Origin of the sequence: Neisseria sp. P0020.S003 (genome assembly GCF_051957095.1) — a bacterium.
Classification (GTDB): Bacteria; Pseudomonadota; Gammaproteobacteria; order Burkholderiales; family Neisseriaceae; genus Neisseria; species Neisseria subflava.
Window position 1 is genome coordinate 1 of sequence record NZ_JBQCWU010000013.1, and the last position, 56,891, is coordinate 56,891.

Sequence of the window (56,891 nt, forward strand, 5' to 3'; positions counted from 1 at the left end):
TGTCGAAAACCCGTTATGTGGTCGAACAGAGCTTCGGTACGCTGCACCGTAAATTCCGCTATGCCCGGGCAGCCTATTTCGGGCTGATTAAAGTGAGTGCGCAAAGCCATCTGAAGGCAATGTGTTTAAACCTGTTGAAGGCGGCTAACAGGCTAAGTGTGCCTGTTTGCGCCTAAAAGGCGGCCGGATGCCCAATTATGGGGCGTCCGGGGAGGATTAAGGGGGCATTTGGGTAGAATTAGGAGTGATTTGGGGAGGGAAATAGCCGAAAACCTTTGTTTAGGTTTCGGCTGTCGGGGGAAGGGCTTTTTTGCAAAGGTCTCGGCCTATGTGATAGCAGAAGAGTTATATGGAAAAACAATATATTATGCTATACTAAGGCAGCTTCCATTTTTGAATGGGGTCTTATCGTGATTTTAAAATCATAAATAAAAGGAAAATTTATATGTTGACTTATAAAAAAGAAATATTTAGGAAAACCTTGCTGCATACTCTGATAGCTTCTTGCTTTTCTATTCCTGCATTGGCCGTTGCTGCAGCGGACGACACTTCACCTACTATGGGAACAGAGGGTTCAGGAGAATTTTGGAAAGAACCAAATCAAAACATTGATGGAGATTACAAAGCTACACTAGCACCTAATAGCGGAGAACAATTTGCTCGTCCAAAAGGACTTATCGTTCGTGCGAATAATCAAGTTGAAATTAAAGGCAAAACTAACATTAATGTTACGTTAGCCAGCGAAGCTAATTCAGGATTAGCCGTAGACTCCAATGCCGCCTACGGTATTGCTGTAGGATATGATTATGCTGGTGGTAATGCTTCTGATACCGCAAGCTTAACTTTGCATAATGATGCTAATATCACTGTTAAAAACACAGAAAACACAGTGAAAAGTACAAAAAACTTTGGTGGCGCAACTGCACCATTTGGTCACCAATTATCCGGGGTGAAGGTTTATCGTAAGAATGGCGCCAAACCGGTTTTCAATTCTGAGAAAAAACTGACTATTACCGTGGAAGATAAAACCACCGCTAAAATCGGGGATTATTTAGTCGGGCTTTACGTTAGTGGAGACGGTGCGGAAGCGAACTTAAAAGATTCTGACATCACAGTGAAAGCAAACGGAAAATTTTCTGCCGCATTAAAAATTGGTAAACCGGAACTACCAAACACTGAAAAACCGGCTGACTATAAAGGTGCTGTCGTCAATTCCACTGGCAAAATGGTGCTGAATACCGAGGATACAAAAGATTCCGCAACCGTGCGCTTATTTGGCACTAAATCCCGCTTAATTGCCGATTCGGACACTAGCAGCGGTGAAATCAAATCCGGCAATTCAGCTGTTGTTTTCGATACTCAGGATTACGCAACTAAAGTAAGTGCCTTTTTTATTAGCGACAATGTATCCAGAAATGAGCCTAATAAAGATCAAGAAGTTCGTTTAAACAATACAAAAATCACCACAACATCTGATGATGCTTCATTGATTGTTGCTGATGCGAGAAAAGAAAGTAGTTTTGCAGTAACCTTCGCAGGAAATAAAGTCGCAAGTTGGTTTAATAATGGTGAATTCGTTGCTGAAAATGCAAAATTCGCGTTGAAAGGCAAAGACAGTGAAGCCAAAGCCGCAGAAAATGGCTGGCTTGCCGAAACTAAAGTGGCAGTAACCAAAGGGGCTGATTTGACATTTACCTTGTCTGATCAAGCAAAAGCCATTGGTTTGATGCAACAACAATCTAAAGGCAATGTGCATTCTAAATTAGATGTGCATGTGAACAACCAAGCTGTTTGGGAATTGAAACAAAAAGGTGATGAACAACGCTCTACCATCAATGCCTTAACCTTGGATAAGGGGGTATTAGATGCGTCTAAAAATATTCCGAACGGTTCAACTAAAACAGACTATAAAGTTAAACTGGTTAAACAAGATGGTACTGAAGGCACATTAACCAGTAACAACGGTGAAATCACCCTTGCCAATGGCTCTTACGAAGACAAACTCACTGTGGAAGGCAACTACACAGCGAATAACGGTGTTCTTAAAGTGAATACTCATTGGGATAGTAATGATGCCAATAACGGTAAATCTGACTTATTGGAAATCACCGGTAATGCCGAAGGGACAACAAAAGTTGTCAGTTTGAAAGCGGACGGCACAGAAAATATGATTGATGGCACTATCGGCTCTATTGCGGCTGATTTAGCCAAAAACAGTACGGCAGTAGTTCGAGTACAAGGGGAAAGTAATTTAAAGAACTTTACCGGTATTGCCAAAACTACAGGTGCGGGTGAACTGCAATTGGCTTCCAAAAAAGTAGGAAATACAACCGAATATTTTTGGACGGTAGTTTCCACGAATAAGGATGCCATTTACACAGCTTCTGTTCCTGCTTATACGCTTATTCCAAACTTGAACTTAGAAGTTGGCTACGAAACAGTTGGTACATTGCACCAACGCCGTGGTGAAAATCAGGCCCTTTCTTGGGAAAAATCTCAAGCGAACAACCAAATTTGGGGACGTATTATTGGCAAACACATTGCTTTGGATGGTAAAAAGCGTTTGAATCTTAGCGCTGACCTTGCAGGCTTCCAGTTTGGCCACGACTTTGATATTTCTTCTAGCGAAAATGGCGGCAAACGTTTAACTGGTGGTTATGTTGGTTACACACATGCTAATTCGAAATTTTATGATGAATATCGTGCCGAGAATGGTGTCGTCCTTGATGACAAATATACAGGTAAAGCTAAAACCGAAAACCTCCATGTCGGTGTGACTCACACACGGTATTCTGAAGATGGTAGCTATATAGACTTTGTAGGCCAACTTTCTTGGATGCAAAATAAATATAACTCCTTAGATTCGAAAGCAAAAAACCATGGTTTGGGTGTGGCTTTATCGGGTGAGGTAGGTCGTCCGTTTGTATTAAGTAAAGAGAAAACGAATAATGGCGACAGTTGGATTATTGAGCCGCAAGCACAATTAATCTATCAATACCTCGGCTTAAATAGCTTCACTGATGATATGCGCTCTGTGCATCAAGATAAGCAACATAATTTACGCAGCCGCATTGGTGTACGCTTTGCTTATAATAATTTAACCGATCATGAAAAAGTTCGAACCTTGTATTTCACCACTAATGTGTGGCATAACTTCAGAAATACTTCGGCCAGTAACATTAGCGAGGATAATGTTACTGAAAAATTAGCAAAAACTTGGGGCGAAGTTGGTTTGGGAGCACAATTTGCAACCAGTTCCAATACCCATATTTATGCAGATGCACGGTATGAACAATCTTTAAGTGGAACGAAACATCAAGGATACAAAGGCTCAATCGGCATAAAATATTCTTGGTAATCTTCAAGTAATATATCTTACCGTAGTCCTTTTATATGAGCCGGATAAATATTAACAATATTTATCCGGCTCATTTATATGCCTTCCTCAATTATCTAAGCGCTATACTGGATTATCAAATATAGTCAATTAAAAACAAAATAGTACAATACTCAACTGTGAAGGTCTAACCATGGCATACTCTGCGGACTTAAGAAACAAGGCTTTAAACTATTACGAACAATGCAAAAACATCAGCTAAACCGCAGCAACGTTTAACTTGTCAAGAACCACGCTTTACCTGTGGATTCGCCTTAAAAAACAAACAGGCAGCCTAAAACATCAAGTTACCGGTCTAAATGCCGTCAAATTGGATAGGCAAAAACCGGCTCAATATGTTGGGCAACACCCGGATGCCTGTCTGCATGAGATCGCCAAACATTTTGATTGTACGCCAGCCGCCGTTTGCTATGCACTCAAACAGATGGGGATGACGCGCAAAAAAAGACCACGACTTACAAAGAACAAGACCCGGCCAAAGTAACGCATTATTTGACACAGCTGGCCGGATTTTCCGACTACCAACGTGTTTATTTGGATAAAACAGGATTTGACCGCTACCTGTTCCGTCCCTATGCCCGCAGTCCGAAAGGGCAAATAGTGAAAGCGCAGATAAGTGGAAAAAGATACCGACGCTTATCTCCGGTGTCCGCACAAGTCGGCAACCGGCTGATTGCTCCGATGGTTTATCAAAATACGATGACCGGCGTCTTTTTTGAAGCGTGGTTTCAACAATGCCTGCTGCCCGCATTGACTCGAAAATCGGTGATTATTTTAGATAATGCACGATTTCACCGTATGGGTGTCTTACGGGAAATGGCGGAAAAATTGGGACATAAGGTATTGCCTCTTGCACCTTATTCACCTGAGCTCAACCCGATTGAGAAGGTGTGGGCGGATATTAAGCGGTATCTGCGAACCGTATTGTCTGATTACGCCCGATTTGACGATGCGATAATGTCCTATTTTGATTTTAATTAACTATACATCCATCAGGCCGTCTGAAAAGACTCTCTCTTACCATTTTAATGAACTATCCGATTACACGCAAAAACCCTATTTATTTTCATTTGACACCAAACAATAAAATCATATCGATACAGACGTTTGGGGCAGTTTGACGGTTTCAGGTAAAATAACGCCAAATTCATCAACCGTTCAGAAAGCCGCCGCCATGTATTCACTCGTCCGTCCCATCCTGTTTCGCTTCGATGCAGAAAAGGCCCATCATTTCACGCTCAACAGTTTGCGTTCTATCGAAAAACTCGGCCTGCTGCCCAAAGTGGACAGCCACACCCGACCAACCGAGCTGATGGGCTTGCAGCTGCCCAATCCGGTCGGTTTGGCGGCAGGTTTGGACAAAAACGGCGAGTGTATCGATGCGTTTGCCGCTTTGGGTTTCGGCTTTATCGAAATCGGCACGGTCACGCCCAAGCCGCAGCCGGGCAATCCGCAGCCGCGCCTTTTCCGCGTTCCCGAACACCAAGGCATCATCAACCGCATGGGTTTCAACAACCACGGTATCGACGCGATGATCCGCAACATTGAAAACAGCCGCTTTAAAGGCATTTTGGGCATCAATATCGGCAAAAATGCCGTTACGCCGATTGAAAACGCGGCCGACGATTATCTGATTTGCTTGGAAAAAGCCTACGCCCACGCAAGCTACATCACGGTCAATATTTCCTCCCCCAATACGAAAAACCTGCGCGCCTTGCAAGGCGGCGACGAGTTGAGCGCATTGTTGGAAGCCTTGAAAAACAAACAGGCGCAACTGGCGGCCGCGCATGGCAAATATGTGCCGTTAGCGGTCAAAATTGCGCCGGATTTGGACAAAGCGCAAATCGACGACATCGCCCATGTGGTCAAATCCGTGGAGATGGACGGCATCATTGCCACCAACACAACCATCGATAAATCAAGCTTGGGCAGCCATCCGCTCGCAGGCGAACAAGGCGGCTTGAGCGGCTTGCCCGTACGCGAGAAAAGCAATCAGGTGTTGAAACTTTTAGCGGAACGCATTGACGGCAAGCTGCCGATTATCGGCGTCGGCGGCATTATGAACGGCGCGGACGCGGCAGAAAAAATCCGCTTGGGCGCCAGTGCGGTTCAGGTGTACAGCGGTTTGATTTATCGCGGCCCTGAGTTGATTAAAGAGTGTTTGGCTGCGTTGAAATAATACTTTTCCAAAAATAAGGCCGTCTGAAAGATTTCAGACGGCCTTTTGATATGCTTTCATTCTTCAAACAGATTGCCTTGTGCCAATAAGGTTTTGACCGGTGCAAAATCGCGGCGGTGTTCCGGCAATACGCCGTATTGTTTCAACGCGGCCAAGTGTTGCGCCGTGCCGTAGCCTTTGTGGCGGTCAAACCCGTATTGCGGATAGCGTTTCGCCAATTCATACATTTCCGCATCACGCGCGGTTTTGGCTAAAACCGAAGCGGCAGAGATTTCGATGATTTTGCTGTCGCCTTTGACCACGGCTTCGGCAGGAACATTCAAATCTTTCGGCACGCGGTTGCCGTCTATCCATACTTTATCGGGTACGACCGACATCCCCTCGACTGCGCGCTTCATCGCGGCCATGGTTGCGTGCAGGATGTTCAGTTGCAGGATTTCGTCGGGGTCGGCAAAGGCAATGCTCCACGCAACCGCCTGTTCCTTAATCATCTGCGCCAACATATCGCGCTTTTTTTCGCTCAGTTTTTTTGAATCGGTCAAACCCGGCAAATCAAAATGTTCCGGCAAAATCACTGCCGCCGCAAATACGCTGCCGACCAAAGGGCCGCGCCCCGCCTCGTCCACGCCTGCGCTTAAAACCGTTGCCATTTCTTCACCGCCTGTCTGATTCAAAGCCGCCATTATATCCGCTTGCGATAGAGAAATTCTGCAATAGTTCAAACCATTGGGGAACAGTTCAAATTTCATCTGCTTTACCAATCAGTTATAATTTACATCCCACATACCCATACGTCTTACAACATGCCTGCCCAATCCGAACGCCTCCATTTTTCCGAACGCTGGCTCAACGCCTACGAACGCTACCGCTATCGCCGCCATATCCACGCCTTCCGCCTCGGCTTGGCAATCGTGTTTTCCACCCTGTTGGCCAAAGTCTTCCACCTGCAACACGGCGAGTGGATCGGCATGACCGTCTTTGTCGTCCTCGGCATGCTGCAATTCCAAGGCGCGATTTACTCCAAAGCAGTCGAACGCATGCTCGGCACGGCCATCGGTTTGGGCGTCGGTTTGGCCGTTTTATGGTTGAACCAGCATTATTTGCAAGACGGCGTTTTCTTCTATCTGCTTATCGGTAGTGCCAGCGCGGTGGCCGGTTGGTCTGCGGTCGGCAAAAACGGCTATGTCGCCATGCTTGCCGGTTTGACCATGTGCATGCTCATCGGCGACAGCAGCCACCACTGGCTCGACAGCGGCTTGATGCGCGCCATGAACGTTTTGATTGGTGCCGCCATCGCCATTGCCGCCGCCAAACTCCTGCCCCTGCGCTCCACCCTGATGTGGCGCTTCATGCTTGCCGACAACCTCACCGACTGCGCCAAAATGATTGCCGAAATCAGCAACGGCAAACGCATGACGCGCGAGCGTTTGGAACAAAACATGATTAAAATGCGCAAAATCAACGCCCGTATGGTCAAAAGCCGCAGCCATCTGGCCGCCACATCCGGTGAAAGCCACATCAGCAACAATATGATGGAAGCCATGCAGCATGCCCACCGCAAAATCGTCAACACCACCGAGCTGCTCCTGACCACCGCCGCCAAACTGCGCGCGCCCACGCTCAACGAAAGCGAAATCCGCCTGCTCGACCGCCATTTCAACCAACTCCAACGCGAGCTGCGCCTGACCGTCCGCCTCATCAAAGGCCACTACGCCCGCCGCATCCGCATCGATACTTCGCTCAATACCGAACTAAGCAAACCGGCCGCCCGCCTGCATTACGACTGGCAAGGCTTCCTTTGGCTCAGTACCAATATGCGCAACGAAATCGCCGCTTTGGTGATCCTGTTGCAACGTTCGCGCAATAAATGGTTGGACAAAAAAGAATTGCAACGCCTGAAAGAATACCTGCGCAACGATACCGATCCGGAGTAACAATAGGCCGTCTGAAAAACGCAAACCCAAAATAAAAGACAAAAACGAATTAGCCGCCGATGTCATCAGCCAATAAAAAAGGCCGTCTGAAACCCAATGGTTCAGACGGCCTTTTAATCAATCCAATCAACAATAAATGCCGTATAAAGCAAAATCCCCTGCGATTGCAGGGGATTTTTATATTTGGTTGCGGGAGCAGGATTCGAACCTACGACCTTCGGGTTATGAGCCCGACGAGCTACCATGCTGCTCCATCCCGCGTCAGAAGTTGTAACTATACGGAAAGACGGAATCGCTGTCAAGCGTTTTTGACAGAAAATGCGAAAAACGCCGCTTTACAAAAAACCGTCCGCATGGTTTAATTTTCATTAATAAAGAAACAGGGGTGCTGCTTTCAAACCGAGCGGCTGAGAAATACCCTTTTACACCCGAACAGGATAATACCTGCGTGGGGAGTTTCGGTAAATGTGATTTTAGACGGTTGATTGAAAATATCCACAAGGCCGTCTGAAAAAAGCAATGCTCCTGTTTCCTTTCATAACCGAGAAACAGGAGCAATTTTTTTATGACTACCACTAAAAAAACCGGCGATGAGGCGCGCCGTCTTTCCGACTTGAGCGAAGACATCGGCATCCGCTTCAAATATCCGAACTCCGAACGCGTGTATCTGCAAGGCAGCCGCGACGACATCCGCGTGCCTTTGCGCGAAATCCGTCAGGACGACACTTACACGGCGCAAGGTACGGAAGCCAATCCGCCGATTCCCGTTTATGACACCAGCGGCGTGTACGGCGACCCGGCGGCACACATCGACCTGAAACAAGGCTTGCCGCACATCCGCACGGCGTGGCTGGACGAACGCGGCGATACCGAAATCCTGCCCAAGCTCTCCAGCGAATACGGCATCGAACGCGCGCACGATCCGGAAACCGCCCATCTGCGTTTCAACCAAATCACCCGCCCGCGCCGAGCCAAAGCCGGCCGCAATGTAACCCAGCTTCACTACGCGCGCCAAGGCATTATCACGCCCGAAATGGAGTTTGTCGCCATACGCGAACGTATGAAGCTGGACGAGCTTTTCAGACGGCCTGAATACGCCAAGCTCTTGAAACAACACGCAGGGCAAAGTTTCGGAGCGAACATCCCGACCCATCCCGACCAAATCACGCCTGAATTCGTGCGCCAAGAAATCGCCGCCGGACGCGCAATTATCCCTGCCAACATCAACCACCCCGAACTCGAACCGATGATTATCGGCCGCAATTTCCGCGTCAAAATCAACGGCAACTTGGGCAATTCTGCCGTAACCTCCAGCCTGACCGAAGAAGTCGAAAAAATGGTGTGGTCGCTGCGTTGGGGCGCGGACACGATTATGGATTTGTCCACCGGCGCGCACATCCACGAAACGCGCGAATGGATTATCCGCAACGCGCCCGTTCCCATCGGCACAGTGCCCATCTATCAGGCTTTGGAAAAAACCGGCGGCATTGCCGAAGATTTGACTTGGGATTTGTTCCGTGACACCTTAATCGAGCAGGCGGAACAAGGCGTGGACTATTTCACCATACACGCAGGCGTGTTGCTGCGTTATGTGCCGATGACCGCCAACCGCCTCACCGGCATCGTATCGCGTGGCGGTTCCATCATGGCGAAATGGTGTCTCGCCCACCACAAAGAAAACTTCCTCTACACGCATTTCGACGAAATCTGCGAAATCATGAAAGCCTACGACGTTTCGTTCAGCCTCGGCGACGGCCTGCGCCCCGGCTGCATTGCCGATGCCAACGACGAATCCCAATTCGCCGAGCTACACACCTTGGGCGAATTGACCGATAAAGCGTGGAAACACGACGTACAAGTCATGATCGAAGGCCCCGGCCATGTGCCGCTGCAACGGGTGAAAGAAAACATGACCGAAGAGCTGCAACACTGCTTTGAAGCACCTTTCTACACACTCGGCCCGCTCGTTACCGACATCGCACCCGGTTACGACCACATTACCTCGGGCATAGGCGCGACCAATATCGGCTGGTACGGCACAGCCATGCTCTGCTACGTTACCCCGAAAGAGCATCTCGGTCTGCCCGACAAAGAAGACGTGCGCACCGGCATCATCACCTACAAACTCGCCGCCCACGCCGCCGACCTCGCCAAAGGCTGGCCGGGCGCACAGTTGCGCGACAACGCCCTGAGCAAGGCGCGTTTCGAGTTCCGCTGGCGCGACCAATTCCGCTTAAGCCTCGACCCCGAACGCGCCGAAAGCTTCCACGACGAAACCCTGCCCGCCGAAGGCGCGAAGATCGCCCACTTCTGCTCGATGTGTGGCCCCAAATTCTGCTCGATGAAAATCACGCAGGAAGTGCGCGACTACGCCGACAAGCAAAAGGCCCAACAGCAAGGCATGGAAGAAAAAGCGATTGAGTTCGTCAAAAAAGGAGCGAAGCTTTACAGTTGAAACGTAAAGCAAGAAAAGGCCGTCTGAAAATGTTTCAGACGGCCTTTTTAGTGAATAGCCTTTAAGCCAAAGCAATACGCACTACGGTTGCTTATTTTTCTACTCTGCGGAAATGGTGCGGACGGAAGCCGAGCGCAGCGAGGGAAACGAAGTAGAGGCCGCCGCCCAAGGCAATCAGGACACAGAGTTGGCCTGCTTTTTTAAAGCCGCCGACGTGCACCCATTCAAACGGCAGATAATATTGCGCCAGCCACAAACCGCCGCCCATGACGACCAAAGAGATGACCATTTTAACCAAAAACGCTGCCCATCCTTTACCGGGGAGGTAGATGCCGTGTTTGCGTAAAAGGAAAAACAGCAAACCTGCGTTCAGACACGCGCCCAAACCGATAGCGAGGGACAGGCCGACGTGTTTGAGCGGCGAAATGAAAGCGAGGTTCATCAACTGCGTGCAAATCAGCGTGAAAATAGCGACTTTAACGGGGGTTTTGATGTTTTGGCGGGCATAGAAACCGGGTGCCAACACTTTAATCATAATCAGACCGATCAAGCCGAAGGAATAGGCAATCAGTGCGTATTGGGTCATTTGCGCGTCGTGCAGCGTAAATTCACGGTACATGAACAAGGTCGTAACCAGAGGGAAAGACAACACGGCAAGGCCGACGGCGGCAGGCAGGGTCAGCAGCATACACAAGCGCAAACCCCAGTCGAGCAGGCCGGAAAACTGCTCGGTATCCTGACTGGCGGCGTGTTTGGACAAGGTAGGCAGCAAGATTGTACCGAGTGCCACGCCCAAAACACCAGTAGGCAATTCCATCAGTCGGTCGGCGTAATACATCCACGACACACTGCCGGACTGCAAAAATGAGGCAAAAATGGTGTTGATAACCAAGGAAATCTGCGCCACGCTCACGCCTAAAATAGCCGGTGCCATCTGTTTCATCACGCGGTTGACCGCTGCGTCTTTAAAGCTGAGTTTGGGCATTTTCAAGAAGCCCAATTTTGCCAACCAAGGCAGTTGGAACACCAGCTGCAACACGCCGCCGACAAATACCGCCCACGCCAAAGCCATAACGGGCGGATCGAAATACGGTACAAAAAACAGGGAAAAGACGATAAAGGAAATGTTCAAAAATGTCGGCGTAAAGGCGGGAATACCGAATTTATGATAGGAGTTGAGTATCGAGCCGACAAAAGATGACAATGAAATCAAAAAGATATAAGGAAACGTTACCCGCAGCAGGTCGATGGAAAGCTGAAACTTATCGGCTTCTTTGGCAAAACCGGGCGCGGAAACATAAATCACCCACGGCGCGGTAAGTATGCCCAGCGCGGTAACAATGACCAACACAAACGACAACATACCGGCCACATGACGCACAAACGCCTGCGTGGCTTCGGGTGAGCGGGTTTCTTTGTATTCTGCCAAAATCGGTACGAAGGCTTGGGCAAATGCGCCCTCTGCAAACACGCGCCGCAGTAGGTTGGGCAGTTTAAACGCGACAAAAAACGCATCTGTCGCCATGCCTGCACCAAACGCACGGGCGATAATCGTATCGCGCACAAAGCCCAAAATGCGTGACACCATCGTCAGGCTGCCAACCTTGGCCAAGGCTCCCAATAAATTCATGTATTTTCCTTACTTGTCTTTCAGGCCGTCTGAAAATCCGGCTTCTTCCAATACTGCCGCCGCCGCCAATGCAGCCGTATCTTTTTTCAACAGCAGATGCAAGGCGTGGAAATCCTGTTCCAACGCGGCCACTGCCTCAGGGCGGTCATACCAGTCTGCCACGGCCTGCGCCAGTTTTTCAGGGATGGCATCGTGTTGCAGCAGCTCGGGAACGGCGGCTTTACCCAACAGAATATTGGGCAAACCGACATGCGGCACTTTGATTTTGCGTTTCACATACGCATAAGTCAGCGGCGAAATTTTGTAGCTGATGACCATAGGCCGCTTGCACAAGGCCACTTCCAAAGTCGCCGTACCGCTGGTAACCAATACCACGTCGGCAGCGGTGCAAACCGTATCCGACTGCTTGTCGGTCAGCGTGATGGGAAGAGAGGCGAACTCAGGCTGCGCCAAAATTTCGCTAATGCGTTTGCGCGTTGCGGCCGTTGCCACAGGCAGCAAAAACTGTGCCTGCGGGTAACGTTTCAACAGCAATAAGGCCGTCTGAAAAAATACCGCCGCCATGTAATCGATTTCGCTCACGCGGCTGCCGGGCAATATGGCAAACACGGGCACGTCCGCAGGAACGCCCAGCTTCTGCCGCGCCGCCGCCCTATCCGCTTCCACGGGCATGGTTTGCGCCATCGGATGGCCGACAAACTCGGCCTTACCTCCGGCATCGATATAAAGCTGTGGCTCCATCGGAAACAGGCACAACACGCGGTTGACCTGATGCACGATTTTATTGACCCGTTCGCGTCGCCACGCCCAAACCGACGGGCTGACGTAATGAATGGTATGAATGCCTGCCTGCTTGAGTTTTTCTGCCACGCCGAGATTAAAGTCCGGCGCATCGATGCCGATAAACACATCCGGCTTGAGGCGGATTAAATCGTTCACCAGCCCTTTGCGGATTTTCAAAATTTGCGGCAGGCGTTTGATAACTTCAACAAAACCGCGCACCGCCAGCTTTTCCTGATCGTACAAACTCTCAAAACCCTCCGCCTTCATGCGCTCGCCGCCGATGCCGGTAAACCGCGCATTCGGGCAACGCGCCTTAATGGCACGGATTAAATGTGCGCCGAGCAAGTCGCCGGAAGCCTCGCCGACGCTGATGGCGATAAGGGGGGAAGGATTGGGGTTCATGTTGTTGAGGTTCGGAAGCTAAAAGATTTGGGGGCGGACATTTGCCCGCCCGTTTTCAGACAGCATCGGCAGCAAACGGACAGGAAACCTGCCTACTGCGCGGATTTTTGCAATCCAAAGGCCGTCTGAAAAAGTTTCAGACGGCCCTCAATCCATCAATCAACGGATAATGCCGCGTGTGGATTGTGCAAAAAAGTCTTTAAATACCGCCAATTCGCTTTGGGTTTCGGCACGTTTCAGAATGTCTGCCTTGGCCTCTTCAAACGGAATGCCGCGATGGTAAATGGTTTTATACACATCTTTGACAGAGGCAATCTGTTCGGCAGTGAAACCGTTGCGGCGCATACCTTCGCTGTTGAGGCCGGCCGGTTCGGCGCGGTAGCCAGCAGCCATGAAGTACGGCGGTACGTCTTTGTGTACGCCGGCGGCAAACGCGGTCATGGCGTAGTCGCCGATTTGGCAGAATTGGAACACCAGCGTGTAGCCGCCCAAGACGACGTAGTCGCCGATGGTAACATGGCCTGCGAGTGAGGCGTTGTTGGCGAAGATGGTATGGTTGCCGACCACGCAGTCATGGGCAAGGTGGCAGTAGGCCATAATCCAGTTGTCGTCGCCGATACGGGTTTCGCCGATACCGGTGACCGTACCAAGGTTGAACGTTGTAAATTCGCGGATGGTGTTGCCGTTGCCGATAATCAGCTTGGTCGGCTCGTCACGGTATTTTTTGTCCTGCGGAATTTCGCCGAGGCTGGCAAATTGGAAAATGCGGTTGTTTTCACCGATGGTCGTATGGCCGTTGATGACGACGTGCGGGCCGATTTCGGTATTCGCACCGATTTGCACATTGGGGCCGATGATGCTGTATGGGCCGACTTTGACGCTGGAGTCGAGTTCGGCTTTAGGGTCGATGACGGCGGTCGGATGGATAAGGGTCATGCTGTCTCCTTGCTGTCTGATACAGGTATTGCCTGCAAGATGCCGTCTGAACTTTCAGACGGCCTGTCCCATTCTTACACCACGCGTTTGGCGCACATAATCACGGCTTCAACGGCAACTTGGCCATCGACTTTGGCAACGGCGTTGAATTTGCCGATACCGCGTTTGTTGGTCAACAGCTCGACTTCAAAAACCAGTTGGTCGCCGGGGATGACTTGGCGTTTGAAACGGGCGTCGTCGATACCGGCGAAGAAGAAGAATTCGTTTTCTTTACGGCCGCCTTCGCTGAGGATGGCGAGTGTGCCGCACGCTTGCGCCATGGCTTCGATAATCAGCACGCCAGGCATCACGGGCAGGTCGGGAAAATGGCCTTGGAACTGCGGCTCGTTCATGGTGACGTTTTTAATCGCAGTCAGGGTTTTCATCGGTTCGAACGCGGTAATGCGGTCGAGTTGCAAAAACGGATAGCGGTGTGGGATAAGTTTTTGAATGTCTTTGGCTTCGATCGGGAGTTGTACGTCCATGATGTTCGTCTTTCCTTGTTTGTATTGGGTTTAAACGTATTCGGATGCGGGGCGCGGACTGTTTGCGCCGCCTTTAGGCTTCGTCGCTGTCGGCAAGCTGTTTTTCCAGCGTTTTGAGGCGTTTGTTCATTTCGCTCAAACGGTGGATATAAACGGCATTGCGTGCCCAGTCTTTGTAGCCCGACATCGGGAAAATACCGGCCAGATGCTGGCCGCTTTCGGTAATGCTGTGGGTAACGGATGTTCCGCCGCCGATGGTGGTTTTATCGGCGATTTCAATGTGTCCGACCGTGCCGACGCCGCCGCCGATAATACAATAATTGCCGATGGTGACGCTGCCGGAAATACCGGTTTTGGCGGCGATAACGGTGTGCGAACCGATTTTGCAGTTGTGACCGATTTGGACTTGGTTGTCGATTTTGGTGCCGTTGCCGACGGTCGTGTCGCTCATCGCGCCGCGGTCGATATTGGTGTTCGAACCGATTTCCACATCATCGCCCAGCGTGACTGCGCCGGTTTGCGGAATTTTAAACCATGAATCGCCGGCAAAGGCCAAGCCAAAACCGTCCGCACCGATGACGGCGCCGCTGTGGATTTCGACACGGTTGCCCAAAGTGCAGCCGTAATAGATGACAGAGTTGGGGTGCAGCACGACTTCATCGCCCAACGTGCAATCGTGTTGGACAACGGCATTGGCCAAAATACGGCAGCCTTCACCCAATACGGCATTCGCGCCGATATAGGCATTCGCACCGATTTCGCAGCTTGCCGGCACTTTGGCGCTTGCCTCGACAACGGCGGTCGGATGTACGCCGCCCTGTGCTTTGACAATCGGCGAGAACAATCGTGCCACTTTGGCAAAATAAAGATAAGGGTCGGCAGCCACAATCAGGTTGCGGCCTGCAAATTCGTCCGCGGCTTTCGGTGACACAATCACTGCGCCTGCCTGGCTGTCGTGTACTTCGGCTTTGTATTTCGGATTGGCCAAAAAGCTGATGTGTTCCGCCTGCGCCTGATCCAACGGACGGACGGCGGTAATGGCGATGTCTTCGCCTTTCCATTCGCCGCCGAGCTGGGAAACGATTTGGGACAAGGTGTATGCTTGTGAAGTCATGATAATCTGCCGTCAAGATGTCAGGCCGTCTGAAAGATGCCGGTTTGGGTTTCAGACGGCCTTAGGTTTGTCTGTATGGTTACATTCGCTGCCGAGCAGGGTCAGTGTGCGTTTAGGGCTTTGATAACGCTGTCGGTAATGTCGTAGCGGCCGTTGACGTAAATCACGTCCTGCAAGATGAAGTCGTAACCTTCGCGTTTGGCCAAATCGACGATGACGCGGTTAGCATTTTGCTGGAGCGCGGCGAATTCTTCATTGCGGCGCAGGTTGTAGTCTTCTGCCAACTCGGCCTGCTGCTTGCGGAATTTCTGTACCAGATTGCGCCATTTTCGGGTTTCCGCTTCCCTTTGGCTGTCGCTAAGCTTGTCGTCGCTCAGTTTTCGCTCTAAAGCCTCGCCTTCCTGCTGCAGCTTTTGCAAGGCGGTTTGACGGCTTTTGAACTCTTTTTCCAAAGTCATCTGAATGTTTTGCGCCTGCTTGGATTCCTGATAAACGCGCTCGGTATTGATAAAACCGATTTTCTGCACGCCATCCGCCGCCGCTTGCGGCAACAGCACGAAACCCGGCAGGGCTACGGCGAGGACACGGAGGGTGTCGGCTATTTTACTCATGATAAAAATCCTTGCTTAAAAACAAACGGGCGGTTTGCAATAAGCTTGCCGCCAATCTGCCATGAGGCCGTCTGAAACGGACAAACCCGGTTTCAGACGGCCTAAACATCATCAGAATGTTGTACCGAGTTGGAATTGGAAGCGTTGGATTTCGTCGCCTTCTTTTTTCTTAATCGGATAAGCATAACTGAACTTCATCGGACCCAGCGGAGAGAGCCAGGTCACGGCAGCACCGGCAGAGTAACGCAACTCGTTTTTAAATGTCGATTTGTGCGTTGTGCCTACGCCATACACGTTTTGAAGCGCGCCATTGGTGTAATAAGAATTGCTGCTGCCGTCGTTGTAGGTTTTGTCGTCCCACACGCTGCCCGCATCGGCAAACAGGCTCAGACGGACGGTACGCGAGTCTTTAATGCCCGGCATCGGGAAGAGCAACTCTGCGGAAACGTTGGCTTTTTTGTTACCGCCGTAGCTGATTTTCTCGCCGTATTCGTCATAAACTTTCGGGCCCAGCGTACCGCTTTCAAAGCCGCGGACAGAGCCTAAGCCGCCGCCGTAGAAGTTTTCAAAGAACGGCATGGTTTTGGTTTTGCCGTAGCCGTTGCCATAACCGACTTCGCCACCCAGCATCAATGTGAAATCTTTGCTCAACGGGAAGAACCAAGTTTGGTTGTGGGTCAGGGTGTAGTATTGCAGGTCGCTGCCCGGTAAGGCGATTTCTCCGTTTACGCCGGTCAGGTAACCGCGGGTCGGCCACAAGGCATTGTCGGTTTTGTTGCGACCCCAGCCGATGGTACCTTTGTACAACCAGCCTTTGAAGTTACCCACGCCGCTGCCGTCGCCTTTACCGTATTGATTGATAAAGTCGGCATAGCGTTTAGGCGCGCCTTTGTAGGTGTTCACAGTCAAGCGTTCTGCGGCCAAACCGAAGTTCACACGGTCATATTCGGTAACCGGAATACCGATACGCAAACCGCCGCCGAAAGTCGTGGTTTTATATTGTTTCGCACTGGAAGAAGCTTTACGCGGGTCGTAAGTCTTGCCGTAAAGGTCGTAGCCCAAGCTTACGCCGTCAGGTGTGAAGTATGGGTCGGTAAACGACAACGAGCCGTTTACTGTGGTTTTACTGCGGGAGGCACGCAGGGCAACGGATTTACCCGTACCGAACAGGTTGTCTTGAGCCACACCGGCAGACATCACCAAACCGGTATCCTGAACCCAGCCTGCGCTCAAGTCGAGCGAGCCGGTAGAACGTTCGATCAGGCTCATGTTCAGGTCAACTTGGTCAGGCGTATTGGCCACAGGAACCGCATCAAATTGAACGTTGTCGAAGTAGCCCAACAACTCAACACGTTCTTTAGAACGTTGCAGTTTGGCAGAGTCGTAAGGCGCCGATTCCATTTGGCGCAACTCGCGGCGGATGACTTCGTCACGGGTTTTGTTGTTGCCGGTAATGTTGATTTCGTTTACATAGATTTTGCGACCCGGTTGAACGGTCAACACAAAATCAACGGTATGTGTTTCGGCATTTGGAATCGGTTGGACATTGATTTCGCTGAATGCGTAACCTGCCTGACCCATGCGGTTTTGGATGGCTTCGAGCGAGTTGGACATTTGCGCGCGCTCATACCATTTGCCCGGCTTCATGGTCAGCAGTTTTTCCAAATCTTCTTTCGGCACTTCCAGCGTATCGCCTTCGATGCGTACATTGCCCCAGCGGAAGCGGTCGCCTTCGCTGACGGTTACTTTAATGGTCTGCTTGGTTTTGTCTTCGTTGGTTTGGATATCGGTATCCAAAATGCGGAAGTTGAAGTAGCCGTTGTTTTGATAGAAATTGGTAATTTTTTCCATGTCCTGAGCAAATTTTTGCTCATTGAACTGGTTGCTCTTCGTGATCCAAGTCCACATGCCGCCTTCGCTCAAGGACATTTGTTTCATCAGACGGCGGTCGGAATAAACTTCGTTGCCTTCAAATGAAATATCGGTAATCTTGGTAGATTTGCCCTCTTCGATAGCAATATCGATAGACACGCGGTTGCGGGCGAGTTTGGTTACGGTCGGAGTGATTTGGACAGACTGTTTGCCACGGCTCAAATACTCTTCTTTCAAACCGGCAACGGCTTGGTTCAGCGTTGCTTGGTTGAAGTATTGGGATTGCGCCAAACCAAATGCTTCAAGGTTTTTCTTGATGGCATCGTTTTGCAGCATTTTCGCGCCGGTAATATTGAGCGAGCTGATGGTCGGACGCTCAATCACGGTCAGCAGGACTTGATTGTCCATGGTCTCGACACGTACGTCGTCAAAGAAACCGGTTGCGTAGAGTTTTTTGATGATTTCTTCACTGCGCGCATCATTGAAATTATCACCGACTTTAACGGGCAGGTAGTTGAAGACGGTACTCGGCTCGGTGCGTTGCAGGCCTTCGACGCGGATGTCCTGAATGGTAAAGTCAGCCAATGCCAGTGGAGACAGGCTCAATACCATTAAAGCGGAAGCAATCTGGTTCAGTTTCATAAATTATCCAAACAAACGGTTGATGTCATTAAAGAAAGCCACAGCCATCATCAAAAGCATGGCTGCCAGTCCGAAGCGCAGGCCGACTGCCTGTATGCGCTCGCTCAAAGGCTTTCCGCGTATCCATTCGGCGGTGTAGAAAACCAAATGTCCGCCGTCTAAAACGGGCACGGGCAAAAGGTTCAACACGCCTAAGCTGATGCTGACCAAGGCCAGAAATTCGAGGTAGCTCTGCAATCCGAGTTTAGCGGATTGTCCGGCGACATCGGCAATGGTCAAGGGGCCGGAAATATGGTTCAAAGAGGCATTGCCTGTAACCAGTTTTCCGAAAAATTTGAGGGTCGTCCACGAATAGTTGACGGTTTTGTTCCAACCCAATTCAAAGGCTTGGGCAACGGAAGGCGTATAGCGGTAGCGGATGGTTTTATCCCACTCTTTATCCGCCTGGGCGGCAAGCCCTGCTCTACCCACCAGCACGCCTGCCGACTGCTCGACGCTGTCCGGACGGATAGCGGTCGCCAGTATTTTACCGTCGCGCTCGTAAGTCAGTTCGATTCGTTTGCCGGGGCTGGCGCGGAAGAGTTCCGTCCATGCCTGCCAGCTTTCGATGGGCTTCCCATCGGCGGTCAGCAGTTTGTCGTTTTCCTTCAAACCTGCTTTTTCGGCCGGACTATTGGCCAAGACTTTGCCGATGCGGTTAGTAATTCTAAAAGGCAAAAGGCCGATGTTGCCTTGGCTTTTCGCAACTTTACCTGCTTCAGGCGTACCGGCGGCATCAATTATGCGGATGGCTTGGGTATTTGAGGCCGTCTGAACAGCGACTTTTACAGGGCCGGCTTCAAGGTTCAATACCATCTCGGTTTGCGCATCGCTCCAGTCTTTAACGGTAATTCCGTTGACCGATACAATTTTATCGCCTGCCTGAAAACCTGCGTTGGCGGCAATACTGGCAGGCTCGACCATGCCGACATAAGGGCGCAACTCGGTCACGCCGAAGGAAAAGCTCAAACCGTAAAGCAAAACGGCCAAAATCAAATTGGTCAAAGGACCGGCGGCGACAATGGCGATGCGCTTGGCCGGATGCTGCTTGTCAAAGGCGTACGGCAAATCTGCTTCCGCCACCTCGCCTTCGCGCGTATCGACCATTTTAACGTAACCGCCCAGCGGAATCGGGGCAAGACACCACTCGGTATCACCGCGTTTTCGGGTGAAAAAGGGCTTACCGAAGCCGACGGAAAAGCGCACGACTTTAACGCCGCACCAGCGGGCAACAATATAGTGTCCGAACTCATGCAGGCTGACCAAAATCAGAATGGCGACGATAAAGGCTAAAAAGGTTTGCAAAAAAATCCCCTGAATGGAATGTGATGATCAACGGATAAGGCCGTCTGAAAACCGATTATAAAGGCAGTTGTTCCATTTTGTCTGCCTAAATGCCAAGCGGTTGACGTTTCAGACGGCCTGTCATTGAAGCTTTATTGTTTGCCGATAAAGGCTTCTGCCTGTCTGCGTGTTTGCACGTCTTGCGCCAACAGGCTTTCGATATCATGATGGCCGTCTGAAAAATCTTGTGCAAGGCAGTAGGCAACGACTTTGGCAATATCGGTAAACTTGATGCGTTTATCTAAAAAAGCGGCCACGGCAACTTCGTTGGCAGCGTTCAACACGCAAGGCGCAGAACCGCCTGCATTCATGGCCTGATAGGCAAGTTTCAGACATGGGAAACGGTCAAAGTCAGGTTTTTGGAAGGTCAATGCGGACAACGCGCCGAAATCCAGTTCGCCCACGCCGGAATCGATACGTTCGGGCAGGCCCAAGCAATAAGCAATCGGCGTACGCATATCGGGATTACCCAACTGCGCCAATACCGAACCATCGCGATAACGCACCATGCTGTGAATCACGGATTGCGGATGGATGACGACTTCCAGCTTTTCCGGCGGACAGTTAAACAGCCAATGCGCCTCAATCAATTCCAAACCCTTATTCATCATTGACGCGGAATCAACGGAAATTTTGCGCCCCATGCTCCAATTCGGATGCTTGACCGCCTGCTCGGGCGTAATGCTGTCAAATGTACTTAAATCGGTGTTAAGGAAGGGGCCGCCCGATGCGGTCAGGATAATCGAATTGATACCGTGCTCATTCAGACGGCCTGTGTAATCCCTTGGCAATACTTGGAAGATGGCGTTGTGTTCGCTGTCAATCGGCAAGACGGTGGCGCCGTTTTGACGGGCGGTTTCCATAAACAATGCGCCTGAAACCACCAGCGTTTCTTTGTTGGCCAGATAAATGGTTTTGCCTTTTTGAGCGGCAGCCAAAGCCGACGGCAAGCCGGCCGCACCGACAATGGCACACATCACGCCGCTGACTTTCTCGGCCGAAGCCACATCAATCAGGGCTTGAGAACCATATAAAACCTGCGTACTGACGCCTTCTTGTTTGAGTTTCTTTTCCAGCTCGGCCGCATGACCGGCATCGCCGACAACGGCATATTCTGGGCGGAACTGTTTGCATTGCGCCGCCAGCTTGTCCACCTGCCTATGCCCTGCCAGCGCGAACACGCGGAATTTTTCGGGATGGCGGGAGACAACGTCTAAGGTACTTTCGCCTATGCTGCCGGTACTGCCTAATATGGTCAGAACTTGTTGTGTCATGGTGTGTTCTTTATGTGCTGTGCAAACGGTATTTAGTGTATTTGAAATAGATTTCTTTGCCGTTTCCAATTTTCAGACGGCCTTTTGCCTCCCAGCTGAAAAGGCCGTCTGAAAGAATTACTCAATGCCGTATTCGATGGTAACAACCAGTCGGACTTGTTTGCCGACGGTACTTTTATCGTAAGAGCCGCCGTACTCGTCGTCCTCGCTGCTACCGGTGTCGGCATAGATATTGAACGAACCTTGCGAAGCAGAACGCATGGCGCCCACTTTGCCGCCGCCGGTTTTGGCAAATTCGGCCGCGCGTTTCTGCGCATCCTCAGTCGCCTGCGTGATCAAATCGCGTTTGATGGTTTCCAAATTGCCCAGCAAATATTGCGGATTGTCGAAGCGGATAAATTCGTTTTGCGCACGGAAGTTCAAAATGGCGCGCTGTGCTGCTTGGATTTTGTCCAGTTTTTTGGTGTTGACCACAATATTGAGGTCGCCATCGTAGCCGTTGGGCGTGCGGGTTACATTACCCAGTTCATCGCGGGTTTCATTGAAAACGCGCGACACTTCGGGCAGGCCCACTTTCATTTCAGCCGCCGTAAAGCCTTGCTCACCCAAAAACTTAGACAGCTTCTTGCGTCTTGCCGTCAGCAAATCCAAAACTTCCTGATAGCTCTCGCCGTGCGCATTTACACCCGTATTCCACGTTGCGCTGTCGGATTGGAAGTTTTTCTCCGCCAAACCTTTTACGGTGATTGTCCCGGGTTGGCGCAGATTCTTAAACTGCACGCCCAAAATAAACGCCGCAGCCATCAATCCCAGTGCCAACAATACGCCCAAGATCGATAAAGATGAAATCTGTTTTTGTTCGGACATAATCAGCTCCCTCAACCATGTGAGACAGGCGGTTCAAAACAAATATACAAAGGCGGCATAAATGCTGATAACGGCAATCAGGCTGTCCACACGGTCGAACACACCGCCGTGTCCCGGCAGCAGATTGCTGCTGTCTTTGATACCGGCCGCACGTTTGAGCCAGCTTTCCAGCAAATCGCCGAACACGCTGACAACGGTCAAAATCAAGCCGATAAAAATAGTTTTTAACCAGCCAGCTTCAAAAGCCAGCCAACCGGCTTTCCATACGATGGTCATGTACACGGCAACGCACAATGCGCCACCGATCGCACCTTCCCAGCTTTTACCCGGGCTGATGGTCGGCGCAATTTTGCGCTTGCCAAACGATTTGCCGCAGAAATACGCGCCAATATCGGCCACCCACACCAAACCCATAATCGCCAATAAAGACAACGCGTCTTCAGGCTGAGGGCGCAGGTAAACCAGTGCGAACCAAAACGGCATCACCAACAACCAACCAACCGTGTAAGCCTGCCAGCCGCCGTTTAACTTCCATTTCGCTTTCAGCCACCAAGGCATGACAATCAGCCAAAACGCCAATACGACATACCAAACCAAATCAGGCAACTGCCAACCGCCGGCATAAGCAATCACGCCGAACACCAGCGTTGAAGCCAAATAATGATTGATTTTCAGCTTGTCCAAGCCGCTCATGCGGGCATATTCCCACAAAGTCAACATGGCAATCAGGCCGCAAAACGCCGCCCACAGCCACATAGGCGCATAAAACAGCATACCCAGCATCAGCGGCAAAAGCCACAGCGCCGTCAAAATCCGTTGTTTCAACATAGTTCTCAACCCCGTTGCTGCTCAACCGGCAGCTGTTCGGAAGTCCGCCCGAAGCGGCGTTCCCGTTTTTGGAACGAAGCAATCGCCTCGTTTAGCGATTTCTCATTAAAATCAGGCCACAGCGTATCCGTAAAATACAATTCCGCATACGCCATCTGCCACAGCAGGAAATTACTGATGCGCGTCTCGCCGCCGGTTCGGATAAACAAATCCGGCTCGGGTGCATCGCCCAACATCAAATAGCGCGACAACGCCTCTTCCGTAATCTCAGTTACACCCTCGGCAATCAACTGATTTACCGCCTGCAAAATATCCCAGCGGCCGCCATAATCGGCGGCAATACTCAAAGTCAAACCGGTATTGTTTGCCGTCAACGCCTCTGCCTCCTCAATCCCCTTCAGGATTTCAGCATTAAACCGCTCACGGCTGCCAATGACCCTCAAGCGCATATTGTTATCGTGCAAACGGCGCACCTGCTTTTGCAAAGCCTGCAAAAACAGCCCCATCAGAAAAGAAACCTCTTCCTCGGGGCGTCGCCAGTTTTCAGTCGAAAAAGCAAACACGGTCAAATACCGCACACCCAGTTCAGCACAATGCTTCACCATGCTCTCCAGCGCATCCAAGCCGCGCTTATGCCCCATCACACGGGGAAGAAAACGCTTCTTTGCCCAACGTCCGTTGCCGTCCATAATCACAGCAATATGTCGGGGGATGGCAGAGTGTTCCAAAATCGTCTGCGTACTGCTTTTCATGTCTGCCTTTCAGGGAGCAAACCGTCCAAAGGCCGTCTGAACGGTTTACACACAGGATTAAATCGCCATCAAATCTTCTTCTTTGGCAGCCAAGAGCTTGTCTGCCTCAGCAATATATTTGTCGGTCAACTTCTGAACCGCTTCCTCGCCACGGCGGGCTTCATCTTCAGAAATCTCTTTGTCTTTCAACAATTTTTTGATGTGGTCGTTTGCATCACGGCGCACATTGCGGATAGACACACGACCCTCTTCCGCCTCACCGCGTACCACTTTGATCAAATCTTTACGGCGTTCTTCAGTCAGCATAGGCATAGGGACACGGATCAAATCGCCGACAGAAGCAGGGTTCAGGCCCAAGTTGGAATCACGGATCGCTTTCTCAACTTTTGCAGCCATATTGCTCTCGAACGGTTTCACACCAATCGTACGCGCATCCAAAAGCGTCACGTTCGCCACTTGGCTCACAGGCACCATGCTGCCCCAGTATTCCACTTCCACTTGGTCGAGCAGGCCGGTATGCGCACGGCCGGTACGCACTTTAGCCAAATTGGCTTTCAATACTTCCAGAGAACGCTGCATTTTGCCTTCAGCTGTCTTTTGAATATCATTAATCATCTTATACTTTCAATTTCATAGGAATAAAACAGGATTAACCGAGAATAGTACCGTTAAACCGCCCCCACGACAAGGCTTTACGCCCCAACAGCCTTGTTTTCTAACCGATATTTAACATCAAACAAAATAAAGGCCGTCTGAAAATCTTTCAGACGGCCTTTTCCTTATTCAAATCCTACTCTCTATTCCGCTCATTCCAAAAGTAACGCCATACAAAGCATGGGAAAGCAAAAATCAGGTAGAGGCAGACAACGGTCGCGTAAAACTCCCAATCTTGGGCATGTACGGCTCCGGCACGTGATTCGAGGATATAGGCGAGGATCGCGGTAAGAAGGAAGCCTGCCAGCAATTCGATCAAGTGATGGCCGATATGTTTGCGTTTAAGGGCGATGATGCCGAAGAATTTGGTGGTAATAAATGGTGCGTTGGCAAAGATAAGTGCCAACAGCAAAAGAATGTACATGGATGCAGTCATGGTGGTCTTTCTGTTTTCAGACGGCCTGTGTGTGATTTTAACATGTTAAATGGGCATTCTTGCCTATCATTATCCGTAGAATATTCAATATCTTGATGATGCCCGCTTGATGATTGTTCAAAGGCTTGAGGCCGTCTGAACTTTGGGGATATTTCATCCGAATGCGAATCCTAACAAAAACGGCGACTTTGGAACAGCCGCCGTTGGTTTTGTTTGAAGCTTACAAGGTATTTTCCAATGCTTTGGCACACCAGTCGATAACGGTTTGCGGCATGATACCCCAGAGGAGCAGCAGGAAGGCATTGACCGTCAGGACAAATTTGGCGGCATAGTTGCTGCCGACCGGCTGGTCATGGTCAGGTGCATCGAAGTAGATGACTTTGATCACACGCAGGTAGTAGAACGCGCCAATCAGGGACATGATAACGGCAAACACTGACAACCAGACATAGCCTTGTTTCAAGAGCGCCATAATCACGCCGAACTTGGCATAGAAGCCCATCAGCGGCGGAATACCTGCCATGGAGAACATGGACAGCAACATCAGGAAGGCAAACCATGCATGGCGTTGGTTAAGACCCGCGAGGTCTTTAATGTTTTCACACTCAATGTCTTTGGTGGACAATACCATCAAAACACCGAAGCTGACTGCCGCCATCACAGCATAGGTAATGGCGTAATACAAACCAGCGGTAAAGCCGACCGCGCCTGCCATAAACGCCAACAGGATAAAGCCCATGTGCGATACGGTGGAATAGGCAAGCATACGTTTGATATTGGTTTGCATGATGGCGGCAAGGTTACCGACCACCAAAGATGCAACGGCAAGAATAGCCAACATCGGCGCCCAGTCTGAATGTATGGTACCCATACCGGTAACAAGGATACGGAACGCAAAGACAACGGCGGCGATTTTCGGAGCCGTACCCACAAAGGCGGTAACAGAGGTCGGCGCGCCATCGTACACATCGGGCACCCACATATGGAATGGAACCGCACCCAATTTAAATGCAATGGCGACCACAATAAACACCATACCCAATTTCAACAACCACTCATTGGCCTGTTCATTAAAAGCAGAAGCCAAGACGGAAGCAAAATCAAGGGAACCAGTGGCGCCGTAAACCATGGAAATACCATAGAGCAGCAGGCCGGAAGCCAATGCACCCAATACGAAGTATTTCAGCGCAGCTTCGGCAGAACGACCGGAATCGCGGCGTAGGGCAATCATGGCATACAGCGATAAAGACAACAATTCCAAACCGATATACGCAGTCAAGAAATGTGCAGAGCTGACCATGACGCTCATACCCAACAGGGCAAACAATGACAGGGTGTAAAACTCGCCTTTAAAGATTTGGCGGTCTTGGTTGTACGGTTTACTGTAAATAAACAGACCAAACGTCAGTGCATACAGCACCAGTTTTGCCAAACGGGACATGCCGTCTGCAATATACATACCGTGAAAGGCATCAACGCTGCCCTGCTCCCATACCGCCAATTGGGTAATGGCCACGACAATGACCGTTCCCAAACTCATCAGATGGGTCAGATAGCGGTTTTTATCGCAAATCCACAAGTCTGCCAGCAATACGACACCCAATAGCGCAAGCAGCACGATTTCGGGCATGGCGGGCATTAAATTCAAATCAGACCAGTTCATTTACACACCTCAAATCTTGCTTTGTGCCACATGGGCAATCAAATCGTTTGCCGCTTGATGGACCACTTCGATAAACGCTTGCGGATACAGACCCATACCCAAAACGGCAACCGCCAAAATCGCCAAAATCGCAAATTCTCGGCAATTGATGTCTTTCATTTCGGCAACGTGCGGATTGTGGATCGCACCAAAAATAACGCGTTTGTACATCCACAGGGTATAAGACGCACCGTAAATCAGGGTCATGGCAGCCAAAGCGCCTACCCAGAAATTCACTTTAACCGCGCCCATAATCACCATAAACTCGCCCACGAAGCCTGAAGTCGCAGGCAGACCGGCATTGGCCATACCGAACAACATCATAAACGCCGCAAACTTAGGCATCACATTGACCACGCCGCCATAATCGGCAATATTGCGGGTATGCAGGCGGTCGTACATCACGCCGATACACATAAACATTGCGGCAGACACAAAACCGTGGGAAATCATTTGAATGATTGCGCCTTTCAATGCCCAGTCATTCAGTTGGCCGTTCACAAACAGGAACATGCCCAAAGTGACAAAACCCATATGGCTGATGGAAGAGTACGCCACCAGTTTTTTCATATCGGTTTGCACCAAAGCCACCATACCGATATAAATCACGGCAATCAGGCTCAATACAATGATTACAGGGGCAAAATAGCGTGCCGCATCCGGCATAATCGGCAGGATAAAGCGCAAGAAACCATACGCACCCAGTTTCAGCGTAATCGCCGCCAACACCATCGAACCGCCGGTCGGCGCTTCAACGTGGGCATCCGGCAACCAAGTGTGCACGGGGAACATCGGCACTTTTACGGCAAATGACAGGAAGAACGCCACAAACAAAAGCTGTTGTACGCCCAATGGAATCTGTTTGATGTTTTGGAAATCGACAATAGAGAAGCTGCCTGTTTGATAGTACAGGTAAACCATGGCAACCAGCATCAAGAGCGAACCCATCAGCGTATAGAGGAACAGCTTGACCGACGCATAAACGCGGCGCGGGCCGCCCCATACACCGATAATCAGGTACAGCGGAATCAGCATACCCTCGAAGAACACATAAAACAGAATCGCATCCTGCGCGGCAAACGCACCATTAATCAAACCCGACATCATCAGGAATGCCGCCATATACTGCGCCGGACGTTTCTGAATGACTTCCCAACCGGCCAATACCACCAACAGTGTAATAAACGCATTCAAGATGATAAAGAGCACTGAAATACCGTCCACGCCCAATGCGTAGTTGATTTTCAGAAGCGGAATCCACTCGTGGAACTCGGTAAACTGATAGCCGCCGCTCAAACGGTCGAAACCGGTAAACAGGGGCAGCGTTACCAAGAAACCGGCAAGTGCACCCATGAAGGCAAGCACACGCGCCAGCGGCGCACGGCTGTCTTTACCGGTCGCCAAAACCAGCACACCTGCGGCGATGGGTATCCATATTGCCAAGCTGAGTAGGTAGTTGGAAAACATAGTGGTTAACCTGTGGTTAAAATAAAAATGTGTTTATGTGGATATTTCTTCGTTTCAGACGGCCTGAAGGTTTAAGGCCGTCTGAAACCTTATTCTTATCGGAACAATCCCCAGAAGGTCATGCCGAGCAGTACCAATACGCCGAATACCATAGCGGCGGCGTAGGTATAGATAAAGCCGGTTTGGGCTTTACGCACTTGCGCGGCAATCGCGCCGACCAGTTTGGCAGAGCCGTTGACGATACCGTTGTCGATAATGGCGGTATCGCCGACTTTCCAGAAGAAAGTACCCAATGCGCGTGTGCCTTTAGCGAAGACGTTGAAATACAGGGCGTCGAGGTAGTATTTGTTTTCAAACAAAACGTAAACCGGACGGAACGTCTGTGCAATTTTCGCAGGCAGGTGCGGCAGTTTGACGTACAGGAGCCATGCGCTCAAGACACCTGCAATAGCAAGGTAGAGTACAGGAGAATGCAGGCTGTGTAACACCATTGCCAATGCGCCGTGGAACTCTTCCTTCATGATGTGCATGGTCGGATGCGCGTCGGCATTGACAAAGATTACGTCTTTAAAGAAATCGCCGTAAAGCATAGGCTCAATGGCAACGTAGCCGATGATAACGGACGGAATGGCCAGCAGAATCAAAGGCAGGGTAACAACCAACGGGCTTTCGTGCGGATTGTCGTTTTTGCCCAAGCCGTGATGCTCTTCGCCATGATGATCATCATGATGCTCAGGCAGGCTGCGCCATTTTTCTTCGCCGTGGAACACCATAAAGTATTGGCGGAACGCATAGAACGCAGTAACAAACACGCTGACAAGGACGGCAAAATAAGCAAAGCCGCTGCCCGGCAGGGTGCTGTATTTCGCTGCTTCGATAATCGAATCTTTGGAGTAGAAGCCGGAGAAGAACGGCGTACCGATCAGCGACAAGTTACCAATCAGCATGGTCAGCCAAGTAATCGGCATGTATTTTTTCAGATTGCCCATGTGGCGCATGTCTTGGTCGTGATGCATACCGATAATGGCGCTACCCGCCGCCAAGAACAGCAAGGCTTTAAAGAAGGCGTGGGTCATGACGTGGAACATCGCCACGGAATAGGCGGACGCGCCCAGAGCCACGGTCATATAGCCCAGTTGCGACAGGGTGGAATACGCAACCACGCGCTTAATGTCGTTTTGAATCACGCCCAAGAAGCCCATAAACAGGGCGGTAATCGCGCCGATCACCATAATGACCGACAGCGCAGTGCTGCTCATTTCGTAAATCGGCGACATGCGCGACACCATGAACAGGCCCGCCGTAACCATTGTTGCAGCGTGAATCAATGCGGAAATCGGGGTCGGGCCTTCCATCGAGTCAGGCAGCCAGACGTGCAGCGGGAATTGTGCCGATTTACCCATCGCGCCCACAAACAACAGCAAACAGGTTACGGTAATCAACGACCATTCCACACCGGGGAAGAGCTGGATAGTGGCATTTTGGACGTTGGGCAGATAGGCGAATACGTCCTGATAGCGCAGGCTGCCGCCGAAATAGGCAAGCACCAAGCCGATACCGAGCAAAAAGCCGAAGTCGCCGACGCGGTTGATCAAAAAGGCTTTCAGGTTGGCGAAAATCGCGCTCGGACGTTTGAAATAGAAACCGATCAAGAGATACGACACCAAGCCCACCGCTTCCCAACCGAAGAAGAGCTGGACGAAGTTGTTGCTCATAATCAGCATCAACATGCTGAATGTAAACAAAGAAATATAGCTGAAGAAGCGTTGGTAGCCGACTTTTTCATCGTGCATATAGCCGATGGTGTAGATATGCACCATCAACGACACGCCCGTTACCACGACCATCATCATCGCCGTCATCGTATCAACCAAGAAGCCGACGGAGAAATCCAAGCCGCCCATTGTCAGCCAGGTATAGACGTTTTCGTCAAACTTGGCGCGGCTGCCGTCAATAAAGCCCCACAGCACATAAGCCGACAGCACGGCGGACACCGCCACGCCGAGTATCGTCACGGTATGCGCGCCGGCACGACCGATTTTGTTGCCGAACAAACCCGCAATCAACGAGCCTGCCAATGGAACAAGGGCAATTATCAAATATAAAGTCATATCGTTCATGATTACCCTTTCAACTCATCCAAATCGGCAACGTTGATTGTTTGTCGGTTGCGGTACACCAGCACCATAATCGCCAAACCGATGGCAGATTCGGCAGCGGCAACGGTCAGTACGAAGAATACGAAAATTTGTCCGGCAGTATCGCCCAAATGTTGCGAGAAAGCGATAAAGTTGAAGTTCACCGCCAAGAGCATCAGCTCGATAGACATCAACAATACCAGCACGTTTTTACGGTTCATAAAGATACCCATTGCGCTGATACCGAACAGGAGCGCACCCAATACCAGATAATGCGTCAAGGTAATCATGCTTTGCCCTCCCCTTCCGGTTTGAGGCCGTCTGAAACTTCGCTTTCTTCGGCAGATTCGACTTGCGGTTTGACCGCTTCCATTTTCACCAGACGCATACGGCCTTGGTCGGCGCGTACTTTAACTTGGTCGGCAGGATCCATACGTTTCGGATTGGTGGTTTTGCGGTGAACCAGCGCAATCGCGGCCACCATGCCCAACAGCAGCAATACCGCCGCCAATTCAAACGGCAACAGGTAGTCGGTATAAATACGGCTGCCCAAATCGCGGATATTGTTGTAATCGGCCGGAATGTCTTTCATCAGACCAAATGCGGCCAGGTTGGTTTTCGGATTGACCAGAATCAGAATCAGGGCAACTGCCAACAATGTGCCGACCACACCGGCAACAGGCGCATGACGCCAGAAACCGGCGCGCATTTCCTCAATGTCGATGTTCAACATCATCACAACGAACAGGAACAACACCATCACGGCGCCGACGTAAACCACCACCAACGTCACGCCCAAGAATTCGGCCTGCATCAGCATCCAAATCATCGCGCTCACGCAGAAGGTCAGCACTAAATGCAAAGCGGCATGCACTGGGTTTTTAGCGGTAACGGTACGAACCGCACCGTACAAAACGATGGCGGCAAGAATATAGAACAGAATCGCGGAAAAAGTCATTCGTCTGCTCCTTAACGATACGGCGCGTCAGCGGCTTTGCGCTTGGCGATTTCGGCTTCGTATTTGTCGCCAATGGCCAAAAGAATCGGCTTGGTCATGTGCAAGTCGCCTTTTTTCTCGCCGTGGTATTCAAAAATATGGGTTTCCACAATCGCATCGGTCGGGCAGGCCTCTTCGCAGAAACCACAGAAGATGCACTTGGTCAGGTCGATGTCGTAACGCTTGGTGCGGCGCGTGCCGTCTTCGCGTTCTTCCGATTCGATGTTAATCGCCATTGCCGGACAAACTGCCTCGCACAATTTACACGCAATACAGCGCTCTTCGCCGTTCGGATAACGACGTTGCGCGTGCAGGCCGCGGAAACGCACGGATTGCGGCGTTTTCTCTTCGGGGAAATAAATTGTGTCTTTGCGGGCAAAAAAGTTTTTGAGCGTTACGCCCATGCCTTTCACCAATTCGCCCAGCAGGAAGGTTTTTACTAAATTAGCCATTTTCGGATGCTCTTTTCGGATTGTTCTGTTTACAGGCCGTCTGAAAGCGGTTTTTTAACCTGCCGCGCCCACCATTTCTAAAAACTCTGCTTCGGTCAGCTTCGGGGTATCGTTGGCCAAGTCGTAATACGGAGCTTTGCAATCGATAAAGATTTGCGAAGTGGTTTCAAAGCCCGCGTTGTCGGCAAACAGCCCGGCGTTGATGTAATAATCGTTGCCAACTTTCACAAACAGATGTGTGCCGCAGTGTTTGCAAAAACAGCGTTGCGCCCATTCGGACGACTGATAATGCGCAATGTGTTCGCTGCCTGTAATTTCAGGCGACTGGGCGGCCAAAGTAAAAGACGCGCCGCCGCCCCATACGCGGCATTTTCCGCAATGGCAGGCGTGGAGTTCGCGGTTTTCGGCGGTTTCCAGTGATACTGCGCCACACAGACATTGAGCTTTCATTAGGTTCTCTCGGTTTGAAACGGTTAAAAATTTGGGTTATAGGCTACCTGAAAACTTTCAGACGGCCTCCCTGCCCTATTTCCACAAATTCAGCGGTGAAATCATCCACACGCCCAAAATCACGATGTAGGCGAAGCCGATCGGAATCAGCACTTTCCAGCCCAAACGCATGATTTGGTCGTAACGGTAGCGTGGGAAGGTTGCACGGATCCACAGATACCAGTACAGCACCGCCGCCATTTTCACAAACATCCAGAATGCGGAAGGCGTGCCGATCAAGCCCCAGCTTTGCGGGAACGGAGACAACCAGCCGCCGAGGAACATCAGCGATGTCAGCGCGGCAATCAGAATCATGAAAATGTATTCGGCGAGGAAGAACAGTGCGAATGCGAAGCCAGAGTATTCAACGTGGTGGCCGGCAACGATTTCAGATTCACCCTCTGCTACGTCAAACGGCGCGCGGTTGGTTTCGGCAACGGCGGAAATCAGATAGACGATGAAGATGGGGAAGAGCGGCAGCCAGTTCCAAGAGAATACCGAACCGCCGGCAATACCTTTAGCCTGCGCGGCAACGATGTCGGAGAAGTTCATGCTGCCCGATACCATCACGACGCACACCAGCGCGGCACTCATGGCAATCTCGTAGGAAATGCTTTGCGCCGAAGCACGCATTGCACCCAAGAACGAATATTTTGAGTTGGAAGCCCAGCCCGCGATAATCACGCCGTAAACCGACAGCGAGGTAATCATCAGGATGTACAAAAGGCCGATATTGATGTTGGTCAGCACCCATTCTTCGTTGAACGGAATCACTGCCCACGCTGCAAAAGACGGGGCGAGCGACATAATCGGGCCGATATAGAACAGGGCTTTGTTTGACAGCTTCGGACGAGTTACCTCTTTAAACAAGAGTTTGAACACGTCGGCAAACGGCTGAATCAGGCCCCACGGACCGGTTACGTTCGGGCCGACACGAAGCTGCATAAAGCCGATGACTTTACGTTCGAAATACGTCAGATAGGCAACGGTCAGAATCAGCGGAATCAGGATAATCACGATTTTGACGATGACGGATACCACCAAGCCTACGGTGATACCCAAATCGCCCAGACCGAGCGTTGCGGCAAAGAGGTTTTGGAACCATTCTTGCATGATCAAGCTCCCGCCAGTTCAATAGTGTCCATCAACGCACCCAGCGCGGCATTTTCGGTATGCAGCGGCAGATGCACCACGTTTTCAGGCAAACCGGCATCGGCTTTGACAGCAACCGATACGCTTGCGCCGTTTTGTTTGGCGACAGCGGTTTGTCCGTCTTGCAAGCCCAAGCGTGCCAATGTGTTCGGATTTACACGCGCGGCAGGCACGGCGGCATGGCTGGTTTCTTGCAACGGTGCGGAACGGCGCACGATAGAATCAGTGTGATAAATACCGACGCCGCCGACACGGACGAGGCGGTCTGAGGCCGTCTGAACGCCCTCCCCTGTCCATGTGCTGCGGTTGTCCAGTTTGGACGGCAGGCTTTCCGCATCCAGTGCATCTTTCAGAATCGCAGCGGTATCGTGGTATTCAAAACCTTTCAGGTCAAACAGGTTGCCCAATACGCGCAACACTTTCCACAACGGACGCGAATCGCCGAAGCCCTGAACGACACCGTGGAAGGATTGCAGACGGCCTTCCATATTGATGAAGCTGCCTGATGTTTCGGTAAACGGCGCAATCGGCAACAATACGTCGCACACGTCCAGCAGCGTTTCGCTGACAAACGGCGTAAACGCCATCACACTTTTCGCCTGTTTCAACGCGGCCACGGCTTTTGCACCGTCAACCGTATCGATTTCAGGCTCGACGTTGAGCAGCAAGACTGCCTGTTTCGGCGCGTTTGCCATTTCGGCAACGCTCTCGCCGGAGTTCACGCCCAATACGTCCGCACCAACGCTGTTGGCAGCTTGCGGCAAAATGCCCAGCACTGCGCCGGTCGCGTCTGCCAGCTCTTGCGCGGCGGCATAAATCGCGGCGTAATCAGGATGGTTTTGCACTTCCGCGCCCAAAATCACCGCTGCTTTTTCAGCGTTTTTCAGGCTCGCAGTAATCGCGTGTTCCGCATCGGCAGACAGGTTTTTCAGACGGCCTGCCCATTCGTCGGGATGTGCGGCTTCTTGAGACAGAAGCGGCATAAACAATTCTTCTTTACTGCTGGCCAATACGCTCAAGGCCATACGGTCTTTGGCGGCGCGGCGCAGGCGGGCGGTCAGGAGCGGCTGTTCTTTGCGCAAGTTCGCACCGACCACCAGTACGGCTTCGTTATCTGCCAGCGATTCGATACTTTGTCCCAACCATTGCGCACCATTGAGGTCGTCTGAAAGACGTTTGTCCAGTTGGCGCAGGCGAGTGGCGAAATTTTTAACGCCCAAGCCGTCGGCAAGTTTCTTAGCCAAATACAGTTCTTCGACCGTATTCATCGGGTTTGCCCAAATGCCGACTTGGTTTTGGTTGCCGTCTTTGGCGATGCATTCAATCGCGCTGCGGACATATTCCAGCGCGGTTTTCCAATCCACGTCCATCCACTCGCCGCCCTGTTTGATTTTTGGGTTTTTCAGACGACTTTCGTGATACAGGCCTTCGTAGGCGAAACGGTCGCGGTCGGACAGCCAGCATTCGTTAATCGCTTCGTTTTCCAGCGGCAGCACGCGGCGGACGGTATGGTCTTTGGTTTGCACAATCAGGTTACTGCCCAAAGCGTCATGGGCGGAAACGGATTTGCGGCGGTTCAATTCCCAAGTACGCGCGTTGAAGCGGAACGGTTTGCTGGTCAATGCGCCGACAGGACACAAATCGATGACGTTGCCTGACAATTCGGTTTCCACTGCTTTGCCGATAAAAGGCATGATCTCGGAATGTTCGCCGCGGTTGGCCATGGCGATTTCTTGCACGCCGGCGATTTCTTCAGTGAAACGAACGCAACGGGTACAGTGGATACAACGGCTCATTTCCTCGGCGGAAACCAAAGGACCCATGTCTTTGCCGACGACAGAACGTTTTTCTTCGGTATAGCGGCTGGTAGTTTTGCCGTAGCCCATCGCCAAATCCTGCAACTGGCATTCGCCGCCTTGGTCGCAGGTCGGACAATCAAGCGGATGGTTGATGAGCAGGAACTCCATCACGCCTTCTTGCGCCTCTCGGGCTTTTGCCGAATGCGTACGCACAATCATGCCGTCTGTAACCGGCGTGGCACAGGCGGGCAGAGGTTTGGGGGCTTTTTCCACGTCCACCAAACACATACGGCAGTTGGCGGCGATGGAAAGTTTTTTGTGGTAACAGAAATGCGGGATATAAGTACCGAGCTTGTGCGCGGCTTCAATCACCGTCGCGCCCTGCTCCACAGATACCTGTTTGCCGTCGATTTCGATTTGTAACATGGTTCGTTCCTAGTTACGGGTATTTAATAAATAATTCTTTTAGAGGCCGTCTGAAAACTTAGCACCACTTATTCGGTTTCATCGGTCCGCCATGTTCGATGTAATGCACAAACTCATCACGGAAATGCTTGGTAAAGCTGCGGACGGGGAAGACGGCGGCATCAGCAAGGGCGCAGATGGTGCGGCCTGCCATTTGGTTACCGATAGAATCCAGCAGATCTAAGTCTTCCATGCGGCCTTTGCCTTCTACGATGCGGTGGACGATGCGGTAGAGCCAGCCCGTACCTTCTCGGCAAGGCGTACATTGGCCGCAAGACTCGTCGTAGTAGAAGTAGCTCAGACGCTCAAGGGCTTTCACCATGCACACGTCTTCGTCCATGACGATAATCGCGCCGGAACCCAGCATCGAGCCTGCTTTGGAAATCGAGTCATAGTCCATATTGGTCTGCATCATGATATCGGCAGGCAAAACTGGCGCGGACGAACCGCCGGGAATGACGGCTTTAAGTTTTTTACCGCCGCGCATACCGCCCGCCATTTTCAGGACTTCGGCAAACGGCGTACCCAATGGCACTTCATAGTTGCCCGGACGCTCGACGTGGCCGGAAATACAGAACAATTTGGTACCGCCTGCATTCGGAATACCTTTATCGGCAAATGCCTGTCCACCGTCACGGATAATGAAGGGGACGGAGGAGAATGTTTCGGTATTGTTGATGGTGGTCGGTTTGCCATACAGGCCGAATGAAGCAGGGAATGGCGGTTTAAAGCGCGGCTGGCCTTTTTTGCCTTCCAGCGATTCGAGCAATGCGGTTTCTTCGCCGCAGATGTATGCACCGTAGCCGTGGTGGGCGAAGAGTTCAAATTCAAAATCCGAACCCAAAATATTTTTACCCAAAAAGCCTGCGGCACGCGCTTGCTCCAAAGCGGCTTCAAAGCGTTGGTAGCCTTCAAAAATTTCGCCGTGGATGTAGTTGTAGCCGGCTTTCGCACCCATCGCGTAACCGGCAATAATCATGCCTTCAATCAGGGCATGAGGATTGAACATGATGATGTCGCGGTCTTTAAATGTACCCGGCTCGCCTTCGTCGGTGTTACAAACCACATATTTTTCACCCGGGAAGGAACGGGGCATAAAGCTCCATTTCAAACCAGTTGGGAAGCCCGCACCACCACGACCTCGCAAGCCGGAGGTTTTGACTTCGTCAATCACATCGGTTTGCGAGATGTTTTCGGACAGGATTTTACGCAGGGCGGTATAGCCGCCACGTTTGACGTATTCGTCCAATGTCCAGCAATCGGGATTGGCGGTATCCACTTGGTCAAAAATCACGCCTGATTGGTAAATAGCCATTTTTGGTTTTGCCTAACTTAACTTTTAGGGTTTCTTTTTTATTTTCAGGTAACCGGAAAATTTATTTAGCGTACACGCTTATAATCATCCAATTTGATAATGCCATTTTTTTCTACAACTTTTACATCAGTAACGCCTTTGTGCCCCATGTCTCGATAACTCACACGGTACCAACCTTTATTTTTAATAATAGGCTGGATATTAGATAAAATACTCGTGCCGTCACCATCTTGCGCTTCTGTCCGTAGTTCCCAAGTGCCATAACAAAGAGCATCTTCACAATCATATTCAGCACTATAAGCACGTTCTAATTTTTTCAAAAAGCGAGATGTCCCGAAACGTTGCGCATCGACACCTAATTCTTCGTTACCAAAAACATACTGCTTATAAAATTGAGAAATAATTTCGTTGGCTTCACTATCTGTAAAATCTGCAAACGCATAATTGGTTGTAGCAACAAATAATGAAATAGCTAAAATAACTTTTCTCATAATTTAAAGCCTTCCTTATCGAAAAGTTTCAGACGACCTTTTATTTCAGTTCGGCAAGTTTCTTGTCAATCGCCTCTTCAGTCATAAAGCTGCACATACTGTGGTTGTTGACCAGCATGACAGGTGCGTCGCCGCATGCGCCCATGCATTCACCTTCGACAAGGGTAAATTTGCCGTCAGGCGTGGTTTCGCCGTAGCCGATACCGAGTTTTTGTTTGAGGTATTCGCCGGTAGCCATACCGCCGCGCAGGGCGCAGGGCAGGTTGGTACAAACGGTCAGTTTGTATTTGCCGACAGGCTCAAGGTCGTACATATTGTAGAAAGTAGCGACTTCGTAGGCTTGTGCAGGCGAGATACCGATATAGTCTGCGACAAAAGCGATGGTCTCAGGAGCGAGCCAGCCTTTTTCGGTCTGGGCAATACGCAATGCGCCCATAATGGCGGATCGGCGTTGGTCGGCAGGATATTTTGCCAACTCAATATCAATTTGTTTTAAGGATTCTGCGGATAACATTATCGGTCAACCTCCCCGAATACGATGTCCTGCGTACCGATAATGGCAACGACGTCGGCCAGCATGTGGCCTTTTGCCATTTCGTCCATGCCTTGCAGGTGGGCGAAGCCGGGTGCGCGGATTTTCAGGCGGTAGGGTTTGTTTGCGCCGTCTGAAATGATGTAAACGCCGAACTCGCCTTTCGGGTGTTCGACAGCGGTGTAGGTCTCGCCCTCGGGAACATGCATACCCTCGGTAAAGAGTTTGAAATGGTGAATCAGGTCTTCCATACCTGTTTTCATTTCGGTACGTTTGGGCGGAGCGAATTTGTGGTTTGTGGTGATGACCGGGCCGGGATTCACGCGCAGCCAGTCAACGCATTGTTTGATGATGCGTACGGATTGGCGCATTTCTTCCATGCGGCAGAGGTAGCGGTCGTAGCAGTCGCCGTTGACACCGACGGGGATGTCGAAATCCATTTGGTCGTACACTTCATACGGTTGTTTCTTACGTACGTCCCATTCCACGCCCGAACCGCGCAGCATGACGCCGGTAAAGCCTTTTTGCATGGCACGTTCGGGGGAGACGACGCCGATACCAACGGTACGCTGTTTCCAGATGCGGTTGTCGGTTAGGAGGGTTTCGAGTGTGTCGATGTTTTTCGGGAAGCGTTCGCAGAAGGCGTCGATGAAGTCTAGCATGGTACCTTCGCGGGATTCGTTGAGCTGCTTCAGTACTTTGGCGTTGCGGAATTTGCTGCTCTCGTATTTGGGCATGAAGTCGGGCAGGTCGCGGTAAACGCCGCCGGGACGGAAGTAGGCGGCGTGCATACGCGCGCCGGAAACGGCTTCGTACAAGTCCATCAGCTCTTCGCGATCGCGGAAGGCGTAGAGAATGGCGGTCATCGCGCCGATGTCGAAAGCGTGCGAACCGATGCCCATCAGGTGATTGAGGATGCGCGTTACTTCGGCGAACATGACGCGGATGTATTGGGCGCGGATAGGCACATCAATGCCGGCAAGTTTTTCTACTGCCAAACAATACGCCTGCTCGTTGACCATCATGGAAACGTAGTCCAGCCTATCCATATAAGGCAGGGCTTGCAGGTAGGTTTTGGTTTCCGCCAGTTTTTCGGTGCCTCGGTGCAAGAGGCCGATATGCGGGTCGGCACGGACGATGGTTTCGCCCTCCAACTCCAAAATCATACGCAATACGCCGTGCGCCGCAGGGTGTTGCGGGCCGAAGTTGATGGTGTAGTTTCTTAATTTATTGGCCACCGTAGTTCTCCTCACGGACGATACGCGGCGTGATTTCGCGCGGCTCGATGGTAACAGGTTGGTAAATCACGCGTTTTTGTTCTTCGTCGTAACGCATTTCCACATAGCCGGAAATCGGGAAGTCTTTGCGGAACGGGTGTCCGACGAAGCCGTAATCGGTCAGAATGCGGCGCAGGTCGGGATGGTTGTTGAACATGATGCCGTACAAATCAAAGGCTTCACGCTCGTACCAATCCGCGCTGTTATAAACGGGAACTACGGATTCGACCACAGGGAAATCGTCGTCTGAAACCCAGACGCGCACGCGGATGCGCTGATTGTTTTTAACGGAAAGAAGCTGACTGACAACGGTGAAGCGTTTGCCCTGCCATGCTTCGTTTTTGTAAGTGCTGTAATCGACGCCGCACAAATCGACCAAAAGCTCGAAATGCAGTTCTTCATGGTCGCGCAACGTGGTCATCACTGAAACATAGTGTTCGGGCAGACACTCAACGGTAATCTCGCCCAAAGCGGAAATGACTTTGCTTGCCTGATTGCCCAAAACGCGGCTGACGGTCTCGTATAAGTTTTGAATGCTTGCCATATCGTCCTCTCCTTACTCGTCACGCGCGATGGTGGAAGTGCGCTTGATTTTTTGTTGGAGCTGAATCAGGCCGTAAATCAGGGCTTCCGCAGTCGGTGGACAACCCGGCACATAAACGTCTACCGGCACGACGCGGTCGGCACCGCGCACAACGGAATAAGAATAATGATAATAGCCGCCGCCGTTGGCACACGAACCCATAGACAAGACCCAACGCGGCTCGGCGAGCTGGTCGTACACGCGGCGCAGGGCGGGCGCCATTTTATTGGTGAGCGTACCCGCCACAATCATCAGGTCGGCCTGACGTGGGGACGGACGGAAAATGATGCCGAAACGGTCAAGGTCATAACGCGCCATACCCGCATGCATCATTTCCACGGCGCAGCAGGCCAAGCCGAAAGTAACCGGCCACAATGAACCGGTACGCATATAGTTCAACACCGTATCCGCGCTGGTGGTGATGAAACCTTTTTTCAAAACGCCTTCTATTCCCATTCCAGCGCACCTTTTTTCCATTCGTAAATAAAGCCTACCGTCAGAACGACGATAAACACCAGCATAGACCAGAAGCCGTATGCGCCCAAATCTTTGAACACGACAGCCCACGGCAACATGAACGCGACCTCCAAATCAAACAGGATGAAGAGGATGGCGACGAGGTAATAGCGCACGTCGAACTTCATCCTTGCGTTTTCAAAGGCTTCAAAACCGCATTCGTAAGCCGCGTCTTTTTCGGCATAGTGGCGTTTCGGGCCTAAAATTGTGCCGAGCAGAATAAACAGCACACCGGCCGCAAGGCCGACGAGGATGAATACGAGGACGGGAAAGTAACTGGCCAACATGGTCGTACCTAACTGGTTGACAAACAAATCTTAAAAATAGATTACCATTTTATCGAATTTCAAAAGCCATTTAAAGGTAAATATCAGCAAATCAGTAAAAAAACACTAATAAATTCAATAAAGTTATGAGAACAATTCTTATTCTTATCTAATATTTTACAATTTTAATTTCATTTTAATCATGTATCATTTAATTCGGGTTTTACACCTGTCCGATTTACTTCAAAAATCTGGAAAACCGCCCTTTCCCAAACCTCAATAAAAACATCAGGCCGTCTGAAAACTGATTCTTTTCAGACGGCCTGTGTACATCACATTATTTTAAATAGAAAAATCAATCGACACCTTTGAGCATGCGGTTCAATACCGGGGCGAGTACCAGCAGGATACCGCAGGTTACTGCGCCGATGGTGGCCAGCATCCAGTAGAAATCCAATGGCGACTGAGCATTGTAGTAGTCTTTAAACAACACTCCGCCCAAGGTAAAGCCGATAGACAATGCCAAAAAATTCAACGCAACCATTTGTGTTTTAAACATGCTCGGTGCGATTTTGGTGGAAAACGACAGCGAAATCGGCGACAGCATCAACTCGCCTATCGTAATCGCCAGCAACACCAGCATAAACACGATAATCGGCATCGGGGTCTCGGATGAAATATACGGAATGAAACACAAATAAGAGACGCCGGTTACCAACATGGCCAGCGCAAACTTCAACGGCGTTTTAGGTTGGCGTTTGCCCATTTTCGTCCACACCGCCGCCATCACGCCGGAGAAGAGAACCACCCACATGGCCTGTATCGAGTCTTTCCATGAAACAGGCACGGTAAAGCCGAAGAAAGTACGGTCGACCGTTTCGTCGAAATAAACCGTTGCAACGGTGTACACTTGAAACCAAACCGCCCAGAACATACAAATGGTCAAAAACAACGGAATATAGGCCATGATGTAACGTTTATTGGCTGCCTCAACCTGGCTGCTGCCCAGCAGGCGTGCAAAATAAGCGATAACGGTGATAATGACCACGCCCAAGAGCCAGCGTGAAAAGTTTTCAAGATTGAGCGCGCCGGAAGCAATCACGCTGCCCAACACCAAAACCAGCAACACGCCGACAGCTATTGCAGTCTGTACCTTTTCAGGGCGCAACGGATTGGGAGCCGGCGTATGCGGCAGGTCTTTACGGCCACGTGAATACCACAGCAGGCCAAATGCCATACCGACGGCCGCCGCGCCAAAGCCATAATGAAAACCCATGCGGTCTTGCAAAATACCGGTCAACAAAGGGCCTAAGAAACCACCGATATTGATGGAAATATAGAAAATGGAGAAACCGGCATCGCGCAATTCGCGCAGATCGTCCCGTTCATACAAAGAACCGACCATCGAACTGGCAGACGATTTCACGCCGCCGCTGCCCAGCGCGATAAACACCAAGCCCAACAGCAATCCCATCAAGCCCGGCACAATCGCCAATAAAATATGACCGGTCATCACGACGATACCGGAGATAAACAGGGTACGTTCCGAGCCCCAAATGCGGTCGGCCAACCATGCGCCGAGAATAGTGGACAGGTAAACGCTGCCGCCATATGCGCCAACGATACCGCCGGCCAAAGCCTTATCCATACCCAAGCCGCCTTGATTCGCGGCGTAATACAGATAAATCAACAGGATGCCCTGCATACCGTAGAAGGAAAAACGTTCCCACAGCTCAATATGGAATAGGGTGGATAATTGCAAAGGATGGCCGAAGAAGGTTTTCTCGGCAGAAGACGGCTTTTGACCGGACATTATGAGTTCTCCTATATATTAGACAGACTTAGGCTTCAGACGGCCTGTTATACCTACCAATCATTTTTATGGAAGCCATATATTACCGCTAATCTTTGCATTTGCAAAACATTAAAAAGCATATTTTTACAGAAAGATTAAGATTCGTATCTAAAAAGAACTCAATAGCTACATAACAAGGATATCGCGGCCATCTCCGTCATGCCCTACATATTCAAAAACCCATTAATTTTTAGATTTTCTATATTGTATTTTTCATGTGGCCGAAAACGGATATATTTACTACGTTCAGCATTCCTTTTAGGCTGATAGGACTTTAGCTTATTCAAATAGATAGAACCTTTTACCTGCTGGAAATATAAATCATCGAAGTAGGTGTAGTTACTGCCATATTCAACAACAAACAGGCCGTCTGAAATCTTTCAGACGGCCTGTTTATCTCTTACGGTTTACACACCTTGTTTCAGGCTGGCTTCGATGAAGCCGTCCAAGTCGCCGTCCAATACGGCTTTGGTGTTGCCGACTTCGTAGCCTGTACGCAAGTCTTTGATGCGTGAGGAATCCAAAACGTATGAGCGGATTTGGCTGCCCCAACCCACATCGGATTTACCTTCTTCCAACGCCTGTTTCTCTTCGTTGCGTTTGCGCATTTCCAATTCATACAGTTTGGATTTCAACATTTCCATCGCAGCGGCTTTGTTGGCGTGTTGCGAACGGTCGTTTTGACATTGAACCACAATCCCCGTCGGCTCGTGGGTAATACGCACGGCGGAGTCGGTTTTGTTAATGTGCTGACCACCGGCACCGGATGCACGGTAAGTGTCGATACGCAAATCGGCCGGGTTGATTTCGATTTCGATGGAGTCGTCGATTTCGGGGTAAACGAACACGGATGAGAAAGACGTGTGGCGTTTGTTGTTCGAGTCAAACGGCGAATAGCGAACCAGGCGGTGAACGCCGGTTTCGGTACGCAGCAGGCCGTAGGCGTATTCGCCTTCAACGCGGATGGTAGCGCGGTTAATGCCTGCGATTTCGCCGTCGTCTTCTTCAAGGATTTCGATTTTGAAGCCTTTGCGCTCGGCGTAACGGCTGTACATGCGGAACAGCATGCCCGCCCAGTCTTCGGCTTCGGTACCGCCTGCGCCTGCGGTGATGTCGATAAAGCAGTTGTTCGGGTCGGCGGGCTGGTTGAACATCCGTTTGAACTCCAAATCCGCCATCTGTTTTTCCAGTCCCGCCACGTCTTCCTGCACGGCGGCGAAACCGTCTTCGTCGTTTTCTTCGACAGTCATTTCGATCAGCATTCGGTTGTCTTCGATGCCCGACGCGATGTTGTCGAGCGTCAATACGATGCCTTCAAGGATTTTGCGCTCTTTGCCGATTTCTTGGGCGCGTTTCGGTTCATTCCACAGCTCAGGGTCTTCGGAAAGGCCGATGACTTCTTCCAATCGGTCCTTCTTGCCCTGATAGTCCATATAGACGCGGATGTCTTCGCTGCGCTTTTCCAAATCGTTCAGGGTGTTGTTGAGCTGGTTGATTACTTCGGCTTCCATGATTCTTGTGTGCTTTCAGAATTTTAGGGGCGTATTGTAAGGGATTTGCCTGTTTTTTTCCATGACCGGGCCGTCTGAAAATGTGCGGTTCGGGTTTTCAGACGGCCTCGGTTTTGAATTTTTCCATCCAAAGCCGCCAGTCGTTGTCTATCGGCGCTTGTACGGTCATTCGGCTGCCGTCTTCTATGCTTTGAAAACTGAGGCTTCGCGCGTGTAACATCAGGCGTTGCGTGCCGATATGTTCGGCAACGGCATGGTTTTGGCGCAAATCGCCGTAGTTGGTGTCGCCGACGATGGGGTGGAAAATGTGTTTCATATGGCGGCGGAGTTGGTGTTTGCGGCCGGTGTGCGGCGTAAGTTCGGCCCACGAATAACGCGAGGTCGGATAACGCAGCGCGGATTGGAACGGCAACTCGGTTTGTGCCAGACAACGGTAGGCGGTTTGCGCTTCCTGCAATGTGGCTTCGGTCTGCGCTTCGGCGATTTTGTCAGGCATATATTTGAGGGCGTAATCAATCAGGCCGTCTGAAGGCAGATGACCGCGAACTATCGCCCAATAAGTTTTTTCGATAGTTTTGTTTTCAAACTGCTGCGTCAATAACCGTGCGGCTTCCGTATCGAGGGCAAACAACAAGACGCCGGAAGTCGGGCGGTCGAGGCGGTGGACGGGATAAACGTGCTGCCCGATTTGATCGCGCAGGGTCTGCACGGCAAAACGGGTTTCGTGTTTGTCTAACCAGCTTCGGTGTACCAGCATTCCGGCAGGTTTGTTGACGGCGATGGTGCGGCTGTCGCGGTGGATAATATCGAGCATGGCGGAGCAGTTGAATAAAAGCAGATATTGTAACGGGCTTTTGAAGATGTGGCAGAAACACTTGCCGCCGAAACCCAACTTTCAGACGGCCCGCCCCTTTCGGGTTACAATACTGCACATAAAAACACGAAGGAAAAGCCGTGAGCCTGCTCAAAAAACTGCCCAAACCCATGCTGCCCGACGAAACCCGCCGTGATATTCAGGCGCGCGAGTCGTATCATGTATTGAAGATTATTTCCGAATTTGTCGAAGCCGGCGAAGAATTGCGCGCCATTCAGCCAGCCGTCAGCATTTACGGCAGCGCGCGTACGCCTGAAGATCATCCCGACTACGAGTTCACATTACGCTTGGCACGCAAACTGTCGGATGCCGGATTTTCCGTCATCTCCGGCGGCGGGCCGGGCATTATGGAAGCGGCCAACAAAGGCGCGTTTGCAGGCGCAAGTCCGGCGGTGGGACTGAATATCGTGTTGCCGCACGAGCAAAAAGCCAATCCGTATCAGGATTTGTCGATTAAATTCCAACACTTCTTCCCGCGCAAAGTCATGTTCGTCAAACATGCCGTGGCGTATGTCGTCATGCCCGGCGGTTTCGGCACATTGGACGAATTGTTTGAAAGCCTGACTTTGGTGCAAACCGGCAAAACGCCCGACCGACCGATTATCTTAGTGGGCAAAGCATTTTGGGCGGGACTGTTGGACTGGATACGCGAGCAGTTGCTGGGCAGAAACTTGATTTTGGAAGAGGATTTGAACTTGATCCGCGTCATCGACGACGAAGACGAGATTATTGAAGAAATCTTCGCCCATTACGAAAACCGCTTGGAAGACTTGTCCGAACACCAAAATGCTTGGTCGCTGGGACTGTAAAAAACTAAGGTTTCAACTAAAAAAGCGGTTATCCCGCCTGCCCTTTGCTTCATTAATAAAGGCCGTCTGAAAATGTTTTCAGACGGCCTTGAGATTTATCTTTTCCGACCTTTCTTTTGTTCCATTTTATCCAACGCTTTTCCCATATCTTCTAAAGCATTCGGATTACCACCAAAATCATGGCCGCCGACACTACACACAGTAGCAGATAGTATACTCATCGTCGAAATCTCTTTCATTTCAAACCGTTCAGATTCCCTTGGGATCTCATGCAATAATTTCCCTTTTCCAAAATGACGACTGTATAGCTTTACCGGCTCCGGATTCATAATATCAATCCTGTTCAGACAATCCAGATAGTGCTTCTCTATCATGGAAGTACCTGCCAAATTTTTATTCGTATCATCAAAATTAGTTATCACATCATATACTAACAAATTTGGATTGTGAGGATGATTTTTGATACTTTCCATATCTGCATAAACACGACTCTGAGCACCCTCCAGCATCGGCAAAAATCTTGGCTTATCGGCAAATACTGAGATTGGTAAACAAATTGTCATCAAAAAAACAGCTAACTTTTTCATTTTACTTTCCCCCGATTAGATCAAGTCGTTCACGACGAATCAGTTTATCATTCGGATAACCCTGAATAGTACAGATAAGAGAAGTTTTACCGTCACTCTCTTCCAATATCAGCGATTTTTCTACTGTATTTTTTGCAGGCATCGAACCAGACGTTGCTTGCATATTTGGCTGCCAACGCAAAGACTTATGACTATTAATAATAATTTGCGGAGAAGTCACAAAATCCTCTCCCATCGGTTTCAATCCCCATTGAGGGAACTTTGCTACCACATCAGCAGCCCGAGCTTTTTTAAGCTCGAACCCCCAGAAATAAAAAACAGGATTTTTACCCGTCTCATTAACCGGCAGTTCCGAATATTCTGCCGAAAAACTACTAAAATGTATGCCGTTTACTATTATCGGTTTATTGAAGATAACCTGTCTTTTCCCATCTTCATCGGCACTACCTAACTGAAAACGTGCAGTCTTTCCTACTTTCTCAATCGGAGCATATTTACTCAATTGCTCCTGCTTGTTTTTCAAGATATCAAACATAGATGCATCACATTTTACAAATGCATTCAGCAACTCTTCTTCCGCACTTCCTGCCCATGCATTTGCTGCAAGTGCAAATACAGCCATACTCAAATATTTGAGAGATCGTTTCATATTGTCTTTCTAAAGTTAGCGTAGATTATCGTTGAATTACCCAACCATTTTAATTCATGACATCAAATTAAGCACGATCTAAATTATTGTTTTTCAGACGGCCTTTTGTCTTCTTTCAAAGCGTTTAATTGTTTTCCCATTCGACATGCTCACTCAAGAAGCCGCCACTTTGGTGCGCCCAAAGTTTGGCATACAGGCCTTGTTTCTCGAGCAACTCGGTGTGGTTGCCTTCTTCGATGATGCGGCCTTTGTCCAAGACGATAAGGCGGTCCATCGCGGCGATGGTGGAGAGACGGTGGGCGATGGCAATCACGGTTTTGCCTTCCATCATTTTGTCGAGGCTTTCTTGGATGGCGGCTTCGACTTCGGAGTCGAGCGCGCTGGTGGCTTCGTCAAGCAACAGAATCGGCGCGTCTTTGAGCATGACGCGGGCAATGGCGATGCGTTGGCGCTGGCCGCCGGAAAGTTTCACGCCGCGTTCGCCAACGTGCGCGTCATAGCCGCGTCGGCCTTTGGCATCGCTTAAGTTAGGAATAAAACCGGCAGCCTCGGCGCGTTCGGCGGCGGAAATCATCTCGGCTTCGGTCGCATCGGGACGGCCGTAAATAATGTTGTCACGGACGGAGCGGTGCAAGAGGGAGGTATCTTGCGTCACCAAACCGATTTGAGCGCGCAGGCTTTCTTGGGTAACGCTGTCCACGTTTTGGCCATCGATCGAAATCGTGCCGCTTTGCGGTTCGTAAAAGCGTAGGAGCAGGTTGACGATGGTGGATTTACCCGCGCCGCTACGGCCGATCAAGCCGACTTTTTCGCCGGGTTTGATGTTCAGATTAAAGCCGTTAAGAAGCGGTTTGCCTGCTTCGTAGGAGAAATCGACGTGTTCGAATTTGATTTCGCCTCGGGTGACTTTCAGCGGCAGGGCGTTCGGCTTGTCGAGGATGGTTTGCGGTTTGGACAGGGTCGCCATGCCGTCGTTGACGGTACCGATGTTTTCAAACAATCGGGCAGACTCCCACATGATGTATTGCGACAAACCGTTCACACGCAATGCCATGGCCGTGGCGGTGGCTACCGCACCTACGCCGACTTGGCCGTGATACCAAAGCCAAATGCCCAAGGCGGTCGTACCGACAGTCAGCGAGCTGTTGACGATGAAGCTGCAGGTGTGCAGAAGCGTCGCCAAACGCATTTGGGCGTGTACCGTCACCATAAATTCTTCCATCGACTGCTTGGCGTAGGCCGCTTCGCGCGCGCCGTGGGAGAAGAGTTTGACGGTGGTGATGTTGGAATAGGCGTCGGTAATGCGGCCGGTCATCAGTGAGCGCGCATCCGCCTGACGCGCGGCGGTTTTGCCGAGCTTGGGAATCAGGAAGCGCATCACTAAGGCGAAGCCGATAATCCAGCCGATAAAGGGCAACAGCAACCAGCTGTCGAACGAAATCAAAATCACGCCGGAAGTAATGAAATACACCAGCACATACACAACCATGTCGGCAACCGTCATCACCACGTCGCGCATCGCCAGCGCGGTCTGCATGACTTTGGCGGACACGCGGCCGGCAAATTCGTCCTGATAAAAACCGAGGCTCTGCCCCAGCATCAGGCGGTGGAAATTCCAGCGCAGGCGCATGGGGAACACGCCTTGCAGGGTTTGCAGGCGCACGTTGGACGCGAGGAAAGTCCAGAGGGCGAAAAACACCATCATCCCCGCCATCGCCGTTAACGCCCAGCCTTTTTCAGCAAACAGGGTCGCGGGCGTGTATTTGCCGAGCCAGTCCACGACTTTGCCCATAAATTGAAACAGCAGGGCTTCCATGATGCCGATACCGGCGGTAAACACCGCCAAAACGGCAATCCATTTGCGCAAGCCTTCGATATTGCTCCAGACAAACCGCCACAGCCCTTTTTCAGGCGTTTTCGGGGCGGCTTCGGGATAGGGGTCGATTCGGGATTCGAACCATGAGAATATTTTTTTAATCATTGTTTTTGCAAATGTGATAAGACGGTCAGGCCGTCTGAAAAGAAGTGTTCAAATACATTCAAGACTGTATTTTACGGGAAAAATCCAACTGATGACAGCGGATACCGTCAGTCCGATCAAACCAATCTATCGGCTTGACCATCTAAAAATCCCTTTGCTTTACATAAAACAAAGGCCGTCTGAAACTTTTCAGACGGCCTTTGCTGGATTTAGGTTGCCCTTAAAAATCACTCTTTACGTTGACGGCCCAAATCGGCAGCGGCAGTAAACAAGACGTCGGTGGAAGAGTTTAACGCAGTTTCTGCAGAGTCTTGAATCACGCCGATGATGAAGCCGACGGCAACCACCTGCATGGCCACATCGTTATCGATACCGAACAGGCTGCACGCCAAAGGAATCAGCAGTAACGAGCCACCTGCCACACCGGATGCACCGCACGCGCTGACAGTTGCTACCAGGCTCAGCAGCAGGGCAGTGGCGAAGTCAACCGTAATGCCTTGCGTGTGCGCCGCAGCCATCGCCAAAACGGTAATGGTGATTGCCGCACCGGCCATATTGATGGTTGCACCCAATGGAATGGAGATGGAGTAAGTGTCTTCGTGCAGGCCCAGTTTTTTCGCCAATGCCATGTTCACAGGGATATTGGCGGCGGAAGAACGGGTAAAGAAGGCATACACGCCGCTTTCGCGCAGGCAGGTAAACACCAGCGGAAAAGGGTTGCGGCGGATTTGCGTCCACACAATAATCGGGTTGACCACCAAAGCGATAAACAGCATACAGCCGAGCAATACGGCCAACAGCTGCATATAACCGGCAAGCGCTTCAAAACCGGTTTCCGCAATGGTAGAAGACACCAAGCCGAAAATACCCAGCGGCGCAAAACGGATAATCCATTTCACAACCGTCGAAACGGTATCGGCCAAATCGGCCGCCACTTGGCGGGTCGTATCCGAGCCGTGATGGCGCAAAGCCGCGCCCAATACCAAGGCCCAAGCCAAAATGCCGATATAGTTGGCATTGGCCAGCGCGTTAATCGGGTTAGCCACCAAATTCATCAGCAGCGTTTTCAGCACTTCGACAATGCCGGAGGGCGGCGCAACGGATACATCGCCGGCCGCACGCAGAATCAGCGTGGTCGGGAATGCCATACTGGCGACAACTGCCACCACAGCCGCGGCAAACGTACCGAAAATATACAAAATTAAAATCGGTTTGATGTGGGCCTGATTGCCTTTTTGGTGTTGCGCAATAGCGGCAGTCACCAAAACAAATACCAAAATCGGCGCGATAGCCTTAAGCGCACCGACAAACAGGCTGCCCAGCAGTCCTGCGCTGATACCGACTTGCGGCGAAACTGCACCCACAATAATACCTAAAACCAAGCCGATGGCGATTTGCGCCACCAGGCTGACGCGATTGAGCGCGTTCAAAATCGGATTGCCACTTGCCATATCCGTTCCTTCACAATTTAAAGATATGTTAAAAAAGTCTTACATTCTAAAATAAAAAATCATTTGTCGGCGAAGTTTTCATGCATACCTCACAAAAACAGCACTAAAGTTTAGCATTTATGACACAGTTGGCACTTTATGCCAAAAATACAGCCAAACCCGCTCAAACCCTACTTTAAAGTATGCCCATACCGTTGCTTTACTTCTCTGTATCTTGATTTCAGACGGCCTGAAATCTGCGTTATCAAGGCCGAATACAAAGGCAACTTCATCAGTCAAAACACAAAAACATAACTATTACAATCAGATAGAAACAAACCAAAATCCGCCCTTAAGTCGCATTTTGCAATGTTATTACGCTAAATTTCCGTTTATAACCAGCCTGAAAGCTTGCAGAAATAATGTTAAAATCCCCAAACTGAAGAATTGTCGCTGTCGAACACACATCATGACCAAACTGACCTACCCTGTTTTATTTGCATCATTGGCGCTCACCTACGGACACGCGCTGGCAGTAGATACTTCCGTTCCCAAAGCGGAAGACTACGAAGCTGTTCCCGAATCCGAAATGCCCAAGCAGCCCAAAGACGAACAAACAGGCAAACTCAAGCCCAAATTCCCCGTCAAAATCGACACCCAAGACAGCGAAATCAAAGAAATGCTTGAAGAATACCTGCCGCTGATTACCCAGCAGCAGGAAGAAGAGCTGGACAAAGAACAGGTCGGCTTCCTCGCCGAAGAGGCACCCGACAACGTCAAAACCATGCTCCGGACCAAAGGCTACTTCAACAGCAACGTCAATATTCAAGACCACGGCGAGAGCTATACCGTCAACGTCACCCCTGGCCCGCGCACCAAAGTCGACAACGTCAGCGTGGCCATCCTCGGCGACGTATTGAATGACGACAACTTGGCCGAGTACTACCAAAATGCGATGGAAAACTGGCAGCAGCCCGTTGGCGAAAACTTCGACCAAGATGGCTGGAGTGCGAGTAAAACCTCCGTCCTCAGCGCGGTCACACGTAAAAAATACCCTTTGGCGAAACTCACCACCACCCAAGCCACCATCAATCCCAATACCCAAAAAGCCGACTTGAACGTCATCGTGGAGAGCAACCGCCCCATTTACTTTGGCGATTTCCAAATCACCGGCACGCGCCGCTACCCTGAGAGCGTGGTTTCCGGCATGGCGCGTTTCCACCCAGGTTCGCCTTACGACTTGGATAAAATCCTCGACCTGCAACAGGCGCTCGAGCAAAACGGCCACTACTCCGGCGCGTCCGTACAGGCCGATTTTGATCAACTGCAAGGCGACCGCGTTCCCGTCAAAATCAACGTGACCGAAGTCAAACGCCACAAACTGGAAACCGGTATCCGCTATGACTCCGAATACGGAATCGGCGGCCGCATCGCCTACGACTATTACAACCTCTTTAACAAGGGCTATATCGGTTCCATCGTTTGGGACATGGACAAATACGAAACCACGCTGGCCGCCGGTATCAGCCAACCGCGCAACAACCGCGGCAACTACTGGACCAGCAACGTTTCCTACAACCGCTCGACCACGCAAAACCTTGAAAAACGCGCCCTGACCAGCGGTATTTGGTACGTCCGTGACCGCAACAATATTGATGCCCGCTTCGGCCTCGAATTTATTACCGAAGACCGCAAAGTCCCCGACACCAGCTACGATTTGGGCCGAAGCCATGCCACCATGCTGACCGCCTCATGGAAACGGCAAAGCATCGAAACCGAGCTGCACCCTCAAAACGGCTACTACCTCGACGGCAAAATCGGGGCAACTTTGGGAAAATTCCTTTCCTCCACCCAAATGGCACGCGCCATGGCACGCGCAGGCTATTTCTTCACGCCTAAAAACAAAAAACTCGGTACATTCATCGTACGCGGACAGGCAGGCTACGTTTATGCCCGCGAGGGTGAAGAAGTACCGTCCAGCCTGATGTTCCGCACCGGCGGCGCAACTTCCGTACGCGGTTACGAACTCGACAGCATCGGCTTGGCCGGCCCCAACGGCTCCGTCCTGCCGCAACGCGCCTTGGTGGTCGGCAGCCTCGAATATCAATTCCCGGTTACCAAAAGCTTCTCCGGCGCCATCTTCCACGATGTCGGCGATGCGGCAAGCAACTTTAAACACATGACCTTAAAACACGGTACCGGCTTGGGCGTGCGCTGGTTCAGCCCGGTTGCGCCGTTCTCCTTCGATATTGCCTACGGCCATCACGACAAAAAAATCCGCTGGCACATCAGCTTGGGCACAAGGTTTTAAAAAACATACTCACCATCCATTCTTTCAGACGGCCTCAGCCATTTCAGGCCGTCTGAAAAACAGACAAACAGAAAAATATCATGACCGATACTGCAAACACTTCCACGCCGTCTGAACAACAGCCTGCCCCGCCAAAGCGCAAAAAACGCCTGTTGCGCGGCTTTGTCCTGTCCGCCTTGGGCGTATTGACCGTTTCCGCCGGCGCGATCGGCTGGCTGGTCGGTACGGAATCGGGTTTGCGTTTCGGTTTGTACAAAATCCCGTCATGGTTCGGCGTCAAAATCTCCTCGGACACACTGAAAGGCACGCTGATTGAAGGTTTTGAAGGCGACAAATTGTTGATTGAAACAGAAGGTGCGGACATCAAAATCAGCAGCTTCCGCTTTGATTGGAAACCGTCCGAGCTGATCCGTCCGTCCTTACACATCACCGAAGTCGTGGCCGGCGACATCGCCATCGTAACCAAACGCACGCCGCCCAAAGAAGAAGAGCCTTCAAAAGGCCTGCCCGACAGCATAGACCTGCCCGTTACCGCCTATCTCGACCGTTTGGAAACCGGAAAAATCAGCGTGGGCAAGCGTTTTGACAAGCAGACCGTCTATCTCGACCATCTGCACGCGGCCTATCATTACGACAAAAAAGAACACCGCCTCCACATCAAAACCGCCGATACGCCATGGAGCAGCTCGACAGGCGCGGTGGTGCTCGGTTTGAACAAACCCTACGTCCTCAATACTGCCATCTACACCAAAGGCCAGCTTGAGGGCGAAACCCTACATGGTACGGTGCGCCTGTGGGGCAGCCTGCAAGACGTATCCACCGACCTACTGCTCGATAGCGACAACGTTCATTTGTCGGCCAAATCCACTATTCATCCATTCGCCAACAGCCTCAATGAAACCGTCGGCGAAATCCTGATTAAAGGTTCCAACATCAATCCGCAGGCCTTCCTACCCAGCCTGCCCAAAGCGCGCCTGAATTTCGACGCCACCACCATTCCGTCCTTTACTAACGGCGTTGCGTTGGAAGGCTCGATTGACTTGGAAAACGACCAAGCCGGTTTTGCCGATGAAAATTATATCCCTGTCAAACGCATCCTCGGCGAATTCATCGTCGACGATAAAGGCACGGTCATGATTGAAGACATCGGCGTCGACCTGCTCAAAGACGGCAGCATCGATGTATCCGGCTCTATCGATACCGCCCAAGACCAGCTCAAACTCGCACTGGGCATCAACAATACCGGCGCGGACGACTTTGTCCGTCAAAACATCGCAGGCCGTCTGAACGGCAGTATCGACGTCAAAGGCGAAACTTCCTCCCCTGTCGTCAACTGGAATCTCGACAGCGGATTTGCACGTACAGACGGCATGCTGTTTTTCCAAACCGACAAACAGCTCGGCCAGCGCACGCTCAAGCTCGACAAAGTCCGCCTGGTTCCGCAAAACGGCGGCGAACTCAACGCCAAAGGCTCGCTCGAACTCTTCAAAGACCGCAAACTGCAACTGGACATCGTCAGCAAAGCCTTCAACCCTGCGCGCATCGATCCGCAGCTTCCGCAAGGTAGTGTCAACGGCAACATCAACTTGACCGGCATCCTGGCGCAAGAAAAATTCGCCGGCAAAATGCAGTTTGCACCGAGTACGCTCAACGGCGTTCCGCTCAGCGGCAAAGCCGACGTCGCTTATGAAAACAAACACCTCTCACGCGCCCTGACCGATCTGACCCTCGGCAACAACATCGTCAAAACCAACGGCAGCTTCGGTAAAAAAGACGACCGCCTCAACCTCAATATTACCGCCCCCGATTTGTCGCGTTTCGGCTTCGGCTTGGGTGGGCTGCTCAACGCGCGCGGCTACATCTCCGGCAGCTTTTCAGACGGCCTCAAAACCCTTGAAGCCGATTTGAACGGCGAAGCGCGCAACTTCAAAGTCGCCGATACCGTCAACATCCGCACCCTCGACTTCAAGCTTAAAGGTTCGCCAGATACCAACCGCCCGTTGAGTGCCGATATTAAAGGCGAACACATCGCCGTCTCCGGCGGCGCGACCCTGATCGACAACGTCAACCTGCTCATCAGCGGCACAGGCTCACACCACCACATCCGCGGCAACAGCAGCATGGCGGTGGACAACAAACGCTACAAGCTCGACCTCGATGCCACCGGCGACCTCAACAAAGACCAAACCCAATGGAAAGGCACGGTTGACACGCTCGACATCAACGGCGCGTTCAACCTCAAACTGCAAAACCGCCTCAACCTCGAAGCCGGCAGCGAACGCGTTGCCCTCAGCAGCGCGCGCTGGGCGGCCATGGGCGGCAGCCTCAACCTGCAAAATTTCGTTTGGGACAAGAAAGCCGGCATTACCAGTAAAGGTAGCGCACAAAATCTGCACATTACCGAATTGCACAATTTCTACACCCCGCCTATCGAACACAACCTCGTCTTGGGCGGCGACTGGGATTTGGCGTACAGTCAAAACGCACGCGGCTTCCTCAACATCAACCGTCAAAGCGGCGACATCATCCTGCCGGGCAAAGACCCGAAAAACAAACAGCCTTTGGGACTTTCCGCGCTCGCCTTGCGCACCCGTTTCCAAAACGGCCGCATCGACAGCACGCTGGAAGGCAACACCCGCTTCGGCAAAGTTGACGGCACACTCGGCATCGCCCAGCAGTTCGGCAACAACATCAACAACGCCCCTGTCAGCGGCAAAGTCAATATCAGCGTTCCCGATTTGGGCTCGCTCAAATCCTTTATGCCGGCGACAGCCCAAGGCATTGCAGGCCGTCTGAACGCGACCGCCACCATCGGCGGCCGACTCGGTTCGCCTACCATCAACAGCAACCTCGACCTCCAAACCAATTACGGCCGTGCCGACGGTACCGTCAACATCGGTCAAGGCACCAGCTTCGATACCGCTCCTCTGAGCGGCAAACTCAATCTGAACGTTGCCAACCTCGAAGTCTTCCGCAACTTCCTGCCCGTCGGCCAAACCCTCAAAGGCCGTCTGAACGCCGCCGTCAACTTGGCAGGCCGTCTGAACGATCCGCAACTGAGCGGCCTGATTAACGGTGACAACCTCTATTACCGCCATCAAACCCAAGGCCTGATTCTCGACAACGGCGTATTGCGTTCACGCCTGCAGGGTCAAAAATGGGTGATCGACAGTCTCAAATTCCACCGTGGCGGCACGATTGAGCTCAAAGGCGCAGTCAACCTTGCCAACGCCAACCCCGATGTCGACGTGGATATCGTCTTCGACAAATACCGCACCCTCTCGCGTCCAAACCGCCGACTGCAGCTCTCCGGCGCGGCCAAAGTCCTCTACAATCCGGAAAAAGGCATATCGCTCAACGGCACGCTCAACACCGACTACGGCAGGTTTGGTTCGCAAAAATCCTCCATGCCGACCCTCGATGACGACGTGGTCGTACTGGGCGAAACCCCAAAAGAAGCAACGGCCACCACGCCTATTAATATGAACCTTGTCTTGAACATCAACGACAATGTCCGTTTTGTCGGCTACGGCGCAGACGTTACCATCGGTGGCAAACTGACCCTCACTTCCCGCCCGGGCGAAACCGTCCAAGGCGTCGGTACCGTTCGCGTTGTCAAAGGCCGCTACAAAGCCTACGGCCAAGACCTCGAAATCACCAAAGGCGCGGTTTCCTTCGTCGGCCCACTGACCGATCCGAACCTCAACATCCGTGCCGAACGCCGTCTCTCCCCGGTCGGTGCAGGTGTCGAAGTTCTCGGCAGCCTTAACAATCCGCGCGTGACCTTGGTTGCCAAAGAAGCCATGAGTGAAAAAGACAAACTCTCCTGGCTCATCCTCAACCGTGCCAGCAGCGGCAGCGATGGCGACAATGCCACGCTCTCTGCGGCCGCCAGCGCGTTGCTTGCCGGCCAAGTCAACGACCGCATCGGCCTTGTCGATGATTTGGGCTTCACCAGCAAACGCAGCCGCAACGCCCAAACCGGCGAGCTCAACCCTGCTGAACAAGTCCTGACCGTCGGCAAACAGCTCACCAACAACCTCTACGCAGGTTACGAATACGGCATCTCCAGCGCCGAACAATCCGTCAAACTCGTGTACCAACTGACCCGCGCCATCCAAGCCGTTGCCCGTATCGGCACGCGCTCCTCCGGCGGCGAGTTGAAATACACCATCCGCTTTGACAACCTGTTCGGCAAAGACAAACCAGAGCCGGAAGAGCAACAATAAAAGCCGTTAAAAAGGCCGTCTGAAATTTATCTTTCAGACGGCCTTTATCTTGTTCTACCGTATCAAAATCCGCAGCCATGCCTCAAAAGGCAAAGGCCAAGCAAGTTTGAAAACAAATGCAGCTAAAAAAGTAGCCAGCAAGCCATGGCTTATTCAAGATGAACGATAAATAAAGCAGATACAAAAAGGCCGTCTGAAACTGACAGGGGTAGGTTGAACTGCACCCCAAAAGTTGGACATCCCCTCCAACTCACAAGGTGCAGTTTTTTTATGAGCAAATATACATTACACTTCAAATACCAAGCCGTACTCCACTACCTGCACATACGCAGCCAGCAGCG

General features: G+C 51.1%; 46 protein-coding genes, 1 tRNA gene, 2 pseudogenes and 1 riboswitch. Of the genes and pseudogenes, 10 read left to right on the top strand and 39 right to left on the bottom strand.

The genetic code is table 11. The features are described 5' to 3' along the window. The 4 genes and pseudogenes from ACTHTQ_RS07905 to ACTHTQ_RS07920 form a co-directional block, all read left to right on the top strand. The coding region (locus tag ACTHTQ_RS07905; protein WP_440363619.1) for a transposase at positions 1–176 on the top strand (176 nt) is incomplete at its 5' end. 269 nt (positions 177–445) lie between these two features. Then, positions 446–3,358 carry an autotransporter family protein gene (locus tag ACTHTQ_RS07910; protein WP_440363598.1) on the top strand — a complete coding sequence of 971 codons (2,913 nt, stop codon included), beginning with the start codon at positions 446–448 and terminating at the stop codon, positions 3,356–3,358. A gap of 172 nt (positions 3,359–3,530) precedes the next feature. After that, positions 3,531–4,360, top strand: a pseudogene (locus ACTHTQ_RS07915) (IS630 family transposase); the annotation flags it as partial. Positions 4,361–4,571: 211 nt separating this feature from the next. Next, positions 4,572–5,576 (top strand): quinone-dependent dihydroorotate dehydrogenase, encoded by a 1,005-nt coding sequence (locus ACTHTQ_RS07920; RefSeq protein ID WP_308888289.1) that lies wholly within the window; start codon positions 4,572–4,574, stop codon positions 5,574–5,576. Between the two features lie 56 nt (positions 5,577–5,632). Here the strand turns inward: ACTHTQ_RS07920 and rnhB are convergent, their stop codons facing one another. Continuing rightward, positions 5,633–6,226, bottom strand: a complete 594-nt coding sequence (rnhB, locus tag ACTHTQ_RS07925; protein ID WP_308888291.1) for a ribonuclease HII — start codon at positions 6,224–6,226, stop codon at positions 5,633–5,635. Positions 6,227–6,379: 153 nt separating this feature from the next. Between rnhB and ACTHTQ_RS07930 the strand changes: the two genes are divergently transcribed. Then, complete coding sequence (locus ACTHTQ_RS07930) at positions 6,380–7,510, top strand: FUSC family protein (protein WP_440363599.1); 1,131 nt, start codon at positions 6,380–6,382, stop codon at positions 7,508–7,510. Positions 7,511–7,694: 184 nt separating this feature from the next. Here the strand turns inward: ACTHTQ_RS07930 and ACTHTQ_RS07935 are convergent. Further along, positions 7,695–7,771 (bottom strand) — tRNA-Met (locus ACTHTQ_RS07935). Positions 7,772–7,881: 110 nt separating this feature from the next. Then, positions 7,882–7,982, top strand: a riboswitch (TPP riboswitch). 93 nt (positions 7,983–8,075) lie between these two features. On the opposite strand from ACTHTQ_RS07935, the gene thiC reads away from it, so the two are divergent. Continuing rightward, positions 8,076–9,965, top strand: a complete 1,890-nt coding sequence (gene thiC / locus ACTHTQ_RS07940) for a phosphomethylpyrimidine synthase ThiC (RefSeq protein WP_440363600.1) — start codon at positions 8,076–8,078, stop codon at positions 9,963–9,965. 91 nt (positions 9,966–10,056) lie between these two features. Here thiC and murJ read toward each other — a convergent pair whose 3' ends face one another. The 33 genes from murJ to truC form a co-directional block, all read right to left on the bottom strand. Continuing rightward, entirely contained in the window at positions 10,057–11,595 is a 1,539-nt protein-coding gene (gene murJ / locus ACTHTQ_RS07945) for a murein biosynthesis integral membrane protein MurJ (protein WP_440363601.1), read from the bottom strand. A gap of 9 nt (positions 11,596–11,604) precedes the next feature. Continuing rightward, a complete protein-coding gene (gene lpxB, locus ACTHTQ_RS07950) occupies positions 11,605–12,780 on the bottom strand; it encodes a lipid-A-disaccharide synthase (RefSeq protein WP_440363602.1) in 1,176 nt (391 codons plus the stop codon). A gap of 159 nt (positions 12,781–12,939) precedes the next feature. Continuing rightward, a complete protein-coding gene (gene lpxA, locus ACTHTQ_RS07955; protein ID WP_003681706.1) occupies positions 12,940–13,716 on the bottom strand; it encodes an acyl-ACP--UDP-N-acetylglucosamine O-acyltransferase in 777 nt (258 codons plus the stop codon). A 74-nt stretch (positions 13,717–13,790) separates the two neighbouring features. Continuing rightward, positions 13,791–14,240: a 3-hydroxyacyl-ACP dehydratase FabZ gene (gene fabZ, locus ACTHTQ_RS07960; RefSeq protein WP_003681704.1), complete on the bottom strand. Its 450-nt coding sequence runs from the start codon at positions 14,238–14,240 to the stop codon at positions 13,791–13,793. Positions 14,241–14,313: 73 nt separating this feature from the next. Then, positions 14,314–15,354, bottom strand: coding sequence for a UDP-3-O-(3-hydroxymyristoyl)glucosamine N-acyltransferase (gene lpxD, locus ACTHTQ_RS07965; protein ID WP_049328731.1), 1,041 nt, complete (start codon positions 15,352–15,354; stop codon positions 14,314–14,316). 101 nt (positions 15,355–15,455) lie between these two features. Continuing rightward, positions 15,456–15,965: an OmpH family outer membrane protein gene (locus ACTHTQ_RS07970; RefSeq protein WP_308111940.1), complete on the bottom strand. Its 510-nt coding sequence runs from the start codon at positions 15,963–15,965 to the stop codon at positions 15,456–15,458. A 111-nt stretch (positions 15,966–16,076) separates the two neighbouring features. Next, the gene (gene bamA / locus ACTHTQ_RS07975) at positions 16,077–18,479 is read right to left on the bottom strand and encodes an outer membrane protein assembly factor BamA (RefSeq protein ID WP_440363603.1); all 2,403 of its coding nucleotides are present in this window, start codon (positions 18,477–18,479) and stop codon (positions 16,077–16,079) included. 3 nt (positions 18,480–18,482) lie between these two features. Beyond that, positions 18,483–19,823 carry an RIP metalloprotease RseP gene (gene rseP / locus ACTHTQ_RS07980; protein ID WP_440363604.1) on the bottom strand — a complete coding sequence of 447 codons (1,341 nt, stop codon included), beginning with the start codon at positions 19,821–19,823 and terminating at the stop codon, positions 18,483–18,485. Positions 19,824–19,954: 131 nt separating this feature from the next. After that, positions 19,955–21,136: a 1-deoxy-D-xylulose-5-phosphate reductoisomerase gene (ispC, locus tag ACTHTQ_RS07985; RefSeq protein WP_440363605.1), complete on the bottom strand. Its 1,182-nt coding sequence runs from the start codon at positions 21,134–21,136 to the stop codon at positions 19,955–19,957. 117 nt (positions 21,137–21,253) lie between these two features. Continuing rightward, the gene (locus tag ACTHTQ_RS07990) at positions 21,254–22,003 is read right to left on the bottom strand and encodes an SIMPL domain-containing protein (protein ID WP_003747899.1); all 750 of its coding nucleotides are present in this window, start codon (positions 22,001–22,003) and stop codon (positions 21,254–21,256) included. 33 nt (positions 22,004–22,036) lie between these two features. Continuing rightward, a complete protein-coding gene (locus ACTHTQ_RS07995) occupies positions 22,037–22,831 on the bottom strand; it encodes a phosphatidate cytidylyltransferase (RefSeq protein ID WP_440363606.1) in 795 nt (264 codons plus the stop codon). Between the two features lie 5 nt (positions 22,832–22,836). Beyond that, the gene (locus tag ACTHTQ_RS08000; RefSeq protein WP_440363607.1) at positions 22,837–23,583 is read right to left on the bottom strand and encodes an isoprenyl transferase; all 747 of its coding nucleotides are present in this window, start codon (positions 23,581–23,583) and stop codon (positions 22,837–22,839) included. 57 nt (positions 23,584–23,640) lie between these two features. Continuing rightward, entirely contained in the window at positions 23,641–24,198 is a 558-nt protein-coding gene (gene frr, locus ACTHTQ_RS08005) for a ribosome recycling factor (protein WP_440363608.1), read from the bottom strand. A gap of 175 nt (positions 24,199–24,373) precedes the next feature. Continuing rightward, the gene (locus ACTHTQ_RS08010; protein WP_003686671.1) at positions 24,374–24,673 is read right to left on the bottom strand and encodes a DUF2818 family protein; all 300 of its coding nucleotides are present in this window, start codon (positions 24,671–24,673) and stop codon (positions 24,374–24,376) included. 220 nt (positions 24,674–24,893) lie between these two features. Continuing rightward, entirely contained in the window at positions 24,894–26,336 is a 1,443-nt protein-coding gene (nuoN, locus tag ACTHTQ_RS08015) for an NADH-quinone oxidoreductase subunit NuoN (protein ID WP_440363609.1), read from the bottom strand. A 9-nt stretch (positions 26,337–26,345) separates the two neighbouring features. After that, the gene (locus tag ACTHTQ_RS08020; protein ID WP_070461043.1) at positions 26,346–27,842 is read right to left on the bottom strand and encodes an NADH-quinone oxidoreductase subunit M; all 1,497 of its coding nucleotides are present in this window, start codon (positions 27,840–27,842) and stop codon (positions 26,346–26,348) included. 95 nt (positions 27,843–27,937) lie between these two features. Continuing rightward, positions 27,938–29,962 (bottom strand): NADH-quinone oxidoreductase subunit L, encoded by a 2,025-nt coding sequence (gene nuoL, locus ACTHTQ_RS08025; protein ID WP_440363610.1) that lies wholly within the window; start codon positions 29,960–29,962, stop codon positions 27,938–27,940. Positions 29,963–29,964: 2 nt separating this feature from the next. Further along, complete coding sequence (gene nuoK / locus ACTHTQ_RS08030) at positions 29,965–30,270, bottom strand: NADH-quinone oxidoreductase subunit NuoK (protein ID WP_002215628.1); 306 nt, start codon at positions 30,268–30,270, stop codon at positions 29,965–29,967. Continuing rightward, complete coding sequence (locus tag ACTHTQ_RS08035) at positions 30,267–30,938, bottom strand: NADH-quinone oxidoreductase subunit J (RefSeq protein WP_283121430.1); 672 nt, start codon at positions 30,936–30,938, stop codon at positions 30,267–30,269. Before ACTHTQ_RS08035 ends, nuoK begins: the two co-directional genes overlap by 4 nt. Positions 30,939–30,949: 11 nt before the next feature. Next, positions 30,950–31,429, bottom strand: coding sequence for an NADH-quinone oxidoreductase subunit NuoI (gene nuoI / locus ACTHTQ_RS08040; protein ID WP_002216341.1), 480 nt, complete (start codon positions 31,427–31,429; stop codon positions 30,950–30,952). Positions 31,430–31,483: 54 nt separating this feature from the next. Continuing rightward, a complete protein-coding gene (locus tag ACTHTQ_RS08045) occupies positions 31,484–31,879 on the bottom strand; it encodes a GFA family protein (protein ID WP_003686531.1) in 396 nt (131 codons plus the stop codon). A 75-nt stretch (positions 31,880–31,954) separates the two neighbouring features. Then, positions 31,955–33,031 carry an NADH-quinone oxidoreductase subunit NuoH gene (gene nuoH / locus ACTHTQ_RS08050; RefSeq protein WP_118997801.1) on the bottom strand — a complete coding sequence of 359 codons (1,077 nt, stop codon included), beginning with the start codon at positions 33,029–33,031 and terminating at the stop codon, positions 31,955–31,957. A 2-nt stretch (positions 33,032–33,033) separates the two neighbouring features. After that, the gene (gene nuoG / locus ACTHTQ_RS08055) at positions 33,034–35,295 is read right to left on the bottom strand and encodes an NADH-quinone oxidoreductase subunit NuoG (protein ID WP_440363611.1); all 2,262 of its coding nucleotides are present in this window, start codon (positions 35,293–35,295) and stop codon (positions 33,034–33,036) included. Positions 35,296–35,353: 58 nt separating this feature from the next. Further along, entirely contained in the window at positions 35,354–36,649 is a 1,296-nt protein-coding gene (gene nuoF, locus ACTHTQ_RS08060; RefSeq protein ID WP_003676995.1) for an NADH-quinone oxidoreductase subunit NuoF, read from the bottom strand. Positions 36,650–36,714: 65 nt separating this feature from the next. Continuing rightward, a complete protein-coding gene (locus ACTHTQ_RS08065; RefSeq protein ID WP_440363612.1) occupies positions 36,715–37,140 on the bottom strand; it encodes a hypothetical protein in 426 nt (141 codons plus the stop codon). A gap of 40 nt (positions 37,141–37,180) precedes the next feature. Continuing rightward, positions 37,181–37,654 carry an NADH-quinone oxidoreductase subunit NuoE gene (nuoE, locus tag ACTHTQ_RS08070; protein ID WP_049332996.1) on the bottom strand — a complete coding sequence of 158 codons (474 nt, stop codon included), beginning with the start codon at positions 37,652–37,654 and terminating at the stop codon, positions 37,181–37,183. Next, on the bottom strand, positions 37,654–38,910 hold the full coding sequence (gene nuoD / locus ACTHTQ_RS08075) for an NADH dehydrogenase (quinone) subunit D (protein ID WP_070497252.1): 1,257 nt from the start codon (positions 38,908–38,910) through the stop codon (positions 37,654–37,656). The genes nuoE and nuoD overlap by 1 nt, the downstream gene beginning before the upstream one ends. Next, complete coding sequence (locus ACTHTQ_RS08080) at positions 38,900–39,493, bottom strand: NADH-quinone oxidoreductase subunit C (RefSeq protein WP_440363613.1); 594 nt, start codon at positions 39,491–39,493, stop codon at positions 38,900–38,902. The genes nuoD and ACTHTQ_RS08080 overlap by 11 nt, the downstream gene beginning before the upstream one ends. Before the next feature lie 12 nt (positions 39,494–39,505). Then, a complete protein-coding gene (locus ACTHTQ_RS08085) occupies positions 39,506–39,988 on the bottom strand; it encodes a NuoB/complex I 20 kDa subunit family protein (protein ID WP_002215610.1) in 483 nt (160 codons plus the stop codon). Continuing rightward, positions 39,979–40,335 (bottom strand): NADH-quinone oxidoreductase subunit A, encoded by a 357-nt coding sequence (locus tag ACTHTQ_RS08090; protein ID WP_003686600.1) that lies wholly within the window; start codon positions 40,333–40,335, stop codon positions 39,979–39,981. Before ACTHTQ_RS08090 ends, ACTHTQ_RS08085 begins: the two co-directional genes overlap by 10 nt. A 334-nt stretch (positions 40,336–40,669) precedes the next feature. After that, positions 40,670–42,127, bottom strand: a complete 1,458-nt coding sequence (locus ACTHTQ_RS08095; protein WP_440363614.1) for an oligopeptide:H+ symporter — start codon at positions 42,125–42,127, stop codon at positions 40,670–40,672. A 449-nt stretch (positions 42,128–42,576) separates the two neighbouring features. Beyond that, entirely contained in the window at positions 42,577–43,680 is a 1,104-nt protein-coding gene (prfB, locus tag ACTHTQ_RS08100; protein WP_440363615.1) for a peptide chain release factor 2, read from the bottom strand. Positions 43,681–43,777: 97 nt separating this feature from the next. Beyond that, positions 43,778–44,494 carry a tRNA pseudouridine(65) synthase TruC gene (gene truC / locus ACTHTQ_RS08105; RefSeq protein ID WP_049328752.1) on the bottom strand — a complete coding sequence of 239 codons (717 nt, stop codon included), beginning with the start codon at positions 44,492–44,494 and terminating at the stop codon, positions 43,778–43,780. Between the two features lie 140 nt (positions 44,495–44,634). On the opposite strand from truC, the gene ACTHTQ_RS08110 reads away from it, so the two are divergent. Next, a complete protein-coding gene (locus ACTHTQ_RS08110; RefSeq protein WP_070590039.1) occupies positions 44,635–45,363 on the top strand; it encodes a TIGR00730 family Rossman fold protein in 729 nt (242 codons plus the stop codon). Between the two features lie 95 nt (positions 45,364–45,458). Here the strand turns inward: ACTHTQ_RS08110 and ACTHTQ_RS08115 are convergent, their stop codons facing one another. The 4 genes from ACTHTQ_RS08115 to sstT form a co-directional block, all read right to left on the bottom strand. After that, positions 45,459–45,950 (bottom strand): surface-adhesin E family protein, encoded by a 492-nt coding sequence (locus ACTHTQ_RS08115; RefSeq protein WP_070606441.1) that lies wholly within the window; start codon positions 45,948–45,950, stop codon positions 45,459–45,461. A gap of 1 nt (position 45,951) precedes the next feature. Next, entirely contained in the window at positions 45,952–46,599 is a 648-nt protein-coding gene (locus ACTHTQ_RS08120; RefSeq protein WP_283121439.1) for a hypothetical protein, read from the bottom strand. A gap of 124 nt (positions 46,600–46,723) precedes the next feature. Then, positions 46,724–48,580, bottom strand: coding sequence for an ABC transporter ATP-binding protein (locus ACTHTQ_RS08125; RefSeq protein ID WP_440363616.1), 1,857 nt, complete (start codon positions 48,578–48,580; stop codon positions 46,724–46,726). Between the two features lie 227 nt (positions 48,581–48,807). Continuing rightward, positions 48,808–50,031 (bottom strand): serine/threonine transporter SstT, encoded by a 1,224-nt coding sequence (sstT, locus tag ACTHTQ_RS08130; protein WP_254321315.1) that lies wholly within the window; start codon positions 50,029–50,031, stop codon positions 48,808–48,810. 448 nt (positions 50,032–50,479) lie between these two features. On the opposite strand from sstT, the gene ACTHTQ_RS08135 reads away from it, so the two are divergent. The 3 genes and pseudogenes from ACTHTQ_RS08135 to ACTHTQ_RS08145 form a co-directional block, all read left to right on the top strand. Further along, positions 50,480–52,321: an autotransporter assembly complex protein TamA gene (locus ACTHTQ_RS08135; RefSeq protein ID WP_440363617.1), complete on the top strand. Its 1,842-nt coding sequence runs from the start codon at positions 50,480–50,482 to the stop codon at positions 52,319–52,321. Positions 52,322–52,401: 80 nt separating this feature from the next. Further along, complete coding sequence (locus ACTHTQ_RS08140) at positions 52,402–56,550, top strand: translocation/assembly module TamB domain-containing protein (protein ID WP_440363618.1); 4,149 nt, start codon at positions 52,402–52,404, stop codon at positions 56,548–56,550. Positions 56,551–56,763: 213 nt separating this feature from the next. Continuing rightward, a pseudogene (locus ACTHTQ_RS08145) lies at positions 56,764–56,891 on the top strand (helix-turn-helix domain-containing protein); the annotation flags it as partial.

Coding starts and splice junctions, on each gene's coding strand:
- ACTHTQ_RS07910 (WP_440363598.1), top strand. CDS start 446: ATGTTGACTTATAAAAAAGAAATATTTAGGAAAACCTTGCTGCATACT.
- ACTHTQ_RS07920 (WP_308888289.1), top strand. CDS start 4,572: ATGTATTCACTCGTCCGTCCCATCCTGTTTCGCTTCGATGCAGAAAAG.
- rnhB (WP_308888291.1), bottom strand. CDS start 6,226: ATGGCAACGGTTTTAAGCGCAGGCGTGGACGAGGCGGGGCGCGGCCCT.
- ACTHTQ_RS07930 (WP_440363599.1), top strand. CDS start 6,380: ATGCCTGCCCAATCCGAACGCCTCCATTTTTCCGAACGCTGGCTCAAC.
- thiC (WP_440363600.1), top strand. CDS start 8,076: ATGACTACCACTAAAAAAACCGGCGATGAGGCGCGCCGTCTTTCCGAC.
- murJ (WP_440363601.1), bottom strand. CDS start 11,595: ATGAATTTATTGGGAGCCTTGGCCAAGGTTGGCAGCCTGACGATGGTG.
- lpxB (WP_440363602.1), bottom strand. CDS start 12,780: ATGAACCCCAATCCTTCCCCCCTTATCGCCATCAGCGTCGGCGAGGCT.
- lpxA (WP_003681706.1), bottom strand. CDS start 13,716: ATGACCCTTATCCATCCGACCGCCGTCATCGACCCTAAAGCCGAACTC.
- fabZ (WP_003681704.1), bottom strand. CDS start 14,240: ATGGACGTACAACTCCCGATCGAAGCCAAAGACATTCAAAAACTTATC.
- lpxD (WP_049328731.1), bottom strand. CDS start 15,354: ATGACTTCACAAGCATACACCTTGTCCCAAATCGTTTCCCAGCTCGGC.
- ACTHTQ_RS07970 (WP_308111940.1), bottom strand. CDS start 15,965: ATGAGTAAAATAGCCGACACCCTCCGTGTCCTCGCCGTAGCCCTGCCG.
- bamA (WP_440363603.1), bottom strand. CDS start 18,479: ATGAAACTGAACCAGATTGCTTCCGCTTTAATGGTATTGAGCCTGTCT.
- ispC (WP_440363605.1), bottom strand. CDS start 21,136: ATGACACAACAAGTTCTGACCATATTAGGCAGTACCGGCAGCATAGGC.
- ACTHTQ_RS07990 (WP_003747899.1), bottom strand. CDS start 22,003: ATGTCCGAACAAAAACAGATTTCATCTTTATCGATCTTGGGCGTATTG.
- ACTHTQ_RS07995 (WP_440363606.1), bottom strand. CDS start 22,831: ATGTTGAAACAACGGATTTTGACGGCGCTGTGGCTTTTGCCGCTGATG.
- ACTHTQ_RS08000 (WP_440363607.1), bottom strand. CDS start 23,583: ATGAAAAGCAGTACGCAGACGATTTTGGAACACTCTGCCATCCCCCGA.
- frr (WP_440363608.1), bottom strand. CDS start 24,198: ATGATTAATGATATTCAAAAGACAGCTGAAGGCAAAATGCAGCGTTCT.
- ACTHTQ_RS08010 (WP_003686671.1), bottom strand. CDS start 24,673: ATGACTGCATCCATGTACATTCTTTTGCTGTTGGCACTTATCTTTGCC.
- nuoN (WP_440363609.1), bottom strand. CDS start 26,336: ATGAACTGGTCTGATTTGAATTTAATGCCCGCCATGCCCGAAATCGTG.
- ACTHTQ_RS08020 (WP_070461043.1), bottom strand. CDS start 27,842: ATGTTTTCCAACTACCTACTCAGCTTGGCAATATGGATACCCATCGCC.
- nuoL (WP_440363610.1), bottom strand. CDS start 29,962: ATGAACGATATGACTTTATATTTGATAATTGCCCTTGTTCCATTGGCA.
- nuoK (WP_002215628.1), bottom strand. CDS start 30,270: ATGATTACCTTGACGCATTATCTGGTATTGGGTGCGCTCCTGTTCGGT.
- ACTHTQ_RS08035 (WP_283121430.1), bottom strand. CDS start 30,938: ATGACTTTTTCCGCGATTCTGTTCTATATTCTTGCCGCCATCGTTTTG.
- nuoI (WP_002216341.1), bottom strand. CDS start 31,429: ATGGCTAATTTAGTAAAAACCTTCCTGCTGGGCGAATTGGTGAAAGGC.
- ACTHTQ_RS08045 (WP_003686531.1), bottom strand. CDS start 31,879: ATGAAAGCTCAATGTCTGTGTGGCGCAGTATCACTGGAAACCGCCGAA.
- nuoH (WP_118997801.1), bottom strand. CDS start 33,031: ATGCAAGAATGGTTCCAAAACCTCTTTGCCGCAACGCTCGGTCTGGGC.
- nuoG (WP_440363611.1), bottom strand. CDS start 35,295: ATGTTACAAATCGAAATCGACGGCAAACAGGTATCTGTGGAGCAGGGC.
- nuoF (WP_003676995.1), bottom strand. CDS start 36,649: ATGGCTATTTACCAATCAGGCGTGATTTTTGACCAAGTGGATACCGCC.
- ACTHTQ_RS08065 (WP_440363612.1), bottom strand. CDS start 37,140: ATGAGAAAAGTTATTTTAGCTATTTCATTATTTGTTGCTACAACCAAT.
- nuoE (WP_049332996.1), bottom strand. CDS start 37,654: ATGTTATCCGCAGAATCCTTAAAACAAATTGATATTGAGTTGGCAAAA.
- ACTHTQ_RS08080 (WP_440363613.1), bottom strand. CDS start 39,493: ATGGCAAGCATTCAAAACTTATACGAGACCGTCAGCCGCGTTTTGGGC.
- ACTHTQ_RS08085 (WP_002215610.1), bottom strand. CDS start 39,988: ATGGGAATAGAAGGCGTTTTGAAAAAAGGTTTCATCACCACCAGCGCG.
- ACTHTQ_RS08090 (WP_003686600.1), bottom strand. CDS start 40,335: ATGTTGGCCAGTTACTTTCCCGTCCTCGTATTCATCCTCGTCGGCCTT.
- ACTHTQ_RS08095 (WP_440363614.1), bottom strand. CDS start 42,127: ATGTCCGGTCAAAAGCCGTCTTCTGCCGAGAAAACCTTCTTCGGCCAT.
- prfB (WP_440363615.1), bottom strand. CDS start 43,680: ATGGAAGCCGAAGTAATCAACCAGCTCAACAACACCCTGAACGATTTG.
- truC (WP_049328752.1), bottom strand. CDS start 44,494: ATGCTCGATATTATCCACCGCGACAGCCGCACCATCGCCGTCAACAAA.
- ACTHTQ_RS08115 (WP_070606441.1), bottom strand. CDS start 45,950: ATGAAAAAGTTAGCTGTTTTTTTGATGACAATTTGTTTACCAATCTCA.
- ACTHTQ_RS08120 (WP_283121439.1), bottom strand. CDS start 46,599: ATGAAACGATCTCTCAAATATTTGAGTATGGCTGTATTTGCACTTGCA.
- ACTHTQ_RS08125 (WP_440363616.1), bottom strand. CDS start 48,580: ATGATTAAAAAAATATTCTCATGGTTCGAATCCCGAATCGACCCCTAT.
- sstT (WP_254321315.1), bottom strand. CDS start 50,031: ATGGCAAGTGGCAATCCGATTTTGAACGCGCTCAATCGCGTCAGCCTG.
- ACTHTQ_RS08135 (WP_440363617.1), top strand. CDS start 50,480: ATGACCAAACTGACCTACCCTGTTTTATTTGCATCATTGGCGCTCACC.
- ACTHTQ_RS08140 (WP_440363618.1), top strand. CDS start 52,402: ATGACCGATACTGCAAACACTTCCACGCCGTCTGAACAACAGCCTGCC.